The sequence below is a fragment of the Halochromatium salexigens genome, from assembly GCF_016653295.1.
Taxonomy (GTDB): Bacteria; Pseudomonadota; Gammaproteobacteria; order Chromatiales; family Chromatiaceae; genus Lamprobacter; species Lamprobacter salexigens.
The window spans coordinates 53,286-107,123 of sequence record NZ_NHSF01000008.1 but is presented as its reverse complement, the minus strand read 5'-3'; the positions used below and the strand labels follow the sequence as shown (position 1 = coordinate 107,123).

Annotated in this window: 56 protein-coding genes and 1 pseudogene (1 of these 57 cut by a window edge); 19 read left to right on the top strand and 38 right to left on the bottom strand. The window is 64.7% G+C overall.

The genetic code is table 11. The features are described from left to right. Positions 1 to 246: 246 nt before the first annotated feature. Positions 247 to 807 carry a hypothetical protein gene (locus tag CCR82_RS01165; RefSeq protein WP_201243357.1) on the bottom strand — a complete coding sequence of 187 codons (561 nt, stop codon included), beginning with the start codon at positions 805 to 807 and terminating at the stop codon, positions 247 to 249. A gap of 255 nt (positions 808 to 1,062) precedes the next feature. On the opposite strand from CCR82_RS01165, the gene CCR82_RS01160 reads away from it, so the two are divergent. After that, a complete protein-coding gene (locus tag CCR82_RS01160) occupies positions 1,063 to 1,782 on the top strand; it encodes an MBL fold metallo-hydrolase (RefSeq protein ID WP_201243356.1) in 720 nt (239 codons plus the stop codon). Positions 1,783 to 2,088: 306 nt separating this feature from the next. Here CCR82_RS01160 and CCR82_RS01155 read toward each other — a convergent pair whose 3' ends face one another. Beyond that, positions 2,089 to 2,805 (bottom strand): hypothetical protein, encoded by a 717-nt coding sequence (locus CCR82_RS01155; RefSeq protein ID WP_242513156.1) that lies wholly within the window; start codon positions 2,803 to 2,805, stop codon positions 2,089 to 2,091. A 190-nt stretch (positions 2,806 to 2,995) separates the two neighbouring features. On the opposite strand from CCR82_RS01155, the gene CCR82_RS19020 reads away from it, so the two are divergent. Then, complete coding sequence (locus tag CCR82_RS19020; RefSeq protein WP_338073069.1) at positions 2,996 to 3,997, top strand: lytic transglycosylase domain-containing protein; 1,002 nt, start codon at positions 2,996 to 2,998, stop codon at positions 3,995 to 3,997. Between the two features lie 452 nt (positions 3,998 to 4,449). Here the strand turns inward: CCR82_RS19020 and CCR82_RS01145 are convergent, their stop codons facing one another. From CCR82_RS01145 to CCR82_RS01120, 6 genes are all read right to left on the bottom strand, one after another. Beyond that, complete coding sequence (locus CCR82_RS01145; protein WP_338073071.1) at positions 4,450 to 5,181, bottom strand: molybdenum cofactor guanylyltransferase; 732 nt, start codon at positions 5,179 to 5,181, stop codon at positions 4,450 to 4,452. Positions 5,182 to 5,225: 44 nt separating this feature from the next. Further along, positions 5,226 to 5,900 carry a pyridoxamine 5'-phosphate oxidase gene (gene pdxH / locus CCR82_RS01140; RefSeq protein WP_201243354.1) on the bottom strand — a complete coding sequence of 225 codons (675 nt, stop codon included), beginning with the start codon at positions 5,898 to 5,900 and terminating at the stop codon, positions 5,226 to 5,228. Between the two features lie 10 nt (positions 5,901 to 5,910). Further along, a complete protein-coding gene (locus CCR82_RS18345) occupies positions 5,911 to 6,489 on the bottom strand; it encodes a DUF2934 domain-containing protein (protein WP_242513155.1) in 579 nt (192 codons plus the stop codon). A gap of 154 nt (positions 6,490 to 6,643) precedes the next feature. After that, entirely contained in the window at positions 6,644 to 9,163 is a 2,520-nt protein-coding gene (locus CCR82_RS01130; protein ID WP_201243353.1) for an FtsX-like permease family protein, read from the bottom strand. A 100-nt stretch (positions 9,164 to 9,263) separates the two neighbouring features. Beyond that, positions 9,264 to 9,980, bottom strand: a complete 717-nt coding sequence (locus CCR82_RS01125) for an ABC transporter ATP-binding protein (protein WP_201243352.1) — start codon at positions 9,978 to 9,980, stop codon at positions 9,264 to 9,266. A gap of 5 nt (positions 9,981 to 9,985) precedes the next feature. Next, positions 9,986 to 10,222 (bottom strand): hypothetical protein, encoded by a 237-nt coding sequence (locus CCR82_RS01120; RefSeq protein ID WP_201243351.1) that lies wholly within the window; start codon positions 10,220 to 10,222, stop codon positions 9,986 to 9,988. Positions 10,223 to 10,390: 168 nt separating this feature from the next. Here CCR82_RS01120 and CCR82_RS01115 point away from each other — a divergent pair, with 168 nt between their 5' ends. Both CCR82_RS01115 and CCR82_RS01110 read left to right on the top strand, forming a co-directional pair. Next, complete coding sequence (locus CCR82_RS01115) at positions 10,391 to 11,785, top strand: polysaccharide deacetylase family protein (RefSeq protein WP_201243350.1); 1,395 nt, start codon at positions 10,391 to 10,393, stop codon at positions 11,783 to 11,785. Between the two features lie 107 nt (positions 11,786 to 11,892). After that, positions 11,893 to 13,359: a polysaccharide deacetylase family protein gene (locus tag CCR82_RS01110; RefSeq protein WP_201243349.1), complete on the top strand. Its 1,467-nt coding sequence runs from the start codon at positions 11,893 to 11,895 to the stop codon at positions 13,357 to 13,359. 186 nt (positions 13,360 to 13,545) lie between these two features. Here the strand turns inward: CCR82_RS01110 and CCR82_RS01105 are convergent, their stop codons facing one another. The 10 genes from CCR82_RS01105 to CCR82_RS01060 are packed head-to-tail and all read right to left on the bottom strand — an operon-like array spanning position 13,546 to position 22,604. Then, positions 13,546 to 15,285 carry a proton-conducting transporter transmembrane domain-containing protein gene (locus CCR82_RS01105; protein WP_201243348.1) on the bottom strand — a complete coding sequence of 580 codons (1,740 nt, stop codon included), beginning with the start codon at positions 15,283 to 15,285 and terminating at the stop codon, positions 13,546 to 13,548. Continuing rightward, positions 15,282 to 17,090 (bottom strand): complex I subunit 5 family protein, encoded by a 1,809-nt coding sequence (locus CCR82_RS01100; protein WP_201243347.1) that lies wholly within the window; start codon positions 17,088 to 17,090, stop codon positions 15,282 to 15,284. The genes CCR82_RS01105 and CCR82_RS01100 overlap by 4 nt, the downstream gene beginning before the upstream one ends. A 9-nt stretch (positions 17,091 to 17,099) precedes the next feature. Further along, complete coding sequence (locus CCR82_RS01095; RefSeq protein ID WP_242513154.1) at positions 17,100 to 18,611, bottom strand: proton-conducting transporter transmembrane domain-containing protein; 1,512 nt, start codon at positions 18,609 to 18,611, stop codon at positions 17,100 to 17,102. Further along, positions 18,608 to 20,059, bottom strand: a complete 1,452-nt coding sequence (locus tag CCR82_RS01090) for a complex I subunit 5 family protein (RefSeq protein WP_201243346.1) — start codon at positions 20,057 to 20,059, stop codon at positions 18,608 to 18,610. The genes CCR82_RS01095 and CCR82_RS01090 overlap by 4 nt, the downstream gene beginning before the upstream one ends. Then, positions 20,056 to 20,418: a cation:proton antiporter subunit C gene (locus CCR82_RS01085; protein ID WP_201243345.1), complete on the bottom strand. Its 363-nt coding sequence runs from the start codon at positions 20,416 to 20,418 to the stop codon at positions 20,056 to 20,058. The genes CCR82_RS01090 and CCR82_RS01085 overlap by 4 nt, the downstream gene beginning before the upstream one ends. Next, positions 20,415 to 21,140 carry an MnhB domain-containing protein gene (locus CCR82_RS01080; RefSeq protein ID WP_201243344.1) on the bottom strand — a complete coding sequence of 242 codons (726 nt, stop codon included), beginning with the start codon at positions 21,138 to 21,140 and terminating at the stop codon, positions 20,415 to 20,417. Before CCR82_RS01080 ends, CCR82_RS01085 begins: the two co-directional genes overlap by 4 nt. Then, positions 21,137 to 21,490, bottom strand: coding sequence for a Na(+)/H(+) antiporter subunit B (locus CCR82_RS01075; RefSeq protein WP_201243343.1), 354 nt, complete (start codon positions 21,488 to 21,490; stop codon positions 21,137 to 21,139). Before CCR82_RS01075 ends, CCR82_RS01080 begins: the two co-directional genes overlap by 4 nt. 2 nt (positions 21,491 to 21,492) lie before the next feature. Then, on the bottom strand, positions 21,493 to 21,804 hold the full coding sequence (locus CCR82_RS01070) for a monovalent cation/H(+) antiporter subunit G (RefSeq protein ID WP_201243342.1): 312 nt from the start codon (positions 21,802 to 21,804) through the stop codon (positions 21,493 to 21,495). A gap of 12 nt (positions 21,805 to 21,816) precedes the next feature. After that, positions 21,817 to 22,080 carry an MrpF/PhaF family protein gene (locus tag CCR82_RS01065; RefSeq protein WP_338073068.1) on the bottom strand — a complete coding sequence of 88 codons (264 nt, stop codon included), beginning with the start codon at positions 22,078 to 22,080 and terminating at the stop codon, positions 21,817 to 21,819. Beyond that, positions 22,077 to 22,604 carry a Na+/H+ antiporter subunit E gene (locus tag CCR82_RS01060; RefSeq protein WP_201243341.1) on the bottom strand — a complete coding sequence of 176 codons (528 nt, stop codon included), beginning with the start codon at positions 22,602 to 22,604 and terminating at the stop codon, positions 22,077 to 22,079. The genes CCR82_RS01065 and CCR82_RS01060 overlap by 4 nt, the downstream gene beginning before the upstream one ends. Between CCR82_RS01060 and CCR82_RS01055 the strand changes: the two genes are divergently transcribed. Then, entirely contained in the window at positions 22,549 to 23,904 is a 1,356-nt protein-coding gene (locus CCR82_RS01055) for a DUF2333 family protein (RefSeq protein ID WP_338073067.1), read from the top strand. The genes CCR82_RS01060 and CCR82_RS01055 overlap by 56 nt on opposite strands. A gap of 102 nt (positions 23,905 to 24,006) precedes the next feature. Here CCR82_RS01055 and CCR82_RS01050 read toward each other — a convergent pair whose 3' ends face one another. The 5 genes from CCR82_RS01050 to CCR82_RS01030 form a co-directional block, all read right to left on the bottom strand. Beyond that, positions 24,007 to 25,299, bottom strand: coding sequence for an FCSD flavin-binding domain-containing protein (locus CCR82_RS01050; protein WP_201243339.1), 1,293 nt, complete (start codon positions 25,297 to 25,299; stop codon positions 24,007 to 24,009). Between the two features lie 6 nt (positions 25,300 to 25,305). Next, on the bottom strand, positions 25,306 to 25,926 hold the full coding sequence (locus tag CCR82_RS01045) for a c-type cytochrome (RefSeq protein WP_201243338.1): 621 nt from the start codon (positions 25,924 to 25,926) through the stop codon (positions 25,306 to 25,308). A gap of 111 nt (positions 25,927 to 26,037) precedes the next feature. Beyond that, positions 26,038 to 26,982 (bottom strand): ankyrin repeat domain-containing protein, encoded by a 945-nt coding sequence (locus CCR82_RS01040; protein WP_201243337.1) that lies wholly within the window; start codon positions 26,980 to 26,982, stop codon positions 26,038 to 26,040. 50 nt (positions 26,983 to 27,032) lie between these two features. After that, complete coding sequence (locus CCR82_RS01035) at positions 27,033 to 27,605, bottom strand: NapC/NirT family cytochrome c (protein ID WP_201243336.1); 573 nt, start codon at positions 27,603 to 27,605, stop codon at positions 27,033 to 27,035. Between the two features lie 248 nt (positions 27,606 to 27,853). Then, the gene (locus tag CCR82_RS01030) at positions 27,854 to 28,120 is read right to left on the bottom strand and encodes a DUF2934 domain-containing protein (RefSeq protein WP_242513153.1); all 267 of its coding nucleotides are present in this window, start codon (positions 28,118 to 28,120) and stop codon (positions 27,854 to 27,856) included. 140 nt (positions 28,121 to 28,260) lie between these two features. Here CCR82_RS01030 and CCR82_RS01025 point away from each other — a divergent pair, with 140 nt between their 5' ends. Continuing rightward, the gene (locus tag CCR82_RS01025) at positions 28,261 to 28,989 is read left to right on the top strand and encodes a DUF2760 domain-containing protein (RefSeq protein ID WP_242513152.1); all 729 of its coding nucleotides are present in this window, start codon (positions 28,261 to 28,263) and stop codon (positions 28,987 to 28,989) included. Continuing rightward, positions 28,986 to 30,857, top strand: coding sequence for an Hsp70 family protein (locus CCR82_RS01020; RefSeq protein ID WP_201243335.1), 1,872 nt, complete (start codon positions 28,986 to 28,988; stop codon positions 30,855 to 30,857). The genes CCR82_RS01025 and CCR82_RS01020 overlap by 4 nt, the downstream gene beginning before the upstream one ends. A 157-nt stretch (positions 30,858 to 31,014) precedes the next feature. Here the strand turns inward: CCR82_RS01020 and CCR82_RS01015 are convergent, their stop codons facing one another. From CCR82_RS01015 to CCR82_RS00975, 9 genes are all read right to left on the bottom strand, one after another. Continuing rightward, complete coding sequence (locus CCR82_RS01015; protein WP_207190888.1) at positions 31,015 to 32,049, bottom strand: transketolase family protein; 1,035 nt, start codon at positions 32,047 to 32,049, stop codon at positions 31,015 to 31,017. After that, positions 32,046 to 33,005: a transketolase gene (locus CCR82_RS01010; protein WP_242513151.1), complete on the bottom strand. Its 960-nt coding sequence runs from the start codon at positions 33,003 to 33,005 to the stop codon at positions 32,046 to 32,048. The genes CCR82_RS01015 and CCR82_RS01010 overlap by 4 nt, the downstream gene beginning before the upstream one ends. Positions 33,006 to 33,058: 53 nt before the next feature. Continuing rightward, entirely contained in the window at positions 33,059 to 33,844 is a 786-nt protein-coding gene (locus tag CCR82_RS01005; RefSeq protein ID WP_201243333.1) for a YciK family oxidoreductase, read from the bottom strand. A gap of 102 nt (positions 33,845 to 33,946) precedes the next feature. Then, positions 33,947 to 34,081 carry a cytochrome bd-I oxidase subunit CydX gene (gene cydX, locus CCR82_RS01000; RefSeq protein WP_201243332.1) on the bottom strand — a complete coding sequence of 45 codons (135 nt, stop codon included), beginning with the start codon at positions 34,079 to 34,081 and terminating at the stop codon, positions 33,947 to 33,949. A gap of 115 nt (positions 34,082 to 34,196) precedes the next feature. Continuing rightward, positions 34,197 to 35,339: a cytochrome d ubiquinol oxidase subunit II gene (gene cydB, locus CCR82_RS00995; protein WP_207190887.1), complete on the bottom strand. Its 1,143-nt coding sequence runs from the start codon at positions 35,337 to 35,339 to the stop codon at positions 34,197 to 34,199. Beyond that, positions 35,339 to 36,967: a cytochrome ubiquinol oxidase subunit I gene (locus tag CCR82_RS00990; protein WP_201243331.1), complete on the bottom strand. Its 1,629-nt coding sequence runs from the start codon at positions 36,965 to 36,967 to the stop codon at positions 35,339 to 35,341. Before CCR82_RS00990 ends, cydB begins: the two co-directional genes overlap by 1 nt. Positions 36,968 to 37,063: 96 nt before the next feature. Beyond that, entirely contained in the window at positions 37,064 to 37,417 is a 354-nt protein-coding gene (locus CCR82_RS00985; RefSeq protein ID WP_201243330.1) for a NifB/NifX family molybdenum-iron cluster-binding protein, read from the bottom strand. 90 nt (positions 37,418 to 37,507) lie between these two features. Beyond that, on the bottom strand, positions 37,508 to 37,942 hold the full coding sequence (locus CCR82_RS00980) for a DUF6858 family protein (protein WP_201243329.1): 435 nt from the start codon (positions 37,940 to 37,942) through the stop codon (positions 37,508 to 37,510). A 254-nt stretch (positions 37,943 to 38,196) separates the two neighbouring features. Beyond that, the gene (locus tag CCR82_RS00975; RefSeq protein WP_201243328.1) at positions 38,197 to 38,904 is read right to left on the bottom strand and encodes a Crp/Fnr family transcriptional regulator; all 708 of its coding nucleotides are present in this window, start codon (positions 38,902 to 38,904) and stop codon (positions 38,197 to 38,199) included. Between the two features lie 206 nt (positions 38,905 to 39,110). Here CCR82_RS00975 and abc-f point away from each other — a divergent pair, with 206 nt between their 5' ends. The 12 genes and pseudogenes from abc-f (at position 39,111) to CCR82_RS00915 (ending at position 48,377) form a co-directional block, all read left to right on the top strand. Then, positions 39,111 to 41,102 (top strand): ribosomal protection-like ABC-F family protein, encoded by a 1,992-nt coding sequence (abc-f, locus tag CCR82_RS00970; RefSeq protein WP_201243327.1) that lies wholly within the window; start codon positions 39,111 to 39,113, stop codon positions 41,100 to 41,102. A 17-nt stretch (positions 41,103 to 41,119) separates the two neighbouring features. Continuing rightward, entirely contained in the window at positions 41,120 to 41,815 is a 696-nt protein-coding gene (urtE, locus tag CCR82_RS00965; RefSeq protein WP_201243365.1) for an urea ABC transporter ATP-binding subunit UrtE, read from the top strand. Then, entirely contained in the window at positions 41,815 to 42,675 is an 861-nt protein-coding gene (locus CCR82_RS00960; RefSeq protein ID WP_201243326.1) for an urease accessory protein UreD, read from the top strand. The genes urtE and CCR82_RS00960 overlap by 1 nt, the downstream gene beginning before the upstream one ends. A gap of 134 nt (positions 42,676 to 42,809) precedes the next feature. Next, the gene (gene ureA / locus CCR82_RS00955) at positions 42,810 to 43,112 is read left to right on the top strand and encodes an urease subunit gamma (protein ID WP_201243325.1); all 303 of its coding nucleotides are present in this window, start codon (positions 42,810 to 42,812) and stop codon (positions 43,110 to 43,112) included. A 28-nt stretch (positions 43,113 to 43,140) separates the two neighbouring features. After that, the gene (locus tag CCR82_RS00950) at positions 43,141 to 43,518 is read left to right on the top strand and encodes an urease subunit beta (RefSeq protein ID WP_201243324.1); all 378 of its coding nucleotides are present in this window, start codon (positions 43,141 to 43,143) and stop codon (positions 43,516 to 43,518) included. Next, complete coding sequence (ureC, locus tag CCR82_RS00945; RefSeq protein WP_201243323.1) at positions 43,515 to 45,239, top strand: urease subunit alpha; 1,725 nt, start codon at positions 43,515 to 43,517, stop codon at positions 45,237 to 45,239. Before CCR82_RS00950 ends, ureC begins: the two co-directional genes overlap by 4 nt. A gap of 47 nt (positions 45,240 to 45,286) precedes the next feature. Further along, positions 45,287 to 45,391, top strand: a complete 105-nt coding sequence (locus CCR82_RS19210; RefSeq protein WP_420827304.1) for a hypothetical protein — start codon at positions 45,287 to 45,289, stop codon at positions 45,389 to 45,391. Continuing rightward, on the top strand, positions 45,378 to 45,917 hold the full coding sequence (gene ureE / locus CCR82_RS00935) for an urease accessory protein UreE (protein ID WP_338073066.1): 540 nt from the start codon (positions 45,378 to 45,380) through the stop codon (positions 45,915 to 45,917). Before CCR82_RS19210 ends, ureE begins: the two co-directional genes overlap by 14 nt. A 98-nt stretch (positions 45,918 to 46,015) precedes the next feature. Next, the gene (locus CCR82_RS00930; RefSeq protein WP_242513150.1) at positions 46,016 to 46,249 is read left to right on the top strand and encodes an urease accessory protein UreF; all 234 of its coding nucleotides are present in this window, start codon (positions 46,016 to 46,018) and stop codon (positions 46,247 to 46,249) included. After that, positions 46,246 to 46,632, top strand: a complete 387-nt coding sequence (locus tag CCR82_RS00925; protein WP_201243321.1) for a VanZ family protein — start codon at positions 46,246 to 46,248, stop codon at positions 46,630 to 46,632. The genes CCR82_RS00930 and CCR82_RS00925 overlap by 4 nt, the downstream gene beginning before the upstream one ends. After that, a pseudogene (gene ureG / locus CCR82_RS00920) lies at positions 46,629 to 47,247 on the top strand (urease accessory protein UreG). The gene CCR82_RS00925 and the pseudogene ureG overlap by 4 nt, the downstream one beginning before the upstream one ends. Before the next feature lie 107 nt (positions 47,248 to 47,354). Beyond that, on the top strand, positions 47,355 to 48,377 hold the full coding sequence (locus CCR82_RS00915) for a class I fructose-bisphosphate aldolase (protein WP_201243363.1): 1,023 nt from the start codon (positions 47,355 to 47,357) through the stop codon (positions 48,375 to 48,377). Between the two features lie 21 nt (positions 48,378 to 48,398). Here CCR82_RS00915 and moaD read toward each other — a convergent pair whose 3' ends face one another. From moaD to gcvPA, 6 genes are all read right to left on the bottom strand, one after another. Next, positions 48,399 to 48,650, bottom strand: coding sequence for a molybdopterin converting factor subunit 1 (moaD, locus tag CCR82_RS00910; protein ID WP_201243320.1), 252 nt, complete (start codon positions 48,648 to 48,650; stop codon positions 48,399 to 48,401). 132 nt (positions 48,651 to 48,782) lie between these two features. Beyond that, the gene (locus CCR82_RS00905) at positions 48,783 to 50,099 is read right to left on the bottom strand and encodes a molybdopterin molybdotransferase MoeA (protein WP_201243319.1); all 1,317 of its coding nucleotides are present in this window, start codon (positions 50,097 to 50,099) and stop codon (positions 48,783 to 48,785) included. 5 nt (positions 50,100 to 50,104) lie between these two features. Beyond that, on the bottom strand, positions 50,105 to 50,635 hold the full coding sequence (gene moaB, locus CCR82_RS00900) for a molybdenum cofactor biosynthesis protein B (RefSeq protein ID WP_201243318.1): 531 nt from the start codon (positions 50,633 to 50,635) through the stop codon (positions 50,105 to 50,107). Positions 50,636 to 50,756: 121 nt separating this feature from the next. Beyond that, positions 50,757 to 51,128, bottom strand: coding sequence for a diacylglycerol kinase (locus CCR82_RS00895; RefSeq protein ID WP_201243317.1), 372 nt, complete (start codon positions 51,126 to 51,128; stop codon positions 50,757 to 50,759). 73 nt (positions 51,129 to 51,201) lie between these two features. Further along, positions 51,202 to 52,665 carry an aminomethyl-transferring glycine dehydrogenase subunit GcvPB gene (gene gcvPB, locus CCR82_RS00890; protein ID WP_201243316.1) on the bottom strand — a complete coding sequence of 488 codons (1,464 nt, stop codon included), beginning with the start codon at positions 52,663 to 52,665 and terminating at the stop codon, positions 51,202 to 51,204. Between the two features lie 68 nt (positions 52,666 to 52,733). Then, a protein-coding gene (gcvPA, locus tag CCR82_RS00885) for an aminomethyl-transferring glycine dehydrogenase subunit GcvPA (protein WP_201243315.1) crosses the window boundary here: on the bottom strand, positions 52,734 to 53,838 show its 3' portion. The gene runs 269 nt beyond the window's last position; the window shows 1,105 of its 1,374 coding nt (coding positions 270-1,374); the start codon falls outside the window, past its right edge — the gene reads right to left on this strand; its stop codon occupies positions 52,734 to 52,736.

Sequence of the window (53,838 nt, the reverse complement as noted above, 5' to 3'; positions counted from 1 at the left end):
GTGGCTGCGACCATCGATAAGCTCGCGCGCAAGGTCCGCCGCGTCTTCGATTATCTGGGCATGACGGCAAATTCCCCACCCCACGACGCCCGATTGGCGACCGCTGGTTAGAACGGATTTGCCGTGCTCTCGGATGCGCTGGTCGCCGAGGTCTTGCGGCTGACGGGTGAAGCTTAACGGCGGTTTTTGCACCGATGGGGTCATGGCTGCGGCATCAGGTGATTTCCGGTGAACGCCCGATGATGCTCAACGACGAACGACCTCTGCAACCTCAGCGATCGTGGCCGCTGCGCCACCGAGCTCGAAGGCTGTCTCAGCAAGCCTGCCATCGACATCGAGATACCCCAGACTGAGCCTGTCCTCGCAGGCTTGCAGCGCAGCGATAGGGCCGGTTAACGCATCCAACCCATCGGCATGCTCGAGCACAAAGGAGACGTAATGCGCGTCGGCATGATAGAGCGAGGAGGGCGGCTCACCGCTGCGTTCCGCTAGCTGGTGCGTCACCGCGCCGCGTGAGCGGCGCTGGCCCTCATCGCCGCACCACCAAGACAGGCTCGCTGACGAGTCCAGCGCCGCAGCCTTCGCAGACGGCAGAAAGGTCACCCAGACCCGCGACTCATTGCTCGCGGCATGGAGCTTCAACTGATCGCCCTGCGCGTTCTTCACCGCCGCGATCCTCACACGAATGTCATTGCGCGCATCGTAGAAGTCGCTCAGCGTCCAGGGCTCCTGCGCCCAGGCGGTCGCGCAGAGCGCCAGCCCGAAAACGATCAATGCCAAGTGCCCGGGTGCTCGCATAGGCTGCATGGTCGTGCCTCATGGTGTTGGGGGCGATGAATGGCATCCAGTCCTGCAGCATGCGGCTGGCGCAATGCATCGAGACCAAAGACCGAATCCAACAGTCTGTGGCGCTCGGTGTCGAGGCTCCAGGAGACTCGTCAATCGCTGCCCGAGCCAAGGCGAATGCATCCATGCTGAGTCCCTCCGCTGAGCAGGTTCGCGCCGGCGGTATCAGACAACCGATGCGACGGATCTGCGCTCGGCCAACAACAGGACACCCCGATGACCGCCAACCTCCGCCTGACCATCCTCTTCGACAACCGACCGAGCCCCGCCGGACTGACCGCACTCTGGGGCTTCGCCGCGCTGATCGAGGCCGGCGATCAAACCTTCTTGTTCGATACCGGCAGCAACGGGCGGGTGCTGCTGAAGAACATGGCCGCCCTTGGCCTCTCGATGGCCTCGGTCGATCAGCTGTTCCTGTCCCATCCGCACTGGGATCACATGGGTGGCCTGGACTCCGTGCTCGAGGCCAATCCGGCGCTCAGTGTGGTTCTGCACGGGGGCTTCTCCAAACACCTGATCCACGACCTGCACGGCCTCTGCCGCGAGGTCATCGTCGTCGGTGCCGAGCCGCAAACCCTCGCGCCTGGTCTGTTCTCGACCGGTCTGCTCGACAGTCAGCCGCCAGAGCAGGCGCTGATCCTCAACCTGGGCGGCGTCACCATGGCGATCACTGGCTGCGCTCATCCGGGGATGGAGCAGATCGTCGAGCGCGGCCGGGCGCTGCTCGGTCAGTCGATCCGCTGGGCGATCGGTGGCTTTCATCTGATGTATGCCGACGATGCCGAGCTCGCCCGTTCGGTGCAGGCCTTACAGGCGCTCGGGGTGACTGATGTGCTGCCGACGCATTGCACCGGCGATGCGGCAACCATGGCGTTTGAGCAGGCCTATGGTGATCACTGCCTGAGCGGTGGGGTTGGGCGCCGACTGGCATTGTGATCGGCGTCCTAGCAGCGCTGGATGCTGCAAGCTGGACGGTTTGCAAGCGCGTTGGCAATCGATTCGCGGCCCGCTGTGAGCAGACCGCAAGGTTGGTCATTCACTGACCATTCCAGTCGCAGCGATTGATTCGGCGGACGCTTTTGGACCTGTCACCGGGACTGCGCACAGGGTTATCCACAATGGCTGTGGAATAGTCGCGGCTGGTGGATAGCGAGCTGTCGTTGGTGAGGCGATCGTCGTTCGGCAGCTAGAACCTGACCTCCATCAGACCGCTGGCTGAGCGTCCGCGTCAGCCCGATGACCTCAAGTCCGCGGATCAGTCTCGGTGGCTTCGCGCTGAGCATCCTCCCCTGAATCACCCCCATCATCGTCCTGCATGGACGCTTCATCCTCTTCCTCCTCGTCTGCATCGACCAACGAGCCCGTTGCCAGCGTCAACGCGTTTACGGCGTCATCAGCCGCCAGCAGTTCGGCATCTTTACCCGCACGCCGTGCCGATTCGCGCGCGCGGCGCTCCAGATCGATGATCGAGCGTCCAAGGCCATAGACCAGGCGACGCAGACTGTGGGTGGTCTCCTTGCGTTGCTTGTTGCTCAGGAGACCGGCGAACCAGAGTCCATCGAGGAGCATCAGGATCTTGTCCAGCAACAGCACCAGGCGGACATAGTGCGCCAACTGCGGCGAGGACAACTGTAGCGTGACCTCACGCGGATTCGTGTAGCGGGGTACTGGCACGCCACCTTCCTCATCGGCCAGTGCTTTCAGCCTTGTATGCTCGTCTTGTAGCGTTTGGGCGACGGCCTCGATGCGCTCCGAGACCAGGGCCTCGATCTGGTCCATGTCGGACTCTTCACCGATGATGCGCAGCACCACCGAGATCGAATACAGCGCCTTGACCACGAGCACGAACGAATGGCCGCGCTGCAGCACGTACTGGGCATTTTGGCTGTGGATGGTCAGGGTCTGGTCGAGGACCGGTTTCGAGAAGCGGCGTTTCTGAGCGGTTGAGGCAGTGGCCATGCTCGGTCTCCGGGGTCGCGGAAATCCCAGAGGGTAGGGCGAGTCCGGGACTGCCGCAGCCACGAAAGCTCAGCCAGTTCCCGACGATTCGAGACGACCCAAGCATTCTCAATCCCGGGTCGGGAAAGCTCGCCTGAGCGCTGAGGATTTGCTGTCGCCCGGCGTGAACAGGCTGGCTAGAGTGCGCTCAGTGATTGAGCTGAACGGAGAGCGCCTGATGATCCTGAGACAGCGCGAGCATCGAGTGACTAGCTTAGCTGGTGATGCTGGTTTTGCTGCCATTGTTGCGGTCGTCCGAGGACAAGTCCTCTTCTCGGCACCGCTTCTGTGCAGTCTCGGGCTTATCGGATTGCTTTCAGCCTTGACGCCCGTTGCCGCAGCAGAGCTGATGATGGCTGACGTGGCCTTTAAACGCCCGCTGCGGGCGAACGAACTGCTGCGCACTTGGCATCGACAGGCGCGCCGACCCTCCGAAACGGAAGCGGTCGCAGGAACGACCGCATCAGCGCCGACGTTGATGATCCGCACCCTGACCAGCGAACCGGAGCGCTCCCGCAGGCGCTCGCCGAAGCTGACAGGACGGCTCGCCGAGCGCCGGGCACGCTATGCTGGGCTGATCGAGGCCGCCGCTGAGCGTCATCGTCTGGACCCTGAATTGGTCCATGCCGTGATTCGCGCCGAGTCGGCCTATGATCCGCGCGCACGGTCTCCGGCTGGGGCTTGCGGTTTGATGCAGCTGATGCCGGCGACGGCGCAGCGGTTTGCTGTGCGTGATGTCTGGGATCCGGCGCAGAACATCGAGGGCGGTGTCGCTTTTCTGCGTATGTTGATCGATCGTTTTGAGGGCGATCTCAAGCTCGTGCTCGCGGCCTACAATGCCGGCGAGGGTGCGGTCGCCAAGTATGGCAACCGCATTCCGCCGTATCGGGAGACGCAGCAGTACGTGCGGCGGGTGTTGGGGTATCTTGGCCGGGGTCTCTGGGATAGAGGCGAGTGTTTGCCTGCGAGACCGATTGCCTGCTCTGTAGAGTCTGATCCTGAAAGCCGATCGCAGGCCCAGGGCGAACCGGACAAAGAGGCCAACGAAAGCAGTCCGGTGGTCATGCGCAAGCGCACCCAGCCCGTGCGATATGATGTGGGTGCAATAAGCGGTGCGCCATTTAACTGGAGTGGCCACAAGGGATTACGCTAAAGATGTGCTTGTTGAACAACCTGCCATCGCGCGGTTGCAACTTCCGGCGTCGTTAATCGTTAACGTGAATCTCGCGCGATTCATCGTCTGAGGGTGGCCGCAAGCCATGACCGTTAGTGGTGCATCCAGTCGTTCGTGTTAACAGCAATGCGGCTACCAGGTTGCGACGCTAGGCAGCATCGTTAAATTCCGTCGGAGGCCGCGTATCAGTGTGTCATGTTTGTGTCACTGGGTATGCAACTATATGCGCTGAAGGTGCGGGTGCCAGCGGTTCATAGCTAATTAAAACAATAGGTTACAATAAAATTGTAGCCTTGCCAAGGTTGGGGTCGCGAGTTCGAGTCTCGTTTCCCGCTCCAAATCAAAGAATTAACGGCCGCCTTGTGCGGTCGTTTTTCGTTGTATCGCCTTTTTGTCGCACTCGGCTGACATGGGGCGGACCATCTAAGTGCTCACGGACGGTCTTTGGCAGTCAACTGCGCCTGTACCCGCGCGGCGTCCTCGGGGCGGTTAAGATTGACGAAGGGACTGGGGATTTTCTCGAAAGTGACGGTCGCGACTTGATGACGAGCGAGCCATCCCAAAACGCTGCGCCTACCGCTGTGAAGGTAATCGGCAAGATCGGCGTCGATGTCGGTAGGGATCAAGGCGTGCAAAGGCTGGCTGCGTTCTTGGTCGGCGGCGATGGCGATGCGGGCTTGGCTGGCTTGGAGCGCCGCGGCGAGGCGCGAACCAAGATCGACCGGGATCAGTGGAGTATCGCAGGGTGAGACGAGGAGCCAGGCTGGGGCGGAGGCGAAATGGATCTGAGTGCTGCCATCGGTTTGAGCCTCGGGTCGAGCAAGGAGCGGCTGTTGAAGCCATACCCTGATCTGGGCGAGCGCGCTAGCGATGCCGGCGAGTGGACCTTGAAAGGGCTGGATCTGGTCCTGATTCGGCACAGCAGCGGCACTGGGGACATCCAGATCGGCTGCCCGCTCGGCCAACTCTCTGACAGCATGATCAGCCAAGACCGGCCAGCCGAACTGAGCATAGCGCTCGCGATGTCGGTTGGCACTGATGAGCAGGGTTGCGACCTGAGGCCGGAGGGCTTCAGCAACCCACTGCACCAGCGGGCGGCCGTCGAGTTCGATCAGCCCCTTGTCGACGCCCCTCATGCGTCGTCCGGCGCCGCCGGCGAGGATGAGGCCGACGACCTGATCGGTGCGGAAGAGGGACGCAGAAGAGGTCAGGGCGCGAGTCGCTCGATCTGCCAGGGCGCATCGGGGGCTTCTCGGCGGTAGCGGAAGCGATCGTGCAGACGGCTGTCGCGACCTTGCCAGAATTCGATGCTGGTCGGGATCACGCGGTAGCCGCCCCAGAAGTCCGGCAGCGGGATCTCACCGTCGCTGAAGCGCTGTTTGATCTGGGCCACCTTCTGTTCGAGCAGTGAGCGCGAGCGGATGACCTGACTCTGTGGTGAGGCCCAGGCGCCGATGCGACTGCCGCGCCCGCGCGTGATGAAATAACGCAAGGACTCGTGGGTGGGTATCTGCTCGGCGCTGCCAAGGATGCTGATCTGCCGCGCCAGTGCAACCCAAGGGAAGAGCAGCGCGACCTGGTGGTTGCCGCCGATCTGCTGGGCCTTGGTGCTCTGGTAGTTGGTGAAGAAGACAAAGCCCTGGGCGTCATAGAGCTTGAGCAGCACGGTGCGCAGGCTCGGTTGGCCGTTGGCGTCGACCGTGGCCAGGGACATCGCGTTCGGCTCCGGAAGTTGGGCCGAGAGCGTCTCTTGGTACCAGCGCTGGAACTGAACGATGGGGTCGGTATCGAGGTCATCGTGATCGAGCCCGCGCGCCATGAACTGGGTACGCAAGGCGGCGGGATCGGCATGGCTTTGCGCTGGTGTCGCGAGGTAATCCATGAGCGGGTGTTTATTCGCGACCCTTGCGTAGCTGCTCGTCGATCTCGGCCTCGGCGGCGGCCCAGTCGGCTGCAGGATCGCCAGGCGCCCCACCGCGTTTTTCGGCGATGTAGTAAGCAGCTTCCTCGATCATGCGGAGGCGTTCCTCGGGCGTGACCTGGGTCACTGGCGTGAGGGTCACCGGGCGCTCTTTACGGGCCTGCGTACCCTGCGCTGAAACGGGCGAAGCGGAGGAGGTCGGCGCAGGGGACGCAGGGGCTGCGGCAGGCGCGGCCTTGGCAGCAGCGGCCTTCTTCGTGCTCGTCTTCTTGGTTACGGGCGCACTGCGAGCACTGGCGGTCGTATCCGGGCTGCCCACTGGCGAAGGGGTGCTCGCGGCAGCGGTGCCCGACCCCGCCTTCTTGGTGACCTTTTTCTTGGCCGTGCTGGCGCTCGTCGGCGTGCTGTGGGTCTTGGCCGCCGCCGTCTTCTTGGCCGCCGCCTTCTTCCCGCTGGTCTTTTTGGTGACCGGTTTGCTGTCCGGTTTGCGATCGGCCGCGGCGGTCTTCGCGGTAGTCTTCTTGGTTACGACGCTCTTGTCTTCAGCCATGTCGCTCACTCCCCTCCGAGGACTGCTTTGGTGTTCAGCTAGGGCAGAGAATACACGACCTTCCTGGTCAATCGAAGCCTGTTGGCAAGGCGCTGATCACAAGCCCCGGCCCGAGCGATCGATGGCACGCCTCACTGCCTGTCGATGGCCCGCCTCATTCTTCGCGCAGTGCTCGAGCCGGGACCGCCCTGGCGGCGCGCTGGGCCGGGTAGAGGCCGGCGAGCACGGCGGCGAGCCAGGCCAGCAGCAGACCGGAGAGCAGGGTGTGCGGCTGAACCTGCATGGGCATGGTCCAGCCGAAGGAACGCAGGTTGATCACACTGATGAGCAGGTCGCCCATCGCCAGACCGAGCGGGATGGCGAGCAGGCCGGCGGCGAGCCCCATCGCCGAGGTCTGGATCAGGATCAGGGCGCGCAACTGGCCGCGGGTCATGCCGGTGGCGCGCAACACGGCATCATCACGGGCACGCTCGAGTTCGAGCGCCATGAGCGCGCTGAGGATGCCGACGAAGGCGACGCCGATGGCGAGCAGGCGCAGCACCTTGGTGATGGTGAAGGTCTGGTCGAAGATCTCGAGTGAGCGCGCGCGGATGGCGCGGTTACTCTGAACGCTGGTGACGAGATCGCGTTCGGCAAGCAGGGCGTCGACCGCCTGACTGACGACCTCGTCATCGGCCTCCGCGTTCAGGACCAGGCCGAAGGAGGAAATGGCCGGGTCGTCCCAGAGTTCGGCATAGTGCGGGCGCGGCAGGATCAGGGTGCCGCTGTCGCTGCCGTAGTCCTGGAAGATGGCGCCGATCTCGAAGGTCCGCCAACCGCGGGTGGTGAACAGCTCGAGGCTGTCGCCGACCTCGAGCTGGCGACGGTAGGCGAGGGGTTGGGAGATCAGCACCAGCTCGCCGGCGTGCCAGCGCAGCCAGAGCCCCTCTGCGGTCGGGCCTTGGAAGTTGAAGCCGCGCGGCTGGCCGGTACTGGATTCGAGGGCGAGCATGAGCACCGGGCCGTCGCGGGTCTCGATGCGGGCGCTGCGCCCCTGGCTGATGGCGCTGACTTGGGGCAGCGCGAGCAGTTGCTCGGCGAGTTCCGGCGGCAGGTCGCCACCACGACTGGCGCCGCCGCTGGACTCGGCGGAGATGTAGAGATCGCTGGTCAGGGTATCGGCGAGCCAATCGGAGACGCTGGTGCGAAAACTGCCGATCATGATGCTGACGCCAAGCGTGGCGGAAACGGCCACGGCGAGCGCGGCGACGGCGAGACCGGAGCGGGTGATGGAGGCGGTGATGCCGCGCGCGGCGAGGCGGCCTTGGGTGCCGAACAGGCGCCCGAACAGCGGCGTGGTCAGCGTGGCGAAGCCGTGCAAGGCGAGTGGCATGAGCAGGGCGCTGCCAACGATGACGAGGAAGAGCGCGAGGAATCCGATGCCCATGGAGCGCGCGGAGAGGCCGATGAGCGCGATCCCGCTGATGATGAGCAGGATGCCGGTGCTGGCGAGCCAGGGCAGGAGACGGCGGGCTTGGCCTTCGACGCGGGTGCGGCGGATGACATCGCGCGGCTGCGAGCGTGCGGCCTCGAGCGCGGGGCCGAGGGCGGCGAGCAGGGTCACGCCGATGCCAAGGCTGGCGCCCTTGAGCAACGACAGCGGCGCGAGGTGCAGACTGCGCACACTGAGCTGGAAGTAGATGTCATTGATGGTGCGGGTGACGAGCTGCACCAGCCCGGCGCCGACGGCGATGCCGAGCAGCACGCCGAGCACGGCGCCGATGAGCGCAAGGATCAGGGTCTCGCCGAGCACCAGCGCGAAGAGCTGGCCGCGCGTGGTGCCGAGCATGCGCAGGGTGCCGAGCAGCGGCCGGCGCTGAAGCACGGCGAAGGTCATGGTGTTGTAGACGATGAAGGCGCCGACCAGCATCGCCAGCAGGCTCATCGCGGTGAGATTGGTATGGAAGGCGCGCGTCATCTGCGCCAGTGCATGGCTGCGTTGCGCGGCGGGCTCGAGGCGGACACCCGCCGGCAGCGCGGCGGCGACGCGCGCGGCCTCGGCGTCTGTCAGGATCAGATCGATGCGCTCGATCTCGCCGAGGCGCCCGAGCACCTCTTGCGCGGTGGCGATGTCGGTGAGCGCGAGCCCGCTGAGGCGGGCCTGTTCGGGCAGGATGGCGGCGAGGGTCATGCTGACGCTGTCGGCGCCGAGAGCAAGCTCGAATGAATCGCCAAGCTGGAGGCCAAGGCGCTCGGCATCATCGCGGCTCAGCGCCAGGGTGGCGGGATCGCGCAGCAGGCGCAGCAGGCCGATGGAGTCGTTCGAACTCGCACTCAGCGCCGGGCGCATCGCGGCGGCGGCGATCAGGTCCATGCCAAGCAGGCTGAGGCTGCGCTCGCCGATGCGCACCGGTGCGTCGATCACCGGCGTCGCCTTGGTCAGCCCGTGCTCGAGCCGCAGCTCGGCGTAGAGCGTCTCCGGAATGGCGCCGCTAGCGGCGAGTATCTGATGGGTCGCTGGACCGGTGACCTGCTCGAGCGAGCGCTGAAAGCCGCGCTTGGCGCTCTCGTTGGCGAGATCGACGGCGATGACGACGGCGACACCGAGCGCGATGCCGGCGATCGAGAGCCAGGTCTGCCAACGATGGCGCGCCAGATAGCGGCGGCTGGCCTTGAGCAGCGCGGGGGTCAGCATGCGCGGCGCAGGGCGCTGGCCTGTATGGGCGCGAACGCAAGCGGGCGCAACGATGGCCCTGGACGCGTGCGAACCGAGTCGCGCTTCGCGTGACGGCCTCTCACCATGAGAGCACCTCGGTCGCGGTGCTCAGGCGGCCGTTGTCGAGCGCGAGGAGGCGATCGGTGATCTCGGAGACCTTGCGGCTGTGAGTGACCAGGATGAGGGTGCGGCCCTCGTCGCGGAACAGGTGGGCGAGGAGTTCGAGCACCACCTGCCCGGTGCGGGCGTCGAGGTTCCCGGTCGGCTCATCGGCCAGCACCAGCGCCGGATCGTGGATCAGCGCGCGGGCGATGGCGACGCGCTGCTGCTCACCGCCAGAGAGTTCGTCGGGGAAGGCCTCCTCGCGCCCATCGAGCCCCACCTTGGCGAGCCAGTCGCCGACCAGCGTCCGCCGCTCGCGCGCGGGGCGGCCGTTGAGTTCGAGCGGGAGGCCGATGTTCTCGGCTACGGTCAAGGTCGGGATCAGATTGAAGAACTGATAGATGAAGCCGATGTGCGCGCGCCGCAGCAGGGTCAACTCGGGCTCTCCCATGGCGGCGACGCTGCGGCCCATGATCTCGACATCACCGGTGTCGGGCTTGTCGATGCCGGCGAGCAGGTTGAGCAGGGTCGATTTGCCGGAGCCGCTTTGGCCGACCAAGGCGACACACTCGCCGCTGGCGACGGCGAAGTCGATGTCGGCTAATACCGTGCGCCGCTGGCGACCCTCGGCGTAGGATTTGCCGAGGCCGGTGACGGCGAGGATGGGGGGCTGATCGCGGCTGTCGTGATCCATTGGGGTCAGAGCCAACGCACGAGGTAATAGAGACGCTGGCCCTCGGATGAGGACGAGGGGCCGTAGACGACCGCGGGCTCGAGCTTTCTGGCCTGATCGCGTCCGGCGCGGGCCTCGTCTTCGGTTTCGACGACGGTCACGCAGCCCTCGGAGAAACGGGCGCGGTGTTTGCTGGGGGCCTTGATCAAGGCGCAGCGCTCGGCGAGCGAGGTCGAGTCCGCATCGATGATGATCTGTGGCATGCTGTTATACGTTGCGTATTGAGGCTCGGGATCTCGACTCAATGTCGCGGCCTTGCCCCTCAAGATCAACCCACGCGCGGCGGATGTCATCCGCGTTCGGCGCTGACGGATGCCGCTGATCCGCTATCATCGGGCGTCATCGAATCCATGTTGGAGAGTCCAGTCTCGATGCATACCTATCACGCCCTGGTCCTGAACCTTCATCAACCGCCCGGTAACCTCGAGCACTTGCTCGATGAGCAGACCTGGGAGGCCCAGGAGATCCTGTTCGCGCTCGATCGCATGCCGCGCAGTCTCTGGGGCCAGGAGGATCTGGCGCGGGTGCATCTGTCGCTCTCCGGCACCTTGCTGGAAACCCTTTCCAATCCGGAGTTTCAGGCTCGCGTCTACGGCATCGTTGATTGCGGCAAGCTGCTGTGGTTTTTGCAAAACCAGCAGATCTTCGACATTCTCAGCACCGGCTACTACCATCCGGTGCTGCCGCTGATCCCCAGCGCTGATCGTCCCGAGCACCTGCGGCGCTGGCAGGGCATTGCCCAGCATCTGTTCTGGCGCGCGCATTTTCACGGCTTCTGGCCGCCGGAGATGGGTTTCTCGATGGAGCTGATCCCGCTGCTGCGCCGTTTCGGCTATCGCTATGTGCTGGTGGACAGCGAGCACGTCGAACCGGTCGATTCGATGAGCTGGCAAGAACTCCGGTATCGTCCGCATATCGCCCGCTACGGCGATGATGAGATCATCGTCGTCGTGCGCGACCGCGAACTCTCCGATGCGCAAGAATCCGGCATGGACCCGGGCTGGTTCGTCAATGAGGTCGCCGAGCGCACCCGTTGGTGCGATTTCCCGCCGCTGGTGACCACCGCGACCGATGGCGAAAACGGCGGTTGGTTTCGCAACGTCACCGATGGGGCCAATTACTGGTCAGCCTTCTACCTGCCTTTGCTCGATATGATTCGGGCCGGCGATGCGAACCTGCGCCCCAGCTTTATCCATGACTATCTCGATACCCACGGCGCGCACGGCGAGGTGCGTGTCGCGACCGGAGCCTGGAACACCGGCTGGCACCACGGCAAGGGGTTTACCCAGTGGACCGGCTCGCAGACCCAGCGTGACGTCATCGCTCGCTATGAGGTACTCAGCCAGCGGCTGCACGGCTGGCTCGATCAGGCCTGTGCTGCCAATGCCAATGCCGGTGTCGAAGACTTAAGCGCAGCTGAAGAGGGCAGCGTGCCGAGTGCAGCAGAAGCGTCCAGGGACGGTCATTGGGGCCTGTCGACCGCCGAGGGTGGTGGTACTCAAGTCGTGAGGCCGGACCAGTCGGTGGCCAGCCTTGAACAGTTCGAACAGGCCCAAGCGCAACATGCGGCAGGCTCAGCGCAAGCGATGGAGGCTTTCCCGCCGTCGCTGCGGCAATGGCTCGAAGACGCGCAATGGCATCTGCTGCGCGCCGAGACCAGTTGCAATATCTTCTGGGGCGAGGCTTGGTGCTATCGCGCCGCCGCTGATCTCGATGTGGCGGAACAACTGCTTGATCAAATCGATACCGAGACGAAGCGCCAGTAATGCCATTTCTGGAAGATGCAGGCTGGATCAATGGGGCATGATTGGCCATGATGCAGTCTGCGTCTGACTCGTTGAATCCCAGCAACCCCACCATGAGGTCCACGCGAATGTCTAGTCTTGCAGAGCAAATCGACGGTCTACCCAACATCTGCGGCCAAGAAGCCACCATCGAACAGGCCATCCAAGCCGGCAAGGACAAGTCGCTCGCCCAATCGCCGGGCGCGGTCGACTTCGCCAACACCCGCGCCGCCTGCGCCATCGCGTTGCATCAGCATCAGCCGCTGATCCCAGCCGGTGGTGATGACCTGCAGACCGCCGCCATCATCAGCAACCTCAAATACATGATGGACCACCAGGACATCGGCGATAACTACAACGCGCCGGCTTTCGCCTGGTGCTACAAGCGCATGGGCGAGTTCATCCCGCAGCTGATCCATGAGGGCAAGTCGCCACGGGTGATGCTCGAGTACTCGGGCACCCTGCTGTACGGCCTGCGGCAGATGGGCGAGGATCATGTGCTCGACGCCCTCAAGGGCGTGACCATGAACCCCGAGTACAACTGGGCCGTGGAATGGCTCGGCATGCCCTGGGGCCACGCAGTGGCGCCCTCGACGCCGGTGCAGGACTATCGGCTGCATGTGCAGGCCTTCCAGCACCATTTCGCCGGCATGTTCGGCTTGGAGGCACTGGAGCGGGTGCGCGGCTTCTCGCCATCGGAGATGGCGCTGCCGAATCATCCCGATGTCGCCTACGAGTTCGTCAAGACCCTCAACGACTGCGGCTATCAATGGGTGCTGGTGCAGGAGCACAGCGTCGAGCAGACCGAGAATGGCTGGCATCCACAGCGCCCGCATCTGCCGCACCGTCTGGTCTGCACCAACTCCCAGGGCGAGACGGCGAGCATCATCGCGCTGGTCAAGACGCAAGGGTCGGACACCAAGCTGGTCGCGCAGATGCAGCCCTGGTACGAGGCGCAGAGTCTGCAACGCTGGGAGCTCGCCGGCAAGCAGGTGCCGCCGCTGGTCACCCAGATCGCCGATGGCGAGAACGGCGGCGTGATGATGAACGAGTTCCCGGACAAGTTCTTCGAGGCGGTGCGCGGTGCCTCGGGCTCGGACACCCCGCTGATGAACGGCAGCGAGTACCTTGAGCACCTGTTCGCGCTGGGCATCAAGGAGAGCGACTTCACCGAGATCCGCCCGGTGCAACAGGGCAAGATCTGGGAGCAGATGCAACCTGGCGACGGCCCCGAGAAACTGGCGACAGTGATCGAGGAGCTGAAGCAATCCGACCATCAGTTCCACATGGATGGCGCGAGCTGGACCAACGATCTCTCCTGGGTCAAGGGCTACGACAATGTGCTCGGGCCGATGGAGGAGGCCAGCTCCGTCTTCCACGAGAAGGTGCTGAAGCCGAACACGCCGACCGATGATCCGAACTATCGCAACGCGCTGTTCCATCTGATGGCCTCGCAGACCAGTTGCTATCGCTACTGGGGGCAGGGCCAATGGACCGATTACGGCCGCGAGATTTGCCGGCGGGTGACCGAGATCGTCAAGCACGATTTCGGTTGATTAGCACATGCACTGGCAGTTCGTCCCCGGCATCCGGCTCCTGGTCCGGCTCGCGGCGAGCCAGTCATCGAAGTCGGCGAGGTCGCCGCGCTCCCGACGTTCGCGGAAGAACACTTCCGTCTTCAGCGCGGAGACCTTTTCGGCGATGGCGGTGACGAAGAATTATCACACTCCGCAGCCGGGGCTTTACCCGAGTAGCGCAAGCAACAGCGCCGCGATGATGCCGAGCCAGACTGCGCCAGCGACCGGCCAGCGTCGCAGACCGCGTTCCGCCTCCGTGTCAGTACCTGCGAAGACGGCTTGGAAGCCTCGGATGGCGGCGTTGGTGACTCGCAGGCGGGCGGCGTCGAGCGGCGGCCAAAGCGACTGCCCCCCAGCCACCGCAAGCCGCCTGAGGGGCCGCGCCAGCACGATCAGATCACCCGGCGGGATCAGTCCAATCACGGGGCGCAGCCAGTCCGGATTGCGCCAGGCGCCGAGCGCGACGAGTCCGGCAAAGACCACACCGAGCAAGACCGGCAGCCAGCCGCTGAGCCAGCTCGCCGGCGCTCCCAGCACGAACGGGAACAACAGCACGAGCGTGATCAGGAGTGCCCAGGCCAACCCCGGCCACGGATGACCCGGTTGCGGGTGCGGCTGTGTGCGCACGCACACCCAGATAAAGCGGGCCATCAGCAGACTGGTACCAACGCCTGCGATGACCGCCGCAGCCGGCACCCAGGGCCAGTCGGCACCATACAAGACCGGCTTCAGCGCATCTTTCGCCATCGCGCCGCTGGTCAGGGGCGCCCCGGCAAGGGCGAGCGCGAGCAGAATCAATCCGCCCAAAATCCATGGCTGCACGATGGCGGGTGCGGCCTGTTTGCGCAGACCCACGCCCAGGAACAGACCGCCCTTGACCAATCCGTGTTGCGCCGCGTACAGGCTGATGGCAGCGACACCGGTCGGCGCGAGCGCGGGCTCCACCAGCACCAGCCCCAGGCACAGCATCAGCAGCCCCATCTTGCTGATGCTGGAGTAGGCCAGGATCACCTTCGGGTCCGATTGTACCAGCCCGATGGGGAGCCCATAGAACAGCGTCAGCAGACCAGCCGCCGCGAGCAGTCCGCCCCAGCCCGGAAGCGCGATCGCCCCCACCGGCAAAAAGCGCAGCCAGCCCAGCACGGCAACCTTGATCATGGCCCCGCTGAGCAGTGCGCTTGCGGGGATGGGCGCCGCTGGATGCGCAAGCGGCAGCCACAGATGCAGCGGCACCAGGCCGGCCTTGACGCCAAGCCCGAGCAAGAGCAGTGCGATTGGCAGTGCGCTGAGCTGGGTCAGATCCTCGGGCGCGGGCTGGGTCGTGCCGGTCTGCTGGGCGATGATCACCAACGCCACGAAGAGGCTCATCTCGCCAAACAGGGCCATGATCAGGTAGATCTTGCCAGCGCGCAGCGCCGCCGGGCTGCCATCGTGGATCACCAGCCCATAGGCGGCGAGCCCCATGATCGCAAAGCCGGCGTAGAAGCTGAACAGGTCTTGACCGACGATGAGCCAGAGATTGCCGGCCATGGCGAGCAGGAAGATCGCGCGAAAACGCCCGGCATGCGCGGTACCGCGAAACGTAAAGGCGGTGTAGAGGCCGGCGGCGAGCCACAGGAGAGTGGTGAACAGCAGATAGATCCGGGCCGTGGCATCGAGTCCGAGCGCGGTTCCGAGGAACAGCCAGGGGAGATCGAGCTGGCTCCCGACCGGCACGGTCAGCGCCGCGAGCAGCGCCGGCAACGGCCCCAGGATCGGCAATGCCCAGCGCAGCCCGCCCGGCCCGTCCAGCGCGCCCGAGTGGTTGCCGGCTGGCGACGAACGCCAAGGGCTCTTGAGCGTTGCCGCCGGCCAGGCGAGCAGCAATGGCCAACCCCAAGCCAGTAGCAGCAGCCAGGGGGTCATTCGACGCCCTTCGGGCTGACAGGGCCCAGGTGATCGAGCCCCGCGAGCATCGCCAGCAAGAGCACGGCGATGATGCCGATCCAGAGTGCTCCGGCGACCGGCCAGTGGCGCAGTTGGCGTTCGGAATCGGTCTCGGGTGCCTCGAAGAGGCGGCTGAAGTGCGCTTGCAGGTAGTCACTGACGCGCTGGCTGACACGGAGCAGCGGTGCGAGCAGGCGCTGGCCGACGCGCGCGACGAGTGCGCGTGCCGGCCTCACCAGCACCAAGAGATCCCCGGCCGGCACGAGGCCGATCAGCGGCCGCAGCCAAGCCGGGTTGGCCCAGGCCGACACCGCGACCACCGCAGCCACGATGAGCCCAATCGAGACCGGGATGGCATTGGTGGTCCAACTCGATGCTGGCCCGAGCGCGAACGGGAAGAGCAGCACCAGCCCCACGATGACCCCCCAGGCCAACCCCGACCAACGCCATTGATGCACCGGCCGAGGTGCCGGCTGGGGCGTTGTCTGATGCCCTGGCTGCAGGCCAACCGCGATCCAGAAGAAGCGCGCCATGAGCAAGGTGGTGGCGACCCCCGCGACCACCATCGCCGCCGGTAGCCAGGGCCAGGGCGATGCGTTCAGCAGCGGTTTCATCAGGTACTTGCTCAGTGCGCCACTGGTGAAGGGCGCGCTCGCGAGCGCCAGCGCGAGAAGCGCGAGTCCGATCAGGATGCCAGCCGTGAGCCAGCCGCGCCGCGCGGCGTCCCGCCGCAGGCCGAGGCCGAGAAAGAGCCCGCCCTTGACCAGCGCATGATAGGCCGCGAACAGGGTCAAGGCCGCGATCCCAGCCGGCGCGAGCGACGGCTGCATCAGGATCAGACCGAGCAGCAGCACCGCAAGCCCCATCTTGCTGATACTCGAATAGCCCAGCAGCGCCTTGGCATCGGCCTGCACGAGCCCGATCGGCAGCGCCGAGAACAACGAGATCAATCCCAGCACGGCGATCACCGCGCCGAGTTGCGGCCAGGTTGCCGTGCCAAGCGGCAGGAAGCGAAGCCAGCCGAGCAGCGCGACCTTGATCATCGCGCTGCCCAGGACCGCGCTCGCCGGCGTCGGTGCCTCGGCATAAGCCGTCGGCAGCCAGAGGTGCAGCGGCACCAAACCGGCCTTGACGCCGAGGCCGATCAGGATCAGGGAGAGCGCAAGGGCGTCGATCGTCGCCAGGTCCGCCGCCGTCGGTGTCACGCTTCCGCTCTGCTGCGCGATCAGCACCAAGGCCGCGAACAGGCAGACCTCGCCGAGCAGGGTCATCACCAGATAGACGCGCCCGGCCTGAAGCGCCGCGGTGCGCGCGTCATGGATGATCAGCCCATAGCTGGCCAGCCCCATGAGCGCGAAGCCGGCATAGAAGCTGAACAGATCCTGCCCCAGGATGAGCCAGAGATTGCCGGCCATGGCCAGCAGATAGAGCGCATGGAAGCGCCGCGCGCGCTCAATGTCGCGAAGATGCTGGGCCGCGTAAATACCGGCCGCGAGCCAGAGGACAGCGGAGAACAACAGGAAGACGCGGCTGGTCTCATCCAGGCCAAGCTCGGTGCCCAAGAACAGCCAGGGCAGACTCAACCTGGAGTCGATGGGCACCAGCCAGGCGGCCATCAGCGCGGGCAGGGCAGCGATCACCACGAAACCGGCGCGCCAGGCCGGCAAGGGCTCGGGCGCGCGCGGTCGGTCCCAGCGCTGACCGGTGCCGCCGATGACGCTCGGCAGATAGGTCGAGGCCAGCAGTAGGGGCCAGATCCAAGCGAGCAGCAGCCAGTCGGTCATGACTCGGCCTCAGAGTCCATACTCGCGCCGGGCGATCAGGGTCGCCCATTCCAGCGGGCTGAAGGGCGCCGCCGCGAGCAGCCCGGCGATGAGGCAAAGCGCGGCGGTGATCACCGGCGGCCAGAGCAGGGCGCCCATGGTCTCGAAGCGGCTCTCGAAGACATGCTCCTCGGGCCAGGCATCGGGGGGCGGCCGGAACCAGGCCTTGTACAGGATCGGCATGAAGTAGCCGGCGTTGAGCAGCGTGCTCGCCGCCAGCACCAACAGCACCCAGTGCTCGCCGGCCTCGACCGCGCCCAGCCCCAGATACCACTTGCTGACGAAACCGGCGATGGGCGGAATGCCGATCATGCCCAGCGCGCCGACGGTGAAGGCGAGCGTGGTCCAGGGCATGCGCCGGCCGACGCCGTCCATCTCGCTGACCTTGTGCACGCCGAGGGTCTCGGCATAGTTGCCGGCGCAGAAGAACAGGGTGATCTTCATGATGCCCTGATGCACCAGATGCACCAGGCCGCCGATGGTGGCGACCGGGCCGAGGATCGAGGCGCCGAGGGCGATGTAGGACACCTGGCTGACGGTGGAATAGGCGAGGCGTTTCTTCAGTCCATCTTGGGTCAGCGCCATGATCGAGCCGTAGATGATGGTGATCGAGGCGGCAACACCGAGCAGGGTCAACAGCCCAAGGTGGGCGGCGAATTCCACGCCATAGACATCGTAGACCACGCGCACGATGCCAAAGGCGCCGGCCTTGACCACGGCGACCGCGTGCAACAGCGCGCTCACCGGTGCTGGCGCCACCATCGATTGCGGCAGCCAGCCATGCAGGGGCACGAGCGCGGCCTTGACCCCGAGCCCGATCAGCAGCAGCACGAAGATGGCGATCAGTTGCGGGTGCAACGCTTCCGGCAGGCCGGCGAGCACGCCACCTTGGATGAAATCCACCGGCCCGGTCAGCGAGCGCAGCCAGACCGCACCGACCAGCAACGCGAGCCCGCCGCCCATGGTGTAGGCCAGGTAGATCTTGGCCCCGCGCGTGGCATCGGGCGTGCCGCGATGGGCGACCAGCGGATAGGTGGCCAGCGTCAGGATTTCGTAGAAGATGACGAAGGTCAGCAGGTTGCCGGCCAGCGCGATGCCCACGGTGGCCGAGACGCAGAGGCTGAAGAAGCCAAAGAAGCGGCTGCGGTTCGGTGAGTGTTCGAGATAGCCGATGGCGTAGATCGTCGTCACCAGCCAGAGCACGGTGGAGAGGGTGACGAACAGCACCGAGAGCGCATCGGCGTGCAGCACCAGCGCCAGCCCTGGGGCGATGGTCAGGCGGGTCTCGAAGATGCCGCCGAGGAACACCCCCCAGATGAGCACGGCCACCAAGACCAGCTTGATGATGGCGCCGGTCATATTGAGCACGCCGCGCAGGATGTGGCTCTCTTCCTTGACCAGGAAGATCAGGGCGCCGGGGATCAGCGAACTGAGCAAAATGGCGCCCGGCAGCACGCTCGTCCAGGTCAGCGGCTGGCTCATGCCTGCACTCCTTCAAAGCCGAGCAGTGACCAAATCGGACCGGCGGCGAGCCCGAGCAGCACCACCGAGGCGAGCGCCAACAGCAGCGCCGGGATCTCGGCGCGGGCGTCGGTGACGAAACACTGCGGCGTCGGCTCCAAGCCGAAGGCGCGGCTCAGCACGCGGAAGATGTAGGCCGCCGCCAGCAGGGTGCCGGCGCCGATGATGATCAGCCACCACCACTGGCCGGTCTCGAAGGCGCCGCGCATCATCACCCACTTGGCGATGAAGCTGCCGCTCGGCGGCAGGCCGATCAGGGCCGAGCCGGCGAGGGCGATGCTGAAGGTGGTCGCGGGCATGCTTTGCGCGGCGCCGCCCAGCTCGTCGATGCGGTCGTGTCCGGCCTTCTGCTGCACCAGGCCAGCGGCGAGGAAGAACCCCGCCTTGGCGAAGCTGTGCGTCATCGCCATCAGCACGCAGGCGGCGATGAGATCATCCCGCGCCGCGCCTGCGGGCGTCGCCTGGAGCAGGGGGAAGAACAGGAACAGGTAGCCGATCTGGGCGACGGTGGAATAGGCGGCGAGCAGCTTCAGGCGCTCGGCGCGCAGCGCCCGCCAGGAGCCCCAGAGCACGGCCCCGGCGCCAAGGGTGCCGAGCACGAAGGCGGCCGCGGCATTGGTCAGCGCCGGTGGAAAGAGATCCAGCCAAAGCCGCAGGATCAGGTAGAAGGCGGTCTTGACCACCAGCGCCGAGAGGGCGGCGCTGACCGGGGCCGGGGCATTGGCATGCGCCGGTGGCAGCCAGAAGTGCATCGGGAACAGCGCCGCCTTCAGGGCCAGGCCGGCGACCATCAAGACCAGGGCGGTGGCGGCCAGGGGCGTGGGCTGGATGCGCGCGCCGAGCAGCCCGATATCGAGCGTGCCGTAGCCGGTGTAGAGCAGCGCGACCCCGAGCAGGTAGGTGATCGAGCCGAGCAGGCCGACCAGCAGATAGCGCAGGTTGGCGGCGAGCGCCTCGCGAGTGCCGGTGAGCGCGCCGAGCGCTGCCGCGCTGAGCCCGAGCAGCTCCAGCATCACATAGAGGTTGAACAGATCGGCGGCCAAAAAGACCCCGTTCAGCGAGGCCCAGAGCAAGAACCACAGCGGCCAGAAATGGGTGCACCGCTCACTGCCGGCGAAATAGCCGATGGCATAGACGCTGGTGCCGAGTCCCACCAGACTGCTCATCGCCAGCAGTGCGGCCGAGAGCCCGTCGGCCGCCAGCCCGATCCCGAGGGGCAGCCCCCAGCCGCCGAGCACGAGTCCGAGGTCGCCGTGCAACCAGGTCTGGGTGGTCACCCAGAGTCCGCTGCCGCTCGTCGCCAGGGCCGCGAGCGCGCCCAGGATCGGCATCTTGCGTGGCAGCGCGGTGACCAGCAGGGCGCCCAGCAGGGGTAGCGCGACCGGCAGGAACAGGCTCGTGCTGGTCATTGGCTCGGCCAGCGCAGGTGATGCGCGCTGCTCGGCGCGCGTTCGGGCGCACCGCGACTCCCCGCCTCGGCGTCGGATGCCTTGGCAGCGGCCGCCTCGAGGCGGCTGTTCAGCGCCAACGCCAGCGCGGTCGCGCTCACCGCGACGACGATGCCGGTCAACACCAGCGCATGTGGCACCGGATCGGGGGCAGCACCATCGCCATTGTGCGCGACGGCGATGAAGAGATGGAACACACCGCTGCCCATGATGTTGAAGCCGATCAGCTTGCGCAGCAAAGGCTCGTGTACCAGGAACGACCAGAGGCCGAGTGCGAAGAGCAGGATACCGGCGGAGCCGTAGAGAAATGCCGCATTCATGAGCGCGCGTGCCCGGAAGAGGGGTTCCCAGAAGACGGGGATTCCGAAGATGGACACGGCGACCTGATGCCCGGGGGACGACCGCCGACATAGGCCGCCGCGAGGGTCGCGCCAATGGCCAGGGTCGCTGCCGTCTCGATCAACAGGATCAGCCACTTGGCGACGGCCTTGGGGTAGGTCAGGAAGCCCTCGCCGAAGGCGGCCAAGAGCAGCCCCACCATCAGGAAGACAGCAACCCCGGCCACCACCAGCCAGCGTTGGGCCGCTTCGGCCGGTAAGCCAGCGCGCTCATGGCCGGCGAGTCGCAGGAGCACGCCCGCCGAGCCCAGCAATGCCCCGGCTTGAAAGGCCCCGCCGGGGGCATGGCCGCCGACCCAGAGCAGATAGCCGCTGGTGAGGATCGCCAGGGGCAGGATCCAGTTGGCCAGCACGGTGAGCGCAGGCCCCGCCGGTCGGAAGCCCGATGGGGCCGGACCGAGCGACCAGATGCCGAGCAGGGCGACCAACAGCACGGCGAGTTCGAGCAGGGTGTCATAGGCGCGATAGTTCAGCAGCACCGCCGTGACGGGGTGACTGACACCGCTCGCGGGCAACTGCTCGAGGGCCAGCGGCCCGAGCCTGGCAACGGGATCGCCGACCAGCGTCGCGTAGAAGATCCAGAGCAAGAGGGCGGCAAACAATGAGACCAGGATGCCGATGAGCAGGGCGAGATCGCGGTTCATTGCGCCTCCTCGCCAGCCGTGTTGTCAGGATTGCTGCTGGGATCACCGCCAGGATCACCGCTGGCATCACACCCACTCGGCTCGTGGCTGGGATCACCGCCGGAATCGCGACGCACCTTTCGACGCGCGGCCGAGAGCATCAGCGCACCACCAATACCGGCGCCGATGGCAGCCTCGGCGAGGGCCACATCGGGCGCCCCCAGGCGCGCCCAGACCAAGGACAGCCAGAGGCCGAAGGCGATGAAGAGCATCACCGCGCTGCGCGGCTCCGCGCTCAACACCGCCGCGATCGCGAGACCGATCAAGGTGGTCAGCAGGATGGTGTCGAACAGGAGCAGCAGCAGCGGCATGATCACCGGTCCTTGCCGTTGGCGCGCACGGCACACTGAGCGATGAGATGAGCCCCGGTCGCGCCCGCGAGCAGCACCAGCCACCAGAGCAGCAAGAGCTTGATGCCGTACAACAGCGTCGGTGCATGCGGCAGCAGCGCGAGCAGGATCAGACCAAGCCCCAGATTATCGGCCTTGGTCAATGCGTGCAGACGGGTGAAGATATCCGGCAGGCGCAGGACGCCGACCGTGCCGGCGATGAAGAAGAAGGCCCCCGCGAGACCGAGCAGGATCGAATAGAGGTTGAGGGCGACGTCGAGGGTGTTGGTATCCATGGCGGCTCGAGGCTAATCCTGGTCGATCCGCCGTCGCGTGAAGGCGGTGACCGAGACCGCCGCCAACAGCGCGAAGATGAGCCCCACATCGATCAACGCTGGCATCTCCAGCGCTGAAGCCAGCAGCACCAGCACGCCGATGCCGGAGGTGCCGAGCAGCTGCGCGGCCATCATGCGATCGGCCGGACTGGGGCCGATCACGATCCGCAGCAGCCCGGCCGTCATGGTGACGAGCAGCAGGAGCGCGAGGGCGAGGAAGACCGCCGGCATACTCATGAGTGCGCGGCGTGCGGCTGCTCGCGCTCGCCGAAGAGGGCCGCCACCAGGCGCTCGAGACGCTGCAGGCTCGGCGTGAGATCCTTGCTGCTATCGAGGGCGTGCACCTTGATCCGGTTATCCATGATATCCGCGCTGAGAGTTCCGGGAAGCAGGCTGATACTGTCCAGGAAGACGACGCGAGCGATGGGATCGACGAGTCGCGATTCATAGTATTGGAAACCGGGATCGATATGAAGACGCGGACGCATGACGCGGGCGGCGACGTCGATACCGCCACGCACCGACTCGATCGCGAAGAAGGGCGCGAAGCGCAGCAGCCCGAGCAGCCTGATGCCGCGTCGATGGGCGGGCAGGAAGCCGCGCGTCAGTGTGATGATGGCCCAGGTCGCGAACACGAGCGTCGGCAGCCCGATGATCCAGCTACTCGGCTCGAGCCCCGCGATCACCAGCCAGATGAGCGCGAGCGTGAGCAAAATCCGCAACGGGCGCAGGCGCTGGCGCCATCCGAGGTTCCCACTCATCTTGGTGTCTTCCCGCTGCTCGATGGTACCCTATCCACTGTGCTTTGCTACGATGAGAAACATGGGTCGGTTATTCAACACCATCGCCGCAGAGGGAACAGTAAGCATTTTTGTGCTGGTTTTCAATCGGGCCATGAACACAGCCCGCATCCTTTCACATCCTTCAGGTCTTAGGTACCGTGACATGAACAGCAAAAAGACTTCCAAGATGCCTGATTCGACGCCGCGATCGGCGTCCTCTGCTGCCGGCGAGCCGCCGTCAGCGTCAAAAAAAACGCGCAGTGTGGGGCGACTCCTGCTTGGCGGTGTCATCCTGATCGTGCTCCTCATCGTCGGGCTCGGGATGTACTGGTCGATACAGCCGAAACCCTTCGACGTGATTGCCAACGTCAAGGAACGCGCGGGTTCCGATGCCATTACCGGCGATGGCCGCGAGTCCCTCGCCACCGTCTCGGGCGATATCTATGTGTCGACCGCGATCAAGGTCGCCGAGACCCTGCTGAAAAAGCCCGGCGGTTTTATCAAGAATGACATGCTGCCCCCGGGCGTGTTGATCGACAACATGCCGAACTGGGAGTACGGCGTGCTGACCGAGTTGCGCGACTCGGTGCGTTCATTGCGCAATGAATTCAGCCGCTCGCAGAGCCAGTCGATCGAGAGTGATGCCCTCAAGCGAGCGGATTCGGACTTCGCATTCAGCTCCGATGCTTGGTTCCTGCCCTCCGCCGAGGAGATGTACAAGGATGGCGTCAAGCAGCTGGAGGACTATCTCAAGGCTCTGATGAACAAAGACAGTAACGCGGGTTTCTTCGAGCGTGCCGACAACCTGATGAGGCATCTACAGGTGGTCGAGAAACGGCTCGGCAGCTATGGTCAACAGTTGGCGGCGAGCGTCGGCGATCCCGCGCTGGCCTCAACCCTCGAGGGCAAGGATTCGGAGGCGATCGAGAAGACGGTCGAGGACGCTGCCGCCGCGGCCCCGGTCGTGCTCGAGCGCACACCCTGGACCAGGGTCGACGATGTCTTCTATCAGGCGCGCGGTTATAGTTGGGCCTTGCTGCACTCGATGCAGGCGATAGAGGTCGAGTTCCGCAAGGTGTTGAAGGACAAGAACGCGGAGATCTCGATGCAACAGATCATCCGCGAACTCGAGAAAGCCGTGGTGCGCAAATACAGCCCCATGGTGCTGAACGGTCATGGCTTTGGCGTGCTTGCCAACCACTCGCTCATCCTGGCGTCTTACATGGGGCGGGCCAACGCGGCGGTGATCGATCTGCGTCAGCTGTTGGAACGCGGTTGATCGATGGCGCACCCCACCTCAAATTGGAGGTAGGGTGCGCATGAGGGATCAGGGCCCTCAGTCCCCTGATCCCTGATTGAAGCGTCTACGCCCCTGCGAACCTTAGCTGCCGAAGGTATCGGCGACGATGTTGTTGTACCAACTGTAGGCGTACTGGACCTCGCGTTTGAGTGCGAAATCCGGCGCGTCGGAGGGTGTTAAGCCACCAGAACCTTCGACGCTAGCGATGGTCGACCCATCCTCGCTCAGACGATAGACCGCGGCCACCGAAATGCCATAGTCCTTGCCGATGATCGAATAGCAGGTATTGACATAGGCCGGGATGCCGGGCTCCTCGTCATTGAGCATGGCGATGATCGCTGTAGCGGCGACCTTGCCTTGACTATTCGCCGAGTAGCCAGACTTTGGCATCGCCGTCGCGATACAAGCATCGCCGATGACATGAATGCCCTTGTGCAAGGTCGACTCGAAGGTCTTCTTGTCCACTGGGCACCAACCGCTGTCGTCGGCAAGCCCCGCATCGAGCGCGATCTGCCCGGCCGCCTGCGGCGGGATCACATTGGCGACATCCGCCTTGACTTCGTCGAAGTTGGTATAGAGCGTCATTGTCTCGGGGTCGACCCGATTGACCCCGGCGTCGGGGCCAGGCTGCCATTCGATCAAGCTGTCCTCGGTACCAAACCCATAGAGGCGTTCCCAACCCTGTGTGAACAGTCCCTGCTTGGAGAATTTCTGCTTGTTGTCGAGGATGATGACCTTCGACTTCGGCTTCTCCGCTTGCAGGTACATCGCGATCTGGCTCGCGCGTTCGTAAGGGCCGGGGGGACAGCGGAATGGGTTCTGTGGTGCGGCAATCACGACCACGCCCCCATCGTCCATGGCCTCGAGCTGGCCGCGCAAGATCTTGGTCTGCTCGCCGGCCTTCCAGGCATGCGGCATCTTCTCGGCGACCTCCTCGCTATAGCCCTCGATCTTGTCATAGAGCATCGAGACGCCGGGTGCGACCACGGCGCGATCATAGGCCAGCTCCTGCCCGCCCTCGGTCTTGACCACCTTCTTCTCGGGGTCGATGGCTGTGGCCTTCTCGAACACGAGGTTGATGCCCATCGACTTCAAGTCGTCGTAGCCGTGGCGGATCGACTCGATCTGACGGGCGCCGCTCAGCACCTCGTTGCTCATGTAGCAGGTGTAATATGCCTTGTTCGGCTCGACGATGGTCACATCGATGCGCTCGTCGGCCATCTTGATGTACTTGGCTGCGGTGGCGCCGCCGGTGCCGCCCCCGACGACGACCACCTTCTTGCCCTGGGCGCGGGCGATGTGCGGGAACCCGAATGCACTAACCGCCGCAACGGCTCCGGTGGTCTTGACGAAATCACGTCGATTCATGGTCATCTGCACTCACTCCTGTTTGTAGTCTTGCTGGCTGGCGTAGTAGGCGTAGACGGCATCGAGTGACTCCTCGCCGTGATCTTCAAGCATCTTATCGAGCTTGCGGCCCATCTTCTTTGGCAGCATCCGGCGGTCTTCGCGGAAGTCTGACATGGCGTACTTGAGGTACGGGGTCCACTGGCCGGCGAGGATGATGTAGTCCTCGACATCGGCGAGCGCCTTGCCGCCTTCTTCGTGGCAGTTGGAGCAGAATTTCTCGTGGTAGGCATCGCCATCGGCGACGAGCGATTCGTCGTAGGGTTGCTCGACCGGTTCGAACGGCTGCGTCTTGAGGTATACGCCCATGCGTTCGATCTCGTCCTCGCTGTAGCCGCGCGCAATACGGCCCATGATGGTCGAGTAGGTGTCGTCCTCCTGGAAGGCGAACATCATGTCGGAGAACACCAATGGGTCCATACCGGCAATACTCGGCGAGGCCGGACCAACGCTGTTGCCATGGGTGCCGTGGCAACCAGCGCAGGTATCGACCAGCATCTTGCCACTGGCGATCTCTTCGCTATGGGCACCGGACGACAGGCCGAGGGCAAGCGCCCCGCCTGCAAGAGCCAGTTTTAATGAGTGTTTGGCCATGCTTCCTCCTATGGGGATTGTGCGAGCGTAGGCGCGGAGTGGTTCTCCGTCCTGATATGCGGAAACAGGACTGTTGGTTGCCCTGTCTCGCGCATCGGGTCGAGGCGAGCGCTAGGGCTGCCTCATGAAGTCGATTGCCTCAGTATTGTCGGTAGCACGCGCGAGGTCGGCGGCGGTATGCCCCTGGGTGTCGGTGAGCGCTGGATTGGCCTGATGCTCGAGCAGCGGGCTAATCATCTCGTTGTGCTGACTGTTGACGGCCTCCATCAGCGCCGTCATGCCGTTGTTATCCTGCAGGTTTGGGTCGGCGCCCTGTTGCAGTAACGTCGTTGCAATCTCGCTGAAGCCGTGACTCACTGCCCACATCAGCGCCGTAGCGCCGACGTCATCGCGGGCATTGATATCCGCATTCAGCTCGAGCAGGGTCTTAACGACCTCTAAATGACCGTTATCGGCCGCGATGATCAGGGCCGTCGCGCCCTCGTCATCACGCCCGTCGACATCGGCGCCCTGGCGTGCGAGCAACGAGACGGTCTCTGGATGGCCCTTTGCAGCCGCCTGCATTAGCGCGGAGCGCCCATCCTTGTCCGCAGCCTTGGGGTCGGCGCCACGATAGAGGAGCTGCTCGACGATGTCGTTCAGACCGTAGCGGGCACTGATCATCAGCGCATCCCAGCCGGCGCGGGTACGGTCGTGCACATGGGCGCCGCGCTCGATGAGCAGCGCGCTGATGCCGGAATGGCCGTTCTCGGCCGCGAAGGTCAGGGCGGTGCAGCCAGCGACAGTTCGCGCATTGACGTCCGCGCCACGCGAGAGGAGGAGGGCAACGGTCTCCAGATTGCCACCCTCGACCGCCATCATCAGCGCGGTCTTGCCGAAGGTGCTGCTGGCGTTCAGGTCGGCGCCCTGATCGAGCAGATCGGAGATCGCCTCGGTATCGCCGATCATCGCCGCTAGCCGCAGCTCGCGATCAAGTTCGTCGGTATCTGCGAAGGTGGGCGCCGCGACCTGCAAGGCGGCAATGATGACAAATGCGTAAGCGAGCCTGGTCAACATGGTGGGGTCCCCTTGCTGGATCGCGGCGGCGGGCGCCAGCCCCGACATCTTCAGTCATCACGTGGTTTGAGCGGTTGGTAATGGACGATGCCCTTGTGGCACTCGATGCAGGTTTGGCCGCGTTCCTCGGCGCTGGCATGACGCCGGCGCGCCGTGCGGCCCTGCTCGGAGAGGTCCATACTGTTGAACTTGTGGCAAGCGCGACACTCGCGTGAGTCGGTGCGCTCCATCTTCGCCCACACCCGCGAGGCCATGTCCCAGCGGTGAGCCTCAAACTTCTCCTCGGTGTCGATGGTGCCGAGGATCTCGTGGTAGACATCCTTGGCGGCGATGATTTTGGTGACGAGCTTGGGGATAAACGGTTTTGGCACATGGCAATCCGAGCAGGTTGCCTGGACCCCGGACTGATTGCGAAAGTGCAGGCTCTCCTGGTACTCCTCGTAGACCGTCTGCATCGTGTGGCAGGAGACGCAGAACTCCATCTCGTTGGTGTAGGCGAGTCCAGTATTGAAGAGTGCCGTGAAGCCGATGCCGGCAAGAAAGAGGACGCTGACGAGCAGGATTCCAATGCGCCGTCCGCGCTGTTTGGGCTTCGCCTCGTCTTGCCGTTTTGGGGTAGGCATGTGAACCCTCGCGAGCTAGTGGTAATCGAACAGCCTGTGGACGCGAGCGGTTGACGCAGTGACCGCCTCGGTCTCGGCCTGGGGAGCTGGTCTTGCGCGGAAGCAGCCCCGTTATCATTTGTCGTCCAGTCGCGGATACTACGGTATCGCCGTGATCATTGCCAAGTCGCCGAGTAGGATCTTACGCGTGAGGTTGCGACCGTCGGTCTGATGCTTCCATGGTCGCGCTTTCGTTGTTGCTGCCGTGCTCAGCGGTTGTTCGCTTGGCCCGAGTCCCAGAGCCGCAGCGCATTGCGCAGCCCGGCTCGCTCGAACCGCAGGCGCGAGATGCCCTGCTGGCGAATGGTCTCAAGCATGCGGTCGATCTGCTGCTCGGCCTCGAGCCAGTCCTCGATGGCGCTTCCTGCGGTGAAGCCACGGTGCTCGGCCAGGTAGTAGGCGGCCACGGCGATCATCTCGCCGCGCTCCTCGGTATTCGCCACCATGGGCGTATGCTTGCGTCTGTCTTTGGTCATGAGGGATCAAGCGGGTAGCCAGGAGTGTGCCAGCTGATGGACCTATTCCGAGCCATTGTGGATGATGTGCATCAAGCCGGCGCGGTACTATGTTGCGCTGATCAAGCATGACCACAACGCCCGAGAAGAGGACCGTTCAGATGACTGATGAGAAGCCGTCGCTGTGGCAGCGGCTGCAACCGCTGTTGCAGGCAGTCAAGCGACTTTCCGCCGCTGGCTGGAAGCTGGCAATGTATTGGCTGGGTATCGCTGCGCGCGCACTTAAGCGACTCGCTGCCGCTGGCTGGAAACTGGCGCGTTACTGGCTCGGTATCGCCGCGCGTGAGACCTGGATTGTGCTGAAGCGGCTACCGATCGCCTCCTATAGCTTCGCTCGGGCCATGGTCAGTGCCGATGATGCGCAACGCCTGACGGATTTTTACATCAACGCTGCCTCCAGTCCCTCGTCCGCGAAGACGCCGCCAGCCCCGGCTGCGGTGCTGCAGGAATCCGGCCCGGACTCGGCGCTGGTGCTGCTGTCGCTATTGCAAAAGGAAGGACGGTTCCTCGATTTTCTCCAAGAGGAGGTGTCCGGCTACTCGGATCAGGAGGTCGGCGCGGCGGCGCGGGTGGTGCACGACGGCTGCCAGCGCGTGCTCGAGGACCACCTCAGTATCGCGCCCGTGCGCGACGAGCCCGAGGGCACTCAGGTGACCCTGAACAAGGGCTTCGATCCCGCCGCCGAGCGCCCCACCGGCCAAGTTATCGGCGAGCCGCCGTTCACCGGTGCGCTGGTGCACCGGGGTTGGCGTGCGCTCGAGGTGCATCTGCCACGGGTGGCGAGCAGTCGTGATGTCCGAATCCTAGCACCGGCGGAGGTGGAGCTGTGAATGCCGCGCGTTATGCCATTGGCATCGATCTGGGAACCACGCACTCGGCGCTCTCCTATGTGGAGACGGCAAAATGCGAGGGCGAGGAAGTCGAACAGCGCATCCTGAAGATCCCGCAGCTGACGGCGGCGGGCTCGGTCGAGGAGCGTCCGCTGCTGCCGTCGTTTCTCTACCTGCCGCACCCGGACGAGCACAAACAGGGTGATTTGACCCTGCCCTGGGGCGGCGATCCGACGCGCGTCATCGGCGAGCATGCGCGTCGGCAAGGGCTGACCACGCCGATTCGGCTGGTGGCGAGCGCCAAGAGCTGGCTCTGTCACCCGGATGTCGATCGCAAGGCGCCGATCCTGCCCCCCGAGGTTCCGGCCGAGGTGCCACAGCTGTCGCCGTTCGAGGCCAGCATGCTCTATCTCACGCATCTGCGCGAGGCCTGGAACGGCGCCCATCCCTATGATCCGCTCGAGGAGCAGGAGGTCACCGTCACCGTCCCGGCCTCGTTCGATCCGGCCGCGCGCGAACTCACCGCCGAGGCCGCGAAGGCCGTCGGCATCGAACATCTGGTGCTGCTCGAGGAGCCGCAGGCCGCGCTCTACAGTTGGGTCAACGATAGCCTCGGGCGCTGGCGCCATGATGTGAAGGTCGGTGACATCATCCTGGTGGTCGATGTCGGCGGTGGCACCTCGGACTTCTCGCTCATCGCGGTCACCGAGCAGGCCGGCGCGCTGGAGCTGACCCGGGTCGCGGTCGGTGAGCACATCCTGCTCGGCGGCGACAACATGGACCTGACCCTGGCCCATGTGGTGAAGCAAAAGCTGAAGAAGAACGGCGTCGAGCTGGATCGATGGCAGCTGCAGGCGCTGACCCACGGCTGTCGTCAGGCCAAGGAGGCGCTGCTGGCCGATGCCGAGCTGGCATCTTATCCGATCGTGGTGCCGAGCCGGGGTGCCAAGCTGATCGGCGGCTCGATTCGCACCGAGCTGACCCACGACGAGGTCACCACCACGCTGATCAATGGCTTCTTCCCCGAGGTCTCGGTCGACGAGCGCCCGGCCCAGCGCGCGCGCGGGGCACTGACCAAGGTCGGCCTGCCGTTCGCGCAAGACCCGGCGGTGACGCGCCATCTGGCGGCCTTCCTCGGCAAGCAGGCGGGCGCGACCGAAGACCTCGAGGGGTTCGTCGAGCATGCCCATTGGGCGAGCTTCCTGCACCCCACCGCCGTGCTCTTCAACGGCGGTGTCTTCAACGCCCAGGTCTTGCGCGATCGGGTGCTGCAGGTGCTCAATCAGTGGCTGGCCGGCGAGGATGCGCCCCCCGCCCGGTTGCTCGCGGCGCATGACATGGATCTGGCCGTGGCGCGCGGCGCGGCCTTCTATGCCTACGCACGCAATCATGGCGGCGTGCGCATCCGGGGCGGCACCTCGCATTCGTACTATGTCGGCATCGAGCGCAGCATGCCGGCGATTCCCGGCATGGAGCCCGAGCTGCACGCGCTCTGCGTGGTGCCGTTCGGCCTCGAGGAGGGCAGCGCGCCGGTGGTGCCGCCGCAGGAGTTCGGGCTGGTGGTCGGTGAGCCGGTGCGCTTCCGCTTCTTCGGCTCCAGCGTCCGGCGCGAGGATCAGGTCGGCGATCTGCTCGAAGAGTGGTCCGAGGATGAACTCGAGGAGATGGAGGAGATCCAGACCAGTCTGCCCGCCGACAAGCTCAAGCGCAGCGAGGTTGTCCCGGTGCGGCTGCAGGCCGAGGTGTCCGAGGTCGGCACCTTGGAGCTGACCGCGATCCCGACCAACGTCAAAGCCGACGGCGAGGCCTCGGATTGGAAGGTGTCGTTCAACACGCGCGGCTCCAACAGCAATGGCGCTGGTGGTTAAGCGGATCCGATCGTTTTGGAATTCATCGGTCTTGGCATCATGGGGCGACCCATGGCCTGAATCTGCTGCGAGCGGGATATTCGTGAGCGGTCCATGCGCGGCGACCTGAGGCGATACTTCCGCTCACGCAAGCCGGTGATGGGCCCGGATTGAGCACCTAGAGATCCTCGGTCTTGTCGGCCTTGGCTAGGGTCTCCCTCTGGGCCGCGCCTCGAACTGCGGCTGCATGCTCGGCCAAGACCGCGTCATCGATCCCGAGCGATGCGTCAATCAGGGTCTCGGCGGCATGCACCAGCGCCCTTGCATCGAGCCCGTATTCTCGCATCAGGTAGGGCTTGCTGGCGCCATGGGCATAGGTATCGCGCAGCCCGAGTCGAATTAACCGCCTGCCGATCCCTTGTTCGGCGAGCTGTTCGGCGAGCGCACTGCCTAGGCCACCGATGATGCTGTGATTCTCGATCGTGATCGCGCCATAGCGGGCGTTGGCGATTTGCTCGAGCAGACGTGGATCATCGAAGGGCTTGAGCGTCGAGACGTGCAGATGGCTGGTGGCGACACCCCGGCTGCGGAGTGCGGCAACGGCGCTAAGGGCCTCTTCTGTGCAGATACCGGCGCTGATGACCGCCAGATCGGTACCGCTGCCGAGCAGCCGCGCCCGCCCGAAGCGCAGTGGCTGCTCGGACGGGAACAGCCTGGGCACCTCGCCGCGGAGTTGGCGCACATAGACCGGTCCCTCGATGGCCTGGGCTGCATCGAGCATGGATTCGACCTCGGTCGCGTCGCCCGCCTCAAGCACCGTCATGTTCGGCAGCGCGCGCATTAGGGCGATGTCGTCGATGGCCTGATGAGTGACGCCTCCCGGGGTGGTGAGACCGGGCAGGAAGCCGATGAGGCGCACCGGCAGGTTCGGATAGGCGATGCTCATCGCCAGTTGATCGAACGGGCGGCGGGTGATGAAGACCGAGAAGGTATGGATGTAGGGAAAGAAGCCTTCGCGTGCCAGCCCGGCGGCGAAGCCGAGCATATTCTGCTCGGCCATGCCGAACGAGAAGAAGCGCTCGGGAAACTGGTCGCGGAAGCCATCGGCCTCGCAAGAGGCGGTGAGATCGGCGCCGAGCACCAACACCTCGGAACGCTTGGCCGCCCAACGGAGCAGATTGGATCGATGCGGACGGGTGACCAGTTCGATCATGACGCGAGATCCTGCCAATGCTCGAGCAAGTCTTCGTAGGCATCCTGCTCGTTCGGCGATTTGAAGCGAAGATAGTGCAATTTCGGCGCACGTTCGCGCAGTAGATCGATGCCTCGGCAAGTGTCGGTGCGGGCGATGACAACTAGCGGGCGGTCGATCGCTGCAGGCGTTGGGTCCTGCTGCCCGGCTGTATCGTGACGCTCGCGAATGACTGTGTTTTCGCGCGCGAGGGCGGGTTTAGCCAAGGCCTCGGCATCATGGCCATCGACCTCATGCACCTCGGCGCCGAACGCCCGCAGCCGATCGGCAAGCGGCTCGATGGTCATGACATCGGCCATGGCACCGTCGCATTGCTGAGCATTGGCGTCGATGTAGACGCCGAGATTGCCGATATGATGATGGGCGAGGGCGGCAAAGGCCTCCCAGGTCTGACCTTCCTGAAACTCACCATCGGACATGAAGACCCAAACCCGCCCGGACTCACCGCGCAGCCGCCGTGCTAGCGCGATGCCGCCAGCCTGGCTCAGGGCCTGGCCAAGTGAGCCGGCGGTGACCTCGTGGCCGGGTGAATGCTCGGCGCCGATCAGCTCGACCGTGCTGCCATCGGTGTTGAAGCGCTCCAGCGCATCTGGGCCGAGTCGGCCGAGTTCGATCAGCAGCGCGTACAGGACCAGCGCGTAATGCACCGGTGAGAAGATGAAACGGTCGAGATCGGGCGCGCGTGGTCCGTTGTAGCCGGCACCGGTCAAGGCCGCTGGGTTGTTCTGTGAGGGAACGCCGGCGAAGGGCCTGGGTATCAGTGGGGCTGTGCTGGGTCCTAATTGCATCACCCGCAGGAAGAGGGTCGCGAGGATCTCGGCGGCGGAGCAGGCCTGGCTGAGATAGCCGCCATTGTTGCGTAGCGTGTGTTCGAGCACGCGTCGACGGATGCCTGCGGCGACTGATTGAACAGTCAAGGCGGACAGCTCAGCTGATATTGCTTGCGGGTCAGGTTGCGGTCGTTGCGCGTTCATTGCGTGGCCGTGCTGGCTGGCGTGGGTTGTGCGCTGAAAGCCTGACCCGTGACTTCGCGTGAATCTGGCCCAAGTAGGTACAGATAGGCATGGGTGATGCTCTCTGGAGTTGGCAGGCTGTTCGGGTCCTCGGCCGGATAGAGTTCGCGGCGTTGCGCGGTGCGCAGCGCACCCGGATCAATGGTATTGACGCGAATGCGGCTGCTGCCTTCGGTCTCCTCGGCCAGGGTCTGCATCAGTCCCTCGAGTCCGGACATCGCCGCCGCGAAGGCCCCCCAGTACGCCAGCGCGCGTCGACCGACACGATCCGACTGGTAGACGACCGAGGCTGCTTCCGCCGCGCGCAACAGCGGCAGACAGGCCTGCGTGAGCAGGAAGGGTGCTGTGAGGTTGATCCGCAGCACCTTATCCCACTGCGCGGCATCGTAGTCATCGATCCGGCTCAGGAACGGGATGTACTGCGCGGTGTGCACTAGCCCGTCGAGGCGGCCGAATTCATCACCGAGCGTCGTCGCGATGCCGAGCATCAACTGCTCGTCGGCCTTATCGAGGTCGAGTGGCAGGCTTGCTGGTTCGGGCGAGCCCTCGGCGGTAATCGCGTCGTAGACCGACTCCAGCGCCTTTTCGCGAAACCCGCTGAGGATGACGGTGGCGCCGTGGCGGGCAGCATCCAGCGCCAGCGCTCTGCCCATGCCTTCGGCAGCACCTGTGATCAGGATCACACGGTCCTCGAGCAGTTGGGGGCGGGGTTGATAGTTTTGTGGACTATGGCTCACGGTCATATATCGATTGATCGAAAACGACCTAGCCTACTGCAGGCGTGCGTACAGGGAAATGATGAATCCTTTGGTCTTGGTTTCAAACCCTTGTTGGATCAGGCCAGGTCAAGCCGAGAGATTGTCTTTTTCGTCATCATCTCCGGCGTCACCAAGGCATTGCTCGGATTCGTACCACATAACATTGATGATGCCAAAGGCGACCGCGAGCAGGACGCCGAGTAACCAGGCGAAGTACCACATGATGCGCTCCTCTAAAGGTGATCGTCACCGCGGCCCTGAAGCACCGCGATAACCGACTGATGCGATTGCCGGACAATCTCGATCCGATGGGCGCTCGCTCTTCGTATTGGATGGCCTAGTACGCCAGCGTGTCTTGCTCGCGGATCTCCTCGACCGTGATCCGACGCCACATCTTAGTGTAGGTCCAGGTCGTGTAGGCGAGGATCAGCGGGATGAAGATCACCGCCGCCCAAAACATCACCGTCAGCGTCAGATGGCTCGACGTCGCATCCCAGGCGGTCAGGCTGCTGTTGGGGTTGGTGCTCGAGGGCATGATGAAGGGAAACATCGCGGCGCCGGCGGTCATGATGATGCCGGTGATGCCCAGACTGCTCATGACCAACCCCAGCCCGGCCCGGTCGCGCATCGACAGCGAGACCGCGAACCCGAGCCCGGCGAAGCCCAGGATCGGGAACAGCAAGGTCCAGGGATACAGGCGGTAGTTGGTCAGCCAGCCGTAGGGATCGACCACGACCTCCTTGGTCAGCGGATTGGAGATCGCATCCAGCGCCGGCATGCTCACCACCTTGAAGCCATCGACGAAGAGGATCAGATCCAGCCCGGCGAGGGCGAACGCGGCGATGGTCGCAAGTCCGATGATCCTTGCCCAGTGTTTGGCGCGCGAGGCGATCGGCTCGCCGGTGCGCAGTTGCAGCCAGATCGCCCCATGCATGGTCAGCATGCCGAGGCTGATCAGCCCGGCGAGCAGCGCGAACGGATTGAGCAGACCGAAGAAGTTTCCACTGTAGTAGGGCCGTAGCAGCTCATCGAGGTGGAAGGGCACGCCCTGCAACAGGTTGCCGAAGGCGATGCCGAACACCAGCGCCGGCACCGCGCCGCCGATGAACAGGCCCCAATCCCAGGCGCTGCGCCAGCGCTTGTCCTGGATCTTGCTGCGGTAGTCGAAGCCGACCGGGCGGAAGAAGAGCGCGAACAGCGCCAGCAACATGGCGAAGTAGAAACCGCTGAAGGCGGTAGCATAGACCAGCGGCCAGGCCGCGAAGATGGCCCCACCGGCGGTGATCAGCCAGACCTGATTGCCGTCCCAGTGCGGGCCGACGGTGTTGATAATCACCCGGCGCTCATCATCACCCTTGCCGAGGAAGGGCAACAGGGTGCCGACGCCCATGTCCATGCCATCGGTGACCGCGAAGCCGATGAAGAGCACGCCGACCAGCAGCCACCAAATCAGTTTGAGCACTTCGTAGTCGATGATCATCAGCCTTCTCCTCGATGCTGGCTTGCAGGCGCGGAGGCCGAGGGCGGTCCACCGCCGGTCGCATCGCTCTGCGGCGTCTGCTGTTTCTCAAAGTAATACTTGCCAGTGTGCAGCGAGCTTGGCCCCTGACGGCCAAACTTGAACATCAGGGACATCTCGATGATGAACAGTGCTGTATAGAAGAGGACAAAGGCGCTTAGGCTGATGAGCAGATCATTGGCGCTCAGGCTCGAGGCCGCGACCGAGGTCGGCAGCACCTCGCCGATGGCCCAAGGCTGGCGGCCGAATTCGGCGACGAACCAGCCGGTCTCGACCGCGATCCAGGGCACCGGGATGCTGTAGAGAAAGGCACGCAGCAGCCAGCGCTTGTCCTGGATCTGGCGCTTGGCGTTGTAGTAGAAGCCGAGCACGATCAATAACAGCATCCAGACACCAGCACCAACCATGATGCGGAAGGCCCAGAACAGTGGCGCGACCTCGGGAATCGAGTCCTTCACCGCCATCTGGATCTGCGCCTCGGTGGCCTCGGCCGGGTTATCGACGTAGCGTTTGAGTAGCAGCCCGTAACCGAGATCATCCATGTGGTCCTTGAACATGGCGCGATTGCCTTCGGTGTCCTGATCGTTGCGCAGCCGCTGCAGGTATTCGTAGGCGATCATACCGGAGCGGATGCGGATCTCATGCTCGCGCATCAGATCCTTGAGGCCGGTGACTTCCTGATCAAGCGAGCGGGTCGCGATCAGACCCATCAGCCAGGGGATCTTGATCGCGTCATGGGTCTCCTCGTCCGCGTTGCTGGGGCGACCGTAGACCGTGAACGGCGCGGGTGCGGGTTCGGTGTGCCATTCGGCCTCGATCGCGGCGAGCTTGACCTTCTGCACATCGCCGACCTCGTAGCCGGATTCATCGCCGAGCAGGATCACCGACAGGATCGACGCCAGACCAAAGCCCATCGCCACCGAGAACGAGCGCTTGGCGAACGCGAGATCACGGCCCTTGAGCATGTAGTAGGCGCTGATGCCGGCGACGAACATCACTGCGGTGACATACCCGGCGGCCACGGTATGCACGAACTTGACCTGCGCGACCGGGTTGAACAGCACCTCGGAGAAGCTGACCATCTCCATGCGCATGGTCTCGAAGCTGAACTCGGCACCGACCGGGTATTGCATCCAGCCGTTGGCGATCAGGATCCACATCGCCGAGAGGTTGGAGCCGACGGCGGTGAGGAAGGTCACGGCCAGATGCTGGCGCTTGGTCAGGCGCTCCCAGCCGAGGAAGAACAGGCCGATGAAGGTCGACTCGAGGAAGAAGGCCATCAGGCCTTCGATCGCTAGCGGTGCGCCGAAGACATCGCCGACGTAATGGGAGTAGTAGGCCCAGTTGGTGCCGAATTGGAACTCCATGGTCAGGCCGGTGGTGACCCCGAGCGCGAAGTTGATGCCGAACAACTTGCCCCAGAACTTGGTCATGTCCCGATAGATGGTGCGCCCCGTCATCACGTAGACGCTTTCCATGATCACCAGCATCCAGCTGAGCCCGAGGGTCAGCGGGACGAAGAGGAAGTGATACATCGCGGTGATGGCGAATTGCCACCGCGAGAGTTCGACCATTGCGCTATCTAGCATCGTTCAGATCCCGAGGCAGCTTGAAGCAGCTTGAACGCATTTCAGATGCTGGCGCCCGTGCGCAGGTCAGCATCCACCCGTGCCATCATCCAACAGTCAGTGCTCGTGCTCATGCGGCGCGGCGGGTGGCAGGGCCTCGCCCTCGGCGAGCGCCTTCAGCGCGGCGGCGATGTCGGTTTCACCGGTGGTGATGACCTCGATGCCCTCCCGGCCCATGCGCTCGACGAAGGGGCGCCCGGCCCCGCCGGTCAAGATGGCGGTGAGCTGGCGCTGATAGAGCGGATGATCTGGGCCGTGATATTCGTGCAGCGAGCGGTCCTTTGGCAAGTCGAGCCGCTCGACCTCGAGCGGCTCGCCGCCGGGCTCGAGATCGTAGATCAGGAAGCGGCGGCTCTTGCCGGCGTGACCGGTGATGGTCTTGAAATTCTGGCTGGTGACGGCGATACGCATCGGTCGAGATTCTCTGGTTCTTGCAGCCCAAGAGGTGTGGATGACACCTCCTGCAATCAATGTGCAACCAACGATGGTTGCGTGTGCGCACTAGATCAGTGCGGTGTGCGGCCTGCCATTCTCGGGCTCGGCATCGGTTTGGCGCAGTCCGAGTGCCCAATCTTCCATCGCGGCATTGGCAAGCGGCATGGGCGCCTCCATGAAGCTGATCACGAACTGATGATCGAGTTCGGCGACGCCGATCGAGCGCGGCCGCAGACCGAGGATCTCGGCACTGGGCAGCGTCAGGCCAAAGCAGAACAGGACGTTCTTGGCCGCGCGGATGTCGCTCTCCACGGCGCCATCCGGCAGGCTGCAGGTATGCGCGTAATGATCGAAGACGGCGATGAACTGGCCGCAGCGATGTGCCTCGATACAGCCGCGAAAATAGTTGCAGATCGCATCGACACTCTGGTAATCGGTTTCGTCGCGATCGAGCCTGAGAACGAAGAGCGGATAACGTTCGTTGAGCAGGGTTTGCTTCATGGCGATGTGCTTCACTGGCTCGGGCAACCGGCCGGCAGGCGTTGCGGATGAGGAACACAGAGACGAATCCGGGGCTCGAGACGGGTTGAACGGTCTCGGACAGGCTGGTAGACCCTACTCGTGATCAACAAAGCTTAAGTCGTTGGGGGTTGGGGCAACATTGAAAGCTGTCAATCGGCCGCGTTCGAGGCAAACCGCGCGCTCGGGCGAGCCACGCATGTAAGTGCGGCCAGCGTGGTGGCTAGCTAGCGGCGTCAATCCTCGGCGATACGTGTGAGATTGGGGATATCGAGCAGGAACCGATTCGGCCGTGACTCGACGATCAGGCTCTCGCGCTTGAAGCCAGCGATGGTGCGGCTGGCCGTCTCGGTGGTGATACCGAGCATGGCGCCCATGTCCTCGCGCCCGAAGAGCTGGCACTCGCTCGATTCGCGATCGCGGACCAGGCGCAGCAGCAGGCGCGCGACGCGCTGGCGCGCCGAGCCGGTCGAGAGTTCGGTCAGCCAGGCATCGGCCTCGGTGAGCGCGCGTTGCCAGCGTTGCATGAGTTCCTCATGCAGGCTTGGGTTGTCCTTGCTGAGGGCCTTCACCACGCGCGTCGGGAACCGACACACCTCGCTTGGCGAGAGCGCAACGGCGTCGTGCTGATAGGCGTTGCCGAGCAGGGCTTCGAGCCCGAGCACGTCGGTGCCGCGCGCGATGCGCACGATGCGCTGGCTGCCGTCCGGCAGGTATTGGACGAGCTTGAGCGAGCCGCTGCGCACGGTGAACATATAGTCACCGACCTCGCCGGCCTGGTACAGCGGGGTGCCGGGCTTGAGGTCGAACTGATCGATCGGCTCGTGGATGCGATCGAAGTCTTGCTCGGTGAGTCCAGCAAACAGCACCGTTGTACGCAACGCGCAATTCCGGCAATCGGCCTCGCCGGCCCAAGCCTCACGCAATGTCACGGATTTGACCATGCCTCTTGATCTATGCAGCGCGGTGTCAATGACGGATAAGATAGCAGTGTACAGGAATTTTTCGCTGCACAATGGCTTGCTTGCATGGGTGGGCTTGCGTTGGTGGGCTGACATCTCCGGACATTGAAGCGATGCGCGCAGTATGATGCGCACTTCAATGCTCACCGACATCATCGACCATCGGCCGACACCGGCCAATCTGCCTTATGCCCCTGCTCTCGCTGCGCGCCGTCTCGCTCTCCTATGGCCATCCGCCGCTGCTCGATGGGATCGATCTCGAGATCGATCCGGCCGAGCGTGTTTGCCTCATCGGGCGCAATGGGACCGGCAAGAGCACCTTGCTCAAGCTCATCGATGGCGAGATCCAGCCCGATGCCGGCGCGCTCTGGCGCGCCGATGGACTGCGTGTGGCGCGGTTGGCGCAGGAGGCGCCGCTCGGCGATGCGCATCGGGTCTTGGACGTGGTCGCCGAAGGGCTTGGCGAGCTGGGTACGCTGGTTGCCGAGTATCACCATCTTAGTCATGGCTTGGCCCAGGCCGGTGCCGCCGCCTCGGAACGCGATCTGGCGCGGCTGGCGACCGTGCAACAGCGCCTTGAGGCCGGCAACGGCTGGGAGATCGAGCAACGCGCCGAGCGGGTGATCTCACGGCTCGGTCTGGATGGCGAGGCGGTCTACGCGACCCTCTCCGGCGGGCTGCGGCGGCGGGTGATGCTGGCACGGGCGCTGATCAGCGAGCCGGATCTGCTGCTGCTCGACGAGCCGACCAACCATCTGGATATCGAGACCATCGAGTGGCTCGAGGAGCTGATGCTCGGTTTCCAGGGCTCGCTGTTGTTCATCACCCATGACCGGCGTTTCCTGCGCAACCTGGCCACCCGCATCCTCGAGCTCGATCGCGGCCAGCTCACCGATTGGCCTGGTGATTACGACAACTATCTGCGCCGGCGCGAGGAGCGCCTGCATGCCGAGGCCAAGGAGCGCGAGCGCTTCGACAAGCGCCTCGCCGAGGAAGAGGTCTGGATTCGCCAAGGCATCAAGGCCCGGCGCACCCGCAACGAGGGGCGGGTGCGAGCCTTGCAGGCGATGCGCGAGGAGCGTCGCGCCCGGCGCGAGGGGCTCGGGCAGGCGCGCCTGAGCGTCGACAGCGGCGAGCGCAGCGGCAAGCTGGTGGTCGAGGCCCAGGGCGTGACCTTCGCCTATCAGCCAGAGGCGGGCGCGGCGCCGACCATCCAGGCTCTCGACACCCTGATCCTGCGCGGTGATCGGGTCGGGATCATCGGTCCCAATGGCGCCGGCAAGTCGACGCTGCTCAAGCTGCTGCTGGGTCAACTGCAGCCGGACGCGGGTCAGATCCGGCTCGGCACCAACCTCAAGGTCGCCTATTTCGATCAACTCCGCGCCCAGCTCGACCCCAACCGCAGTGTGCGCGATAACGTCGCCGGCGGCAGCGATAAGGTCGAGGTCGGTGGGCGTAGCCTGCATGTGCTGTCCTATCTCAAGGATTTCCTGTTCGCGCCGGAGCGTGCCCAGCAACCCGTCTCGGCGCTCTCGGGCGGTGAGCGTAACCGGCTGCTGCTAGCCAAGCTGTTCACCCAGCCGGCCAATCTGCTGGTGCTCGACGAGCCGACCAATGATCTGGACGCCGAAACCCTGGATCTGCTTGAGGAGCTGTTGAATGCGTTCGACGGCACGCTGCTCTTGGTCAGCCATGACCGCGATCTGCTCGATAACGTGGTCACCTCCAGTCTGGTGCTCGAGGGCGACGGCTGGGTACAGGAGTACGTCGGCGGCTACTCGGATTGGCAGCGCCAGCGAGACGCCAAGGGGCAGGCGTGGCAGAGTGCCACGGAGCCCAAGCGCAAGGGCCGCGACAGCGAAGCTGTGCAAGCCTCGGCGGGACGCGACTCGGCAGGGCGAGACTCGGTGGGGCGGGCATCCACGGGCCGAGGCAAGTCGCCGGGCAAGCTCAGCTACAAGGATCAACGCGCGCTCGAGCAGTTGCCACAGCAGATCGAGGCCCTCGAGAACGAGGTCGAACAGCTACACGCCCGGCTCGGCGATCCCATGCTCTATCAAGGACCGGCGGAGAACGTCACCGAGACCCAGAGCCGACTGGCCGAGGTCGAGACGGCGCTGGCGGGCTGTTATGAACGCTGGGAGGCCCTCGAGGCCGCCCAGCAGGCACTCGGACACTAAGACAAGGGCGCATGCCGATGTTACAGATCGAATCGCTCAAACAGTTCTACGGCGAGAGCCACACCCTCTGGGATCTGTCGATGACCATCCCCGCAGGCGAGTGCACCTGTGTGATGGGCCGTAATGGCGTCGGCAAGACCACGCTGATGGAGTGCATCATGGGACTGTTGCCCCTGCACACCGGCGCGCTGCGATTCCAGGGCCATGACCTCGCGCGCCTGCCGGCCGAGCGCCGCGCCGGCCTCGGCATCGGTTATGTGCCGCAGGGGCGTCAGATCTTTCCGCTGCTGACGGTGGAGGAGAACCTGCGCATCGGACTGCCGGCGCGGGCCGATCGCCGGCGCCAGCTCCCGGAGGTCATCTTCGAGCTGTTTCCGGTGCTCGATGAGATGCGCGCGCGGCGTGGCGGCGATCTCTCCGGTGGTCAGCAGCAGCAGTTGGCGATCGCTCGCGCCCTGGTGATCGATCCGACGCTGCTGATCCTGGACGAGCCGACCGAGGGCATTCAGCCAAATATCGTGCACGAGATCGGCGACATCATCCGGCGCTTGATGGATCAGCTCGGGCTGACCGTGATCCTGGTCGAGCAGAAGCTGCCGTTCGCGCGCCGGGTCGGCGACCGCTTCGCGATCCTCGACCGCGGCCGGCTCAAGGCGGAGGGCGCGATGACCGAGCTGGGCGATGACCTCGTGCGCGAATATCTGACGGTCTGATGCCGCCATCGGTGCCGCCCGCCGCGGGCTGGAGCGCGCGCCTCGCGTTGCGGTTCGAGGCGCGCGCTCAACGCACCGTTTTGGCGCAAAAACAGCAGCAAGGTCCGTTGACGGTGCAACGCGGTTTCTATCCCGAGGGCGCGCCTTGCCATCTGTATCTGCTGCATCCCCCGGGCGGAGTGGTCGGTGGCGATCGACTGCACATCGAGGCGCGGGTCGCCGCTGGCGCGCATGCGCTGCTGACAGCGCCCGGTGCGGCCAAGTTCTACCGCAGCGCCGGCGCCTTGGCGCGGCAACGGCAGCGCTTCGAGGTGGCCGACGGCGGGGTGCTGGAATGGCTGCCGCCGGAGGCGATCCTGTTCCCGGGCGCGCGTCTCGATCTGCAGACACAGGTCGTGCTCAGCGGCGCGGCGCGTTTCATCGGCTGGGAGATCCTCAGTCTCGGCCGGCCGGCGATCGGCGAGCGCTTCGATCAGGGCCGCGCCAGCTTGGGGCTGCGGCTCGAGCGGGAAGGGCGCCCGTTGCTGAGCGAACGCCTGCGCTTGGACATGGGCCTGGACCTGGAGGGCGAGCCTTCCACGAAAGGCCTGGATGGGCCAAGCGGCCTGCGCGGACAGCCGATCAGCGCCACCCTGGTCGCGACCGGCGCCACGGCCGGGGATCTGCAGGTCGCGCGTGCACTGGTGCCAGCCGTGCCGGGCTTGGCGCTCGGCCTGACCTTGCTCGATGATCTGCTCGTTGTGCGTGCGCTCGCGCCGAAGGTGGAACCGGTCTTGCTTCAGTTTCGTGCCCTCTGGCAAGGCTTGCGGCCACGCCTGCTCGGTCTGGAAGCATCCGCGCCCCGCATCTGGGCAACCTGAGCGCCGGTCCGATCAAGTGACCTGATCGAGTGGCCTGATCAAGGAGTCTGTCCCCATTGATTACGGCGCTATCAGCGCGCCTCGCTGGCGTATACACTGTTCCGTCACAACCCCGACTCGACGAGGCGTCGACCATGGAGCTGAATCCCCGCGAAAAAGATAAGCTGCTGCTGTTCACCGCCGGCCTGCTCGCCGAGAGACGCAAGGCGAGAGGGCTGAAGCTCAACTATCCGGAGGCGGTGGCCTTCATCAGTTGCGCCATTCTGGAAGGCGCGCGCGAGGGCCGCACGGTCGCTGAGTTGATGGATGACGGCCGCGCGCTGCTGAGCCGCGATGAGGTAATGGACGGTGTCCCGGAGATGATCCCGGATGTGCAGGTGGAAGCGACCTTCCCTGACGGCACCAAACTGGTCACCGTCCACGACCCCATCGTCTAGCCCGTCCACCTATCCTGAGAACGGCACTATGATTCCTGGCGAACTCTTCCCGGCCGCTGGTGAGATCGAACTCAATGCAGGCCGACCGGTGTTGTCGGTCGAAGTTGCGAACACGGGCGATCGGCCGATCCAGGTCGGCTCCCATTATCATTTCTTCGAGACCAACCCGGCGCTGCAGTTCGAGCGCGCACCGACACGCGGCCATCGGCTCGATATCCCTGCCGGCACTGCGGTGCGCTTCGAGCCTGGACAGTCGCGCACCGTCGAGCTGGTGCCCTATGCTGGTGCGCGCCTGGTCCATGGGTTTCGCGGCGAGGTGATGGGGCGGCTCGATCCCGTCCCCGAGCCCGAGCCGGAACCCGATGACGACGCCGCCGAGGACAGCGCCGAGGAGAGCAAGACATGAGCACGATCAGCCGGCAGGCCTATGTATCGATGTACGGTCCGACCACGGGCGACAAGCTCCGGCTCGCCGATACCGACCTGATCCTCGAGGTCGAGGAGGATCTGACCCACTATGGCGACGAGGTCACCTTCGGCGGCGGCAAGGTGATTCGCGACGGCATGGGCCAGTGCCAGCGTCAGTCCGACGAGGTCATGGACCTGGTCATCACCAATGCGCTGATCCTGGATTTCTGGGGCGTGGTCAAGGCCGATGTCGGCATCAACAACGGGCGCATCGCCGCGATCGGCAAGGCCGGCAATCCGGACACCCAACACGGTGTCGATGTGCTCATCGGTCCCGGCACCGAGATCATCGCCGGCGAGGGCCAGATCCTGACCGCCGGCGGTCTCGATGCCCATGTCCACTTCATCTGTCCGCAGCAGGCCGAGGAGGCGCTGGCCTCCGGCGTGACCACGCTGCTGGGCGGCGGCACCGGCCCGGCCACCGGCACCAACGCCACCACCTGTACGCCCGGTCCTTGGAACATCCGCCGCATGTTGCAGGCCGCCGAGGGGCTGCCGGTCAATGTCGGCGTCTACGGCAAGGGCAACGGCAGCCAGCCGAATGCGCTCGAGGAGCAGGTACGCTGCGGCGCCATGGGCCTGAAGTTGCACGAGGACTGGGGCACGACCCCGGCGGCGATCGACTGCGCGCTCGGCGTCGCCGAGAAGATGGATGTGCAGGTCGCCATCCACACCGATACGCTCAACGAGTCCGGCTTCGTCGAGGACACCCTCGCCGCGTTCAAGGATCGCTGCATCCACACCTATCACACCGAGGGCGCGGGTGGTGGCCATGCGCCAGACATCATCAAGGCCGCCGGGCAGGCCAATGTGTTGCCGTCGTCGACCAATCCGACCCGGCCCTACACCATCAACACGGTCGATGAGCATCTGGACATGCTGATGGTCTGCCATCATCTGTCGCCGTCGATCCCGGAGGATGTCGCCTTCGCCGAGTCGCGCATCCGCCGTGAGACCATCGCCGCCGAGGACATCCTGCACGATCTCGGCGCCTTCTCGATGATCGCCTCCGACTCGCAGGCGATGGGGCGCGTCGGCGAGGTGATCACGCGCACCTGGCAGACCGCGCACAAGATGAAGGTGCAGAGGGGCCATCTCGCGGCGCCGGAGTGGGCCGGCACGGTCGATCGCGGCGATAACGATAACTACCGCGCCAAGCGCTACATCGCCAAGTACACCATCAACTCGGCCATCACCCACGGGATCGCCCATGAGGTCGGCTCGGTCGAAGTCGGCAAACTGGCCGATCTGGTGCTGTGGAAGCCGGCCTTCTTTGGCACCAAGCCGAGCCTGATCCTCAAGGGCGGCATGATCGCGATGGCGCCGATGGGCGACCCGAATGGCTCGATCCCGACCCCGCAGCCGGTCCACTATCGCCCGATGTTCGGGGCCTTCGGCGGTGCGCTCGGCGAGACCTGCATGACCTTCATCTCGCAATGGGCACTGCAGGCCGGCGAGCCACAGCGGCTGAATCTGCGGCGGCGCGTCGGCGTGGTGCGCGACGTGCGCCAGGTGCGCAAGGTCGACATGATCCACAACTTCTGGCAGCCGACCCTCGAGGTCGACCCGCAGACCTATCAGGTGCGCGCCGACGGCGAGTTACTGACCTGCGAGCCGGCCGACGTGCTGCCGCTGGCGCAGCGCTATTTCCTGTTTTGAGCGATATTCTCGGAGTTCGCAACATCTCGGTGCATGGCTATCAAGCCATGGACTCGCGCATCATTCGAGACGTCGTCGGGCATCGGCTTGATGACTTGGACCGCTTCGTCAGTGCGATTCGCAGTGGGCTGCCACAAGATGATGGCGAATAATGCGCTTGATGATCTGGCGCTGCGCCTGACCCAGCGGGTGGTCGAGGCGGCGCAGGCGAGCGCCGTGCTGCCGTTGACCTATGAACAGCGCTCACGCTCACGGCTGCGTGCGCGTCTCGATGACGGCCGTGAGGTGGGAATGCTGCTGCCGCGCGGCGGCGACAGCCTGCGTGACGGCGATCGGCTGAGCGATGAGCAGGGGGTTGTCGTTCAGGTCCGGGCCGCGCCCGAGCCGGTGTCGAGCGCCGAAACCGATGATCCGGTGCTGCTCGCGCGCGCGGCCTATCACCTTGGCAATCGCCATGTCGCGTTACAGATCGAGCCCGGCCGCCTGCGCTGGCTGCACGATCATGTGCTCGATGCGATGGTGCGCGGCCTCGGGCTCGGCGTTACTTCGCAGGAGGCTCCCTTCGAGCCGGAGCCGGGGGCCTACAGTGGTGGGCCGCATGGCCATGGTGATGCCGAGCACGAGCATGAGCACAGGCATGCGCATGAGGACCGGCATGAGCATAGCCATGCCCGCTAAGGCGCCGCTCTTACGGCTGCTGCAGTTGGTCAGCCCATCGCTGCCGGTGGGTGCCTTCGCCTACTCGCAAGGGTTGGAATGGGCGATCGAAAGATGCGTTGCTCGGCTATGCGTGGTCCTGGGCCGAGAACCTGACCCTGGCTGGCGTCAAGCTGGTGCCGCTCGGCCAGAGCGCAGGGCAACGCATCCTGAGCGCGCTCGCGGTGCGGATTCCGGCGGCGGTCGACCACGCCCGCCTGGTCGCCTACAGCGAGATCGGCGCCAGCACGCCGGCGCTGGCCATCGCCAGTAGCCTTCACGAAACCCAGTACACCAGACTCTATCGTTCATGATCACCGCCCTGTTTCGTTCCATCCCGATCCGGCTGGGGGCGAGTCTTGCGCTGACCGGCGCCATCGCCTTCCTGTCGCTCGTGCCCGGCTACCCGCAAGAGGGTGATGCCAAGCTCGTCGTCATGATCGGCTCCGTGCCGTCGTTGTTGCAGAACGCCATGCATGTCGCGCTCTATGCGCTCCTGACCGTGCTCTGGGCGGCCGCGCTGGTGCGCTTCAAGCGGCCGATCCTGCTGGCTGCCCTGTTCGCCACCGGCTATGGGGCCCTGTTGGAGTTCGCGCAGCTGTTCGCGTCCGGGCGCTATGCGTCGCTCTTCGATATCGGCTTGAATACTGCCGGCGTGCTCATCGGGGTCGCGGTCGCCGCCTCACTGACAACATGACGAATGAATCCAGCAATCCGTTGCGCGTCGGCGTCGGCGGCCCGGTCGGCTCCGGCAAGACGGCCTTACTCGATGCGCTCTGCAAACGGCTGCGCGATCGCGTGCAGATCGCGGTGGTCACCAACGATATCTATACCCGCGAGGACGCCGAGTTCCTGATCCGCAGCGAGGCGCTGGCCCCAGAACGCATCCTCGGGGTCGAGACCGGCGGTTGTCCGCATACGGCGATTCGCGAGGATGCCTCGATGAACCTGACCGCGGTGGCCGATCTGCAGCAACGCTTCCCGGACCTCGATCTGATCTTCATCGAAAGCGGAGGCGATAATCTGGCCGCGACCTTCAGCCCCGAGCTTGCCGACTTGACGATCTATGTCATCGATGTCGCCGAGGGCGAGAAGATCCCGCGCAAGGGCGGGCCGGGCATCACGCGCTCGGATCTGCTGGTGATCAACAAGATCGATCTGGCGCCGCATGTCGGGCGCCTCGCTGGAGGTGATGGCGAGCGATACCCGACGCATGCGCGGTGAGCGGCCGTTTGCGATGACCAACCTGCGCGCCAGCGAGGGGCTGGATGCGATCGTCGAGTTCGTGATTCGCGAGGGGATGCTTGCCTGATTGATCGGCGGCGGTTGAATTCGCCAGCCGGTTTCCTCAGGGTCATTGGGGTTAGGAGCTTACAGACTCCCGACTCACATTCTCGCAACCCCTCCGGAGGTTCAATGATGACTCTGAACGCCCTGCGTCAAACCGCTGAAGCAATGGTCACACCCGGTCAGGGTCTCCTGGCCATGGATGAGAGCACGCCCACCATCGGTAAACGGCTGAAGGCGGTTGGCGTCGACAACACCGAGGACAACCGGGTCGCGTATCGCACCATCCTGCTCGCCACGCCCGGACTCGGTGATCACATCAGCGGCGCCATTCTCTACGACGAGACTATTCGCCAGTCGACGACCGACGGCGAGACATTTCCCGCGCTTATGCAGCGACAAGGGATCATGCCCGGGATCAAGGTTGATACTGGCGCCAAGGAGCTCGCATTGAACGCCGGTGAGAAGGTCACCGAGGGGCTAGACGGGCTGCGCGAGCGTTTGGAGGAGTACGTCGGCTTCGGTGCCAAGTTCTGTAAGTGGCGCGCCGTGATCACGATTGACGAGGACAAGCCGAGTCGAGCCTGCATCGAGGCCAATGCCCACGCGCTGGCGCGATATGCCGCGTTGTGTCAGGAAGCCGGTTTGGTGCCGATTGTCGAACCGGAGGTGCTGATCAACGGCGCCCACATGATCGAGACCAGCTACGAGGTCACGGTCGAGACCCAGCGCCAGGTGTTCGAGCAGCTCTATCGCCAGGGTGTCCAGTTCGAGGGCATGATCCTGAAACCGAGCATGGTGATCTCCGGCACCGATTGTCCGCAACGCGCTGGTGTCGAGCAGGTCGCCGAAGAGACATTGCGCTGTTTGCAGCAGACAGTCCCAGCCGCGCTACCTGGCATCGCCTTTCTGTCCGGTGGTCAAAGCGATGAGCAAGCGACCCAGCACCTTAACGCGATGAATCAGATGGCGACCAAGCTGTCGCTGCCGTGGCGCCTGACGTTCTCGTATGCCCGGGCGCTGCAGAATCAGGTGCTCGAGACCTGGCGAGGGGATGCCTCGAAGGCCGAGCAGGCCAGCCAAGCCCTGCTGCATCGGGCCAAGCTCAACTCACTTGCGAGCATCGGCGAGTACACGCCGGAGATGGAGCGTTAAGCGTCAGCGCGGCACGATCGCCTAACCACCCGTGACAGGCGGGAAGAAGGCGACCTCATCGCCATCGGCGACCAGTGTCTCAGGGCGTGCCATCTCCTGATTAAGGGCAACGAGAATGCGCTGCTCTGGCGCGAGTGCGTGCGCCCAAGGCTCGCCACGCGCACGCAGGAAGGCTCTGAGTTCGGCGATGGTCGCGCCTGCTGTTGGCTCGATGGCTTCGGCATCGAGCCCGACCTGCTCGCGCAGGCGAGCGAAGTAGCGCAATTCGATCATTGACGGCGAATGCCCATGGTTTATGCGGTTGAACCGTGTGAGCCAATCGGCGCTGGCCGGTCGATGCTTTTGCGGCTCCAACCGGCGGTTTATTGGCACGTATTGAGTGATGAACGATAGGCGGTGCGATGATTAGGTCGAGCACCCAGGCACCAGCTCGCTGAACGGCAAAAAGGCGACCGGATCGCCGATCGCGATAGTCTGGCCCGACGGAATCAGCGCTAGCCCATTGGCCCAGGTCAGTGAGCTGAGTGCCGCTGATGAGGTACTGCTGAAGACTTGAATCGCCGGCTTGTCGGTCGCGTCGATCTCCAATCGCGCGCGTTGGTAGTCGCGCCGTTTGAGCGGTTTGGTGAGCTCGAAGCCGGCGGGTAGCCAGAGCGGGGTTGGCGGCCCGGCATCGCGCACGCCTTGCATGCGTTCAATGAACGGGCGGGCGAACAGGCAAAAGGTCACGAACAGTGAAACCGGATTGCCAGGGCTGCCGATGAACGGCGTTTCGCCGATGCGCCCAAACGCGAGCGGTTTACCCGGCTTCATCGCGACTCGCCAGAGGTCGAGGCTGCCGAGCTGTTCGACCGCTGGTCTTACATGATCTTCATCGCCCACGGAAACACCGCCGCTCGCTAGTACCAGGTCGGCCTGCTCGGCAGCGGTGCCAAGTGCGGCGAGCGTCGCCTCGCGATCGTCCTCGATGATGCCAAGATCGATCACCTCGCAGCCGAGCGCCTGCAGCAAGGCGCGAAACAGAAAGCGGTTCGAGTTGTAGATCTGGCCCGGGCCCAAGGGCTCGCCGGGCATCACCAGCTCGTCACCGCTGGCGAGTACGGCTACGCGCAGCCGGCGATAGACCCAGAGTTCTCCAGCACCGACGCCGGCGGCAAGACCCAGATGCTGGGGACCGAGCCGAATCCCGGGCTTGAGCACTTGCGCGCCTGCTTGCAGTTCCTCGCCACGACGGCGGATGTTCGCGCCTGCCGTGATTTCGGCATTGATGCGCACGCCGCCATGTTCCGGCGCGCAGGCCTCCTGCACCACCACGGTGTCCGCGCCCTCGGGCAACGGCGCACCGGTGAAGATGCGCGCGGCGGTACCTGGCGTCAGCGGCGTGCCGCAATGGCCAGCGGCAATGCGCTGAGTTACCGGCAGCCAGCCGCTGTTTGCCCGCAGATCAGCGGCGCGCAGCGCGTAGCCGTCCATCGCGCTGTTATCCCAGCCGGGTAGGTCGGTGCCGCTGATGACCGGCTCGGCGAGCACCCGTCCGAGGCATTCCGTGGGGGGGAGCTGCTCGCGGCCGTCAATGACACGGGCTGCGGCGAGCAGCTGTGCCGAGGCTTGCTCGACGCTGAGCGGCTTTGATGAGGCTGAGACTGGATCGCAGTCGTTTGCGGTGCTGGCGGAGGTGTCAGTTGATGCACCCGTAGAGGGGCCAGTCGATGGGTGGGTCATGATGATCAGCGCTCGCTGAAGCGCGCGATAAGCTGGGCGAAGTTGCAGGGCCGGGTTCGGCTGTCCAGTTGTGGCTGTAGGATCTGCTCCCAGGCCGTGCGGCAGGCGCCGGTAGAGCCCGGTAGACAGAACAGCAGGGTGCCGTTGGCGATGCCGGCTACCGCGCGCGATTGCACGGTCGAGGCGCCGATTTCTTGGAACGAGATCTGGCGGAACAGCTCGCCGAAGCCGTCGATAGTCTTGTCGAACAATGGCGCGATCGCTTCTGGCGTGCTGTCGCGTCCGGTGATGCCGGTACCGCCGGTGCTGATCACTCCCTGCACCTCGGGGTCGGCGATCCAGCGTGAGAACAACGCGCGCAGCTGATAAGGATCATCCTTGCAGATGACCTGATCAGCCAGCCGATGGCCAGCTGCGGTCAGCTGCTCACGCAGGTAAGCGCCAGAGGTGTCATTGTCGGTGGTGCGGCTGTCGGAGACGGTCACCACAGCGATCGGCAGCGGTATGAAAGGGGAATCGTTAGGGGTTCTGCTCATAGGGGCGTTCAGTCACTCGTGGATCTTGGTGTGGCTCGCGACGGGTTACTCTCAATGGCGTTTGGTAGAGCTGTGCACCATGAGGCCGTTCTGCGTGCGCAACTGCTCTCGAGTCGTGTCTCTACAACCAGCGCGGGATCAGCAGCAAGCCCCAGATCGTGGCCGCGAAGCTGATGCTCATGAAGACCGCCGCCGAGGCGATATCCTTGGCCCGCCCCGAGAGTTCATTACGCTCGAGGCCGACACGGTCGACGTTGGCCTCGATGGCCGAGTTGAGCAACTCGACCACTGGCACCAGCAACAGGCTGCCAACCAACATGGCACGCTCGATTGGCGACTGGCCGAGCCAGAACGCCAGTGGAATTAAAAAGATGAGGATGAAGACCTCCTGCCGAAAGGCCTCCTCCAGTTCATAGCAAGCCTTGAAGCCCTTCATCGAGTAACCAAAGGCGTAGATGATTCGGCGCCATCCGCTGACATTGTGGTTGGCCATGGTCGCGTGTCGCTCTCCCAGTGTTGCCCAGTGCTGCTGTCCATCCGTCGTCGTGTCAGGTCGGACTGGCGTCCTAGGCAGTGCCCTCGGCAGGCTTCCAGGCGACATCGAGCTGGCGCGCGGCACGCACATCATCGAGCCGACGCAAGGGCAGGCTGTGCGGGGCCTGTTTGACTGTCTCCGGATCGTTTTCGGCCTCGGCGCGAATCTTGTTCATAGATTCGACGAAACCATCGAGGGCCTCCTTGGGCTCGGTCTCGGTCGGCTCGATCAACAGGCATTCGGGCACCAACAGCGGGAAGTAGGTGGTCGGCGCATGGTAGCCATAGTCGAGCAGTCGCTTGGCGAAATCCATGGTATTGACGTCGAACGCTTTCGCCTCTTTCTTTAGGGTGATGATGAATTCGTGACTGGCGCGCCGTTCTGGATAGGCGAGCTGGAAACCGGCGTCGCGCAGGCGGGCCTGCAGATAGTTGGCGTTGAGCGTGGCGAACTCTGAGACTCGTCGCATACCCTCGGCGCCGAGCATGCGTGCATAGATGTAGGCGCGCAGTAGGATGCCCATGTTGCCGCCGAAGGCGGTCATGCGGCCGATGCTCTCGGGTCGGTCGTCCTCATCGAGCCAGTGATAACGTTCGTCGTCGCCTTGGGTCACCAGCGGAATCGGCAGATAGGGCTCCAAGCGTTTCGAGACCCCGACTGGACCCGCACCTGGTCCGCCGCCGCCGTGGGGCGTCGAGAAGGTCTTGTGCAGATTCATGTGGATGACGTCGAAGCCCATATCGCCTGGACGCACCTTGCCGAGGATGGCATTGAGGTTGGCGCCATCGTAATAGAGCAGGCCGCCGGCCTCATGCACGCTTTTGGCGATGGCTTGGATGCTGCGGTCGAAGACGCCCACGGTACTCGGATTGGTGAGCATGATGCCGGCGGTTTGTGGACCAACCGCATCACGGAGCGCGGCGATATCGACATCGCCATTGCTGCCGGTTGGCACCTCGCGCACCTTGAAGCCGGCCATGATCGCCGAGGCCGGGTTGGTGCCATGGGCGGCGTCTGGGACCAGCATCTCGCGCCGCTCATGGTCGCCACGGGCGTCGTGATAGGCGCGGATCATCATGACGCCGGCCAGCTCGCCCTGGGCGCCGGCCGCTGGCGCTAGCGAGACCGCGTGCATGCCAGTGACGCTCTTGAGCATATCCTGCAGCTCATGTAGACAAGCCATGATGCCCTGGCTGTGGCTCTCCGGTGCGGCGGGGTGGCGCGCTAGGAAGCCGGGCAGCGAGGCCAGGCTATTGCAGGCGCGCGGGTTGTATTTCATCGTGCACGAGCCGAGCGGATAGAAGTGCGTATCGATCGAGAAGTTCTGCTGCGAGAGCCGGGTGTAGTGGCGCACCGCCTGCAGCTCGGAGACCTCGGGCAGCGCGGCGCGCTGCTTGCGGCGCAGCGCCTGCGGCAGATCGCCGTGGTCGGCAGTCTCGAGCGGCGCCTGCGCGGTAGCGCGGCGTCCAGGGCGGGATTGTTCGTGAATCAGCATGGCGTAATTCTGCACTCCTAAGAGATGATGGCGGCGGCAAGGGTGGTGAAGCTGCGCGAGCGTCGATGCTAGGCGGCCTCGGCGATGGCCAGTGTGCTCGCGAGTGCCTCGCGATAGGCCGCGATCTCGGCGTCGGTGCGCCGCTCGGTGGCGCAGACCAACAGCGCGCAACCCAACTCCGGATACTCACGCCCGAGATCAAAGCCGCCAAGGATGTCCTGTTCGGCGAGTGCGGCAAGCACGTCCTCGGTCGGCGCTGGCAGGCGCAGCGCTCGCTCGTGGAATGCCGGAGCCTCGAAGATCGGCTCTACGCCCGGAACCTCGCACAGCTGTTGTGCCAGCCGGTCGGTGTTGGCAAGGCAGGCGGCAGCGACGCGCTCTAGTCCCTCGGCGCCGAGGATTGCCATGTGGACGGTCGCGGCTGTGACCAACAGCCCCTGATTGGTACAGATGTTCGAAGTCGCCTTGGAGCGGCGGATGTGCTGCTCACGCGCCTGCAAGGTCAGGGTGTAGCCGACCTTGCCGTCGACGTCTTCGGTCTTGCCGGCGATGCGCCCAGGCAGCTGGCGGATAAAGGCCTGCTGACAGCAAAGAAATCCGAGATAGGGGCCGCCGGAGGCGAGCGGCATCCCCAGCGGCTGCCCCTCGCCGCAGGCGATATCGGCACCGTTCTGCCCCCAATCGCCGGGCGGTGAGAGTAGGGCGAGGGCAACCGGGTTGACCACGCCGATGACCAGCGCATCGCGTGACTGTGCCCAATCGGTGAGTGCGTTAACGTCCTCGAGCACGCCAAAGACGTTGGGTTGGGGCACGACTAAAGCTGCGAAGGGTTCGTCCCCCGCTGTCTCACAGTGGGCAAGGGTGGTCTGGCCGGTTTCTGTGTCGAAGTCGACCTCGACGAGGTCAATGCCCTGATGCTGAACGATGCTGCGCACCGTGCGCCGATAGAAGGGATGCACGCTCCGCGGCATCAGCACGCGTGTTGTTTTGACTTTGCGGTTCGCGCGCACGGCCATCAACACCGCCTCGGCCAGTGCCGAGGCGCCGTCGTAAAGCGAGGCGTTAGAGACATCGAGCCCTGTCAGTGCCGTCATCATCGACTGGAATTCGTAAAGCACTTGCAGCGTGCCCTGGCTGGCCTCGGCCTGGTAGGGCGTATAGGCGCTGTAGAAC

Coding starts and splice junctions, on each gene's coding strand:
- CCR82_RS01110 (WP_201243349.1), top strand. CDS start 11,893: ATGTCTAGTCTTGCAGAGCAAATCGACGGTCTACCCAACATCTGCGGC.
- CCR82_RS00905 (WP_201243319.1), bottom strand. CDS start 50,099: ATGACCCACCCATCGACTGGCCCCTCTACGGGTGCATCAACTGACACC.
- CCR82_RS01065 (WP_338073068.1), bottom strand. CDS start 22,080: ATGAGTATGCCGGCGGTCTTCCTCGCCCTCGCGCTCCTGCTGCTCGTC.
- CCR82_RS01050 (WP_201243339.1), bottom strand. CDS start 25,299: ATGACCATGAATCGACGTGATTTCGTCAAGACCACCGGAGCCGTTGCG.
- cydB (WP_207190887.1), bottom strand. CDS start 35,339: ATGATCATCGACTACGAAGTGCTCAAACTGATTTGGTGGCTGCTGGTC.
- CCR82_RS01100 (WP_201243347.1), bottom strand. CDS start 17,090: ATGACCGACTGGCTGCTGCTCGCTTGGATCTGGCCCCTACTGCTGGCC.
- CCR82_RS01130 (WP_201243353.1), bottom strand. CDS start 9,163: ATGCTGACCCCCGCGCTGCTCAAGGCCAGCCGCCGCTATCTGGCGCGC.
- CCR82_RS01015 (WP_207190888.1), bottom strand. CDS start 32,049: ATGATCGAACTGGTCACCCGTCCGCATCGATCCAATCTGCTCCGTTGG.
- CCR82_RS00985 (WP_201243330.1), bottom strand. CDS start 37,417: ATGCGTATCGCCGTCACCAGCCAGAATTTCAAGACCATCACCGGTCAC.
- CCR82_RS00975 (WP_201243328.1), bottom strand. CDS start 38,904: ATGGTCAAATCCGTGACATTGCGTGAGGCTTGGGCCGGCGAGGCCGAT.
- abc-f (WP_201243327.1), top strand. CDS start 39,111: ATGCCCCTGCTCTCGCTGCGCGCCGTCTCGCTCTCCTATGGCCATCCG.
- CCR82_RS00925 (WP_201243321.1), top strand. CDS start 46,246: ATGATCACCGCCCTGTTTCGTTCCATCCCGATCCGGCTGGGGGCGAGT.
- CCR82_RS01115 (WP_201243350.1), top strand. CDS start 10,391: ATGCATACCTATCACGCCCTGGTCCTGAACCTTCATCAACCGCCCGGT.
- CCR82_RS01005 (WP_201243333.1), bottom strand. CDS start 33,844: ATGACCGTGAGCCATAGTCCACAAAACTATCAACCCCGCCCCCAACTG.
- CCR82_RS01040 (WP_201243337.1), bottom strand. CDS start 26,982: ATGTTGACCAGGCTCGCTTACGCATTTGTCATCATTGCCGCCTTGCAG.
- CCR82_RS00950 (WP_201243324.1), top strand. CDS start 43,141: ATGATTCCTGGCGAACTCTTCCCGGCCGCTGGTGAGATCGAACTCAAT.
- CCR82_RS01105 (WP_201243348.1), bottom strand. CDS start 15,285: ATGACCCCCTGGCTGCTGCTACTGGCTTGGGGTTGGCCATTGCTGCTC.
- CCR82_RS19210 (WP_420827304.1), top strand. CDS start 45,287: ATGGACTCGCGCATCATTCGAGACGTCGTCGGGCATCGGCTTGATGAC.
- urtE (WP_201243365.1), top strand. CDS start 41,120: ATGTTACAGATCGAATCGCTCAAACAGTTCTACGGCGAGAGCCACACC.
- gcvPB (WP_201243316.1), bottom strand. CDS start 52,665: ATGCTGATTCACGAACAATCCCGCCCTGGACGCCGCGCTACCGCGCAG.
- CCR82_RS01045 (WP_201243338.1), bottom strand. CDS start 25,926: ATGGCCAAACACTCATTAAAACTGGCTCTTGCAGGCGGGGCGCTTGCC.
- CCR82_RS01155 (WP_242513156.1), bottom strand. CDS start 2,805: ATGGCCACTGCCTCAACCGCTCAGAAACGCCGCTTCTCGAAACCGGTC.
- CCR82_RS00960 (WP_201243326.1), top strand. CDS start 41,815: ATGCCGCCATCGGTGCCGCCCGCCGCGGGCTGGAGCGCGCGCCTCGCG.
- ureC (WP_201243323.1), top strand. CDS start 43,515: ATGAGCACGATCAGCCGGCAGGCCTATGTATCGATGTACGGTCCGACC.
- pdxH (WP_201243354.1), bottom strand. CDS start 5,900: ATGGATTACCTCGCGACACCAGCGCAAAGCCATGCCGATCCCGCCGCC.
- CCR82_RS18345 (WP_242513155.1), bottom strand. CDS start 6,489: ATGGCTGAAGACAAGAGCGTCGTAACCAAGAAGACTACCGCGAAGACC.
- CCR82_RS01070 (WP_201243342.1), bottom strand. CDS start 21,804: ATGGATACCAACACCCTCGACGTCGCCCTCAACCTCTATTCGATCCTG.
- CCR82_RS01025 (WP_242513152.1), top strand. CDS start 28,261: ATGACTGATGAGAAGCCGTCGCTGTGGCAGCGGCTGCAACCGCTGTTG.
- CCR82_RS01090 (WP_201243346.1), bottom strand. CDS start 20,059: ATGACCAGCACGAGCCTGTTCCTGCCGGTCGCGCTACCCCTGCTGGGC.
- moaD (WP_201243320.1), bottom strand. CDS start 48,650: ATGATCGAATTGCGCTACTTCGCTCGCCTGCGCGAGCAGGTCGGGCTC.
- CCR82_RS01030 (WP_242513153.1), bottom strand. CDS start 28,120: ATGACCAAAGACAGACGCAAGCATACGCCCATGGTGGCGAATACCGAG.
- ureA (WP_201243325.1), top strand. CDS start 42,810: ATGGAGCTGAATCCCCGCGAAAAAGATAAGCTGCTGCTGTTCACCGCC.
- CCR82_RS01060 (WP_201243341.1), bottom strand. CDS start 22,604: ATGAGTGGGAACCTCGGATGGCGCCAGCGCCTGCGCCCGTTGCGGATT.
- CCR82_RS00915 (WP_201243363.1), top strand. CDS start 47,355: ATGACTCTGAACGCCCTGCGTCAAACCGCTGAAGCAATGGTCACACCC.
- CCR82_RS00895 (WP_201243317.1), bottom strand. CDS start 51,128: ATGGCCAACCACAATGTCAGCGGATGGCGCCGAATCATCTACGCCTTT.
- moaB (WP_201243318.1), bottom strand. CDS start 50,635: ATGAGCAGAACCCCTAACGATTCCCCTTTCATACCGCTGCCGATCGCT.
- cydX (WP_201243332.1), bottom strand. CDS start 34,081: ATGTGGTACTTCGCCTGGTTACTCGGCGTCCTGCTCGCGGTCGCCTTT.
- CCR82_RS00990 (WP_201243331.1), bottom strand. CDS start 36,967: ATGCTAGATAGCGCAATGGTCGAACTCTCGCGGTGGCAATTCGCCATC.
- CCR82_RS01035 (WP_201243336.1), bottom strand. CDS start 27,605: ATGCCTACCCCAAAACGGCAAGACGAGGCGAAGCCCAAACAGCGCGGA.
- CCR82_RS00980 (WP_201243329.1), bottom strand. CDS start 37,942: ATGAAGCAAACCCTGCTCAACGAACGTTATCCGCTCTTCGTTCTCAGG.
- CCR82_RS01080 (WP_201243344.1), bottom strand. CDS start 21,140: ATGAACCGCGATCTCGCCCTGCTCATCGGCATCCTGGTCTCATTGTTT.
- CCR82_RS01165 (WP_201243357.1), bottom strand. CDS start 807: ATGCAGCCTATGCGAGCACCCGGGCACTTGGCATTGATCGTTTTCGGG.
- CCR82_RS01075 (WP_201243343.1), bottom strand. CDS start 21,490: ATGCCGCTGCTGCTGCTCCTGTTCGACACCATCCTGCTGACCACCTTG.
- CCR82_RS01085 (WP_201243345.1), bottom strand. CDS start 20,418: ATGAATGCGGCATTTCTCTACGGCTCCGCCGGTATCCTGCTCTTCGCA.
- ureE (WP_338073066.1), top strand. CDS start 45,378: ATGATGGCGAATAATGCGCTTGATGATCTGGCGCTGCGCCTGACCCAG.
- CCR82_RS01095 (WP_242513154.1), bottom strand. CDS start 18,611: ATGAGCCAGCCGCTGACCTGGACGAGCGTGCTGCCGGGCGCCATTTTG.
- CCR82_RS01125 (WP_201243352.1), bottom strand. CDS start 9,980: ATGGATCACGACAGCCGCGATCAGCCCCCCATCCTCGCCGTCACCGGC.
- CCR82_RS01120 (WP_201243351.1), bottom strand. CDS start 10,222: ATGCCACAGATCATCATCGATGCGGACTCGACCTCGCTCGCCGAGCGC.
- CCR82_RS01160 (WP_201243356.1), top strand. CDS start 1,063: ATGACCGCCAACCTCCGCCTGACCATCCTCTTCGACAACCGACCGAGC.